Genomic DNA, 57671 nt, shown 5'->3' on the forward strand with positions numbered 1-57671 from the left:
GAGACGATCACGATCGGCAGAGCCGGCACCGTAAGGAGCGCGGCGCCGTTGCCCCACCGGCCGAGAGTCAGCGAGGTGGCTAGCCCCAACAGGGCCGCGACCACGACCATCCACGGGCGAAGGCGCAGACGTGCGAGCACCTTGAGTAGTGTCGGCACGATCACCACGACAATGACCACGGCAACCACGACGACGAGAGTGACCAGATCGAGCTCGACCGCCTCGCCGTGCACGAGCGGCAATGCTGAAAGCAGGAAGCCGAAAAGCCCGAGCACCCCGAGACCGGACAAGAGTCCCCCACGGTTCACCCGGCGCAGAGGGATGGTCTCAAGGCCGAGCTCGGCCGCGTAGCGTCGGGGGCTGCCGAAGCAGGCCTCGGCGCTCGTTCCGGCATCGGCGAGAAACTCTCGGGCGCTGGCCAGGGCATCGCCGATGTCGCTGCCGGGCACGCCGAGCAGCCGCAGTTCGATGGTGAACTCGTCAAACCAGGTGGCGTCATCCGTTTCGATCGCGGTCGAAAGCGCCGCCTCTTCAGAGCGGATGCCGGCCCTACCGCTGTCGGGATCGCGCGGGTTGCTGGTCGTCATGATTCGGCCTCTTCTGTTGCTGGATCGGACATCAATTGTTCGGGTAGAGGGCGAATATGAGCACGAAGCTGATAGCACCATAGATGACCATGATCCAGTTGGCGCCCACGGCGAATAGGCGCACCCCGAGGGACGGGAGGGTCGGGGCACCGGTGCCCGGCTCGATGATCAGATCCGCCTGCAGGTTCTGGTGCACCTGGTTCCAGATCGCGGGCGCCAGCAGCAGGATTCCGGCCCCGATGGCGACCGGCAGTGCCGGAACGCTGAACAGCACCGCCTGCCCCCACCAGACGCTGAGCAGAACCGGACCGAAACCGCCGAATGATACCCCGGCCACGATCAACCCCACCGTTCGCGGGCGGTTCCGCGCGCGCAAGAGAACGGAAACGATTCTCGGCAACAGGCCCAACACGAGGAGCGTCACCCCGAGGGACACGACCATCCACAGTCGTACGGCCAGACCGTCGTCACCGCCCGCGAGGGGGTATGCCGTATAGCCGAGCACCACCAGCCCGATCAGCCCGATTCCGTTGGTCAGTAATGCCTCCGTAATCGACTTCCCTGCGTCGGGAAGTGTCGGCAAATCGAGCTCGACGGCGTAGCGGGCGGCGCTGCCAAACGACTCCTCGGCACGGGCGCCGGAATCGGCGAGAAACTCGCGGACGCTGGCCACGGCATCGCCGATGGCGGCGCCGGGTACCTCGAGCAGGCGCAGTTCGATCGTGAAATCGTCAAGCCAGGCCGCGTTGTCGGTCTCCCGTGCGGTTTCAGTCACGCTGATACCGGCTGGGTCGCCGAGCGAGTCGACAATGCCCGTGTCGGCGTTGCCGGAATCGCTGCTGTCGTGATCGTGCGGGTTGCTGGTCATGATTCGGCCGGCCCTTTCTGCAGGTGGTCGTGCACGGTAGTGGAGAAAAGTTGCCAGTGAGCGGACTGTTCGGCCAACTCACGCTGTCCGTCGTCGGTGAGCGAGAAGTATTTGCGCCCAGGTCCCCCGGCGCCCGGTCGCCATTCGGCGGCGATCCAGCCGGCCGCCTCGAAGCGAGTGAGCAGCGGATAAAGCGTGCCGCCCTTGATGGCGCCGAACCCGGCCGCTTCGAGCGCGGTCGCGATCGCATAGCCATAGGTCGGGCCGGGCGCGAGCGCGCGCAGCACGCAGAGGCTGAGGGCCGCGCGCATCCAATCGGCTGGCCAGGGTTTCGGTTGCACAACTACATAGTTTCACTAGTTAGTCAGCCTGTCTACTTGGGCCCAATTCCACCCAGTGACCCAGGCCGATTGGCGGGAGTGACTGGCGCGCGAACCAGTGGCGCCCCAAGGAGGCCCCGGTCGCCGAGGTGCGAGTCTTGGGTTGTTGAACCGATTGAATCGGCTCGAGACTCTCGCCTCGGCGCGCGAAAATCCCGAGGCGGCCGAACGGGCGCGCTCAGTGCACGTACTCCAGCAGATCAGCACCGACCGCGCGCATGCCGCCCTGAACCGCGAGCCGCGTCATGAGCCGGGTATCGTCGAACATCAGCGTGACGGCGTAGGTCACTCCGGCACGCGGACCGCGCAGAATTCCCACCTCGCTGCGCACCCCCGTGGCCGTTCCGGTCGTGTTGACCATGAGCAGGCCGTGGTCGCTCTCCCGGTGCGCCAATGGATCGAGTCCGAACGCACCGGCAACGAGCGACAGGTCGGTGTTGAGCGACAGCCAGCCAATCACCCGCGCGCTGGTCTCGGCATCGACGATTTCGCCGCGGGCGAGCGCGGTGAACAGCCAGGTGAGCTCCTTGGCGCTGCCCACCGACAGCTGTGGGGCGTCATCCGGGCCGCGCTTGTCGCGCACGAGGTCGAGCAGCGCCGTGCGACTGAGGCCAAGCTGCTCGGTGCGGGCGCGCACCGAGTGCAGCCCGACGGCACGAATGAGCACGTTCGTCGCGAGGTTGTCGCTGGTCGCGCCGACCAGGGCGGCGAGGTCGGCGACGCCGAGCCGCGAAATCTGCAGGTGCTGCCAGATTCCAGAATCGCCCACGGCATCCGCAGTCAACCGCTCGAGCATCGTGGCCAGGCCGAACTCGGCATCCTGCAGCCGGGCCGCCACCTCGATCAGCAGGAGCACCTTGCCAACGCTCGCCGTGGGCATCGACACGTGATCGTCGACCGAGAACAGCACCCGCCCGGTCGCGAGGTCGGTCGCCCGCGCCGAAACCTGCACCCCGTTGAGGGCGAGGTCGCCGAGGGACGCGAAGCCGCGGGCGAAGTTCTCCGGCGAATCGGTCGTGCGGTGTTTACCGCCGGGAAGCGCCGCGTGGCGGGAACGGGCCGGGCCAGCATCCGCTCGACTGGTAGCAGCGCTGTCGCCGTCACGCCTGGACAAGACCACTGGGTCTATCCCTTCTTCGGCAAACGCCCCGCGCCTGCCTCATCCCCGGCTCAGAAGAGCTCGTTCTTACACTAACCCCAGTCGGGGGGACAATTGCGCTACCAGATGGTGACGCGCTTCTCGGGGGCGAGGTAGAGGGCATCCGCTTCGCCCACCTGGAACGCCTCGTAAAACGCGGGAATGTTGCTGACGATCTGGTTGCAGCGAAACTCGTTCGGCGAGTGCGGGTCGATGGCCAGCAAGCGGATGGCCTCAGCGTCGCGCAATTTCATTTGCCAGGCCTGGGCCCAGCTGAGGAAGAATCGTTCAGCGCCGGTGAGGCCGTCGATGACCGGGCTTTCTGAACCGTTCAACGAGAGCAGGTAGGCCTTCCAGGCGATGGAGAGCCCGCCGAGGTCTCCGATGTTCTCGCCGATGGTGAGCGCACCGTTGACGGTGTTGCCCGGGATGGCTTTCGGTTCGAGGCCCTCGAACTGGGCGATCAGCGCGGTCGTGCGCGTTTCGAACGCGGCCTTGTCGTCGGCGGTCCACCAGTCGATGAGGCGTCCGTCGCCGTCGTACTTGGAGCCCTGGTCGTCGAAGCCGTGGCCGATCTCGTGGCCGATGACCGCGCCGATCGCACCGTAGTTGGCGGCCGGGTCGCGCGCATCGTCGAAGAACGGAAACTGCAAGATGGCGGCCGGAAAGACAATTTCGTTGAATCCGGGGTTGTAATAGGCGTTGATGGTCTGCGGGGTCATGAACCATTCGTCGCGGTCGAGCGGCTTGCCGATCTTGCCGAGCTCACGCTGAAACTCGAATTCGCCGGCGGCCTTGACGTTGCTGATCAGGTCGTCGGCGGTGATCGCGAGGCTCGAATAGTCGCGCCATTTCACCGGGTAGCCGATTTTCGGCGTGAATTTGCTCAGCTTCTCGAGGGCTCTCGTGCGTGTTTCTTCGGTCATCCAGTCGAGGGTGCCGATGCTGTTCTCGTAGGCCGCGACGAGGTTGGCCACGAGCACGTCCATGCTCTCCTTGGCGCTGGGCTTGAAGTGGCGCTGCACGTAGATGCGGCCGACGGCCTCGCCGAGCGCGCCCTCGACCAGGGAGACGCCGCGCTTCCAGCGGTCGCGCAGCTGCGGGGTTCCGCTCAGGGTGCGACCGTAGAAGTCGAAGTTCGCCTCGACGAATTCACCAGACAAATACGCGGCACTCGAGCGGATGACCTGCCACCGCAGCCAGTCCTGCCACGATTCAAGGCGGTCCTCGGTGAGGGCGGCGGCGAGGCCGACGATGTAGCTGGGCTCGCGTACGACGACCTCGGTGAGGGCACCGGCCGGGGCATCGAGGCCCTCGAGCCAGAGGTCAACGTCAGCGCCAGCGGCGAGCGCCGAGACCTGGTCCCAGGTGCGCAGGTTGTAGGTTTTCTCGCTGTCGCGGGTCGCGACCTTGTCCCAGTGGTGCGAGGCGAGTTCGGTTTCGAGGTCGAAGACGCGCGCTGCACGCTCGGCGGCGCCGACGAAACCGGCGAGGGTGAACATCCGCTCGAGAAACTGCTGGTACTTGGCGCGAATGTCGGCGAACTTCTCTTCGCGGTAGTACGACTCGTCGGGCAGGCCGATGCCGCCCTGCGCGATGAAAACGAGGTAGCGTTCCGGGTTGCCCGGGTCGTTGTCGACGTAGAGGTGGAAGGCACCGGCCACTCCGCCGCGTTCGAGGCGACCGAGAGTCGCGAGCAGTTCGGAGATGGTGGTGACCGCGTCGACCGCTGCGAGATCTGCGGCCAGCGGGGTGGCACCGAGCGCTTCGATGCGTTCTTCGTCGAGGAAGCTCGTATAGAGGTCGCCGAACTTGCGCTCGAGAGTGCCGGCGGGGGCAGTCTGTGCCTCGACGATGATCTCGCGAACGGCTTTCTCGGCGTCTTCGGCGAGCATCATGAAGGAGCCCCACCGGGCCTTGTCGGCGGGGATCTCGCTGCGCGCGATCCACTTTCCGTTCACGTGCCGAAAGAGGTCGTCTTGCGGGCGCACCTCCGGGTCGAGTTCGCTCTGGTTGATTCCGGATGCAGTCGCCAGCTCAGTCATGCGTTCAGCCTATCCGGGTGGGGTGACAGGGAGCCGTATGTGGCGGGCGCTCGTGGGTTCGGCAGGTAGCCGCCCCCTCTTTGGCTGCGCGCTTCGGTAACCGGCGTAGCGCGTACCCAAATGGGGCGCGGTCGTGGGTGCACACGCCGCGGACAACTTCTATGAACGGATGCGCGCGGTCAGAGCCTCACGGGCGCGCGTCATCGATGTGCCGGGGTGACGCCCGTCTTTTCGGTGAGCGAAGCATGCGTTAGTGCTTCCAGCCGGGACATGCCGCGGCCCGTGTAGATGACCCGCACGTGGCGGAAGTCGTCGACGAGTTGAAAGAGGTCACGGTCGCCGGTGATGATGTCGACCCGCCATTGCGGGCGCCAGTCGTTGTCCCAGCAGGCCACGATCCGCCGAGCGCATGCCCGCGCCCGATCCTGGTCGCCGCGCCAGGTACGGGTGGGCGCGCCATCTGTAGGTGGCGCGGCGACCCGCAACTGGCGCGGCGATGGCGGTGGTGCGGCGTCGGGCGCGGCCACCTAGAGCGCCTTGAGCTCCTCGGTCACCTGGGCGACGGACTTCTTCGCGTCGCCGAAGAGCATCGTCGTGTTGGCCGCGAAGAACAGCGGGTTTTCGATGCCGGCGAAGCCCGAGCTCATCGAGCGTTTGAGCACGATCACTGACCGGGATTCGGTCACGTTGAGCACGGGCATACCGAAGATGGGCGAGTTCGGGTCGGTGCGCGCCGCGGGGTTGGTGACGTCGTTGGCGCCGACGACGATGGTGACGTCGGTTCGCGAGAACTCGCCGTTGATGTCGTCCATCTCCTTCATCGCGTCGTAGGAGACATCGGCTTCGGCGAGGAGCACGTTCATATGCCCCGGCATGCGCCCGGCCACCGGGTGGATCGCATACTTGACCTCGATGCCGCGGGATTCGAGGGCCTTGGCCATGTCCTTGACGGCGTGCTGTGCCTGGGCGACGGCGAGGCCGTAGCCGGGCACGACGATGACCTGGTTGGCGTAGGCGAGCTTGATGGCGGCATCCGCTGCTGAAGTGGATTTCGCGTGCTGGTCACCGCTGCTCGTGGCCGCAACGCCCGTGGAGCCACCACCAAAGCCGCCGGCCACGACCGAGAGAATCGACCGGTTCATGGCCTTCGCCATGAGGTTGGTCAGGATGGTGCCCGACGCCCCGACGATCATGCCGGCGACGATCATCGCGATGTTGTTCAGGGCGAGGCCCGCCGCTGCCGCCGAGAGCCCGGTGAGAGCATTCAGCAGCGAGATGACCACGGGCATGTCTGCACCGCCGATCGGGAGCACGGTCGTGACCCCGAGGATACCGGCCAGGATCAGAATGGCACCGAACCAGACGGGATCCGCCCCGGTATTGGCCGAGCCGATCCCCACGATCACGGCCGCGACGACGGAACCGAGGAACAGGATCGCGTTCAGCGGCTGCTGCAACCGGCCGACCGACAGCGGATGCCCGGGCAGAATCTGCTGCAGTTTCATAAAGGCGACGATCGACCCCCAGAACGACAACGACCCGATGATGGCCGCGAACAGCGAAGCGATCACGAGCGGAAGCACCGGGCCGGACGCAGCGCGGAGGCCGGTGAAGCCGTCACTTTCGATAAATTCGCCCCAGGCGATGAGGGCGACGGTTCCGCCACCGACGCCGTTGAACAGGGCGACGAGCTGCGGCACCGCCGTCATCTTCACCTTGCGGGCGGGCGGGATGCCGATGATCACGCCCACGACGAGGGCGGCGATGATCACCAGCCAGCTGCTGGTCTCGCGGATGTGGATCAGAGTCGCGATGAAGGCGACGCCCATGCCGGCCGCGGCGATCTTGTTGCCGCGCACGGCAGACCGGGGCGCCGTCAGCCCCGACAATCCAAGAATGAACATGGCGAACGCGACGATATAGAGGGCGTAAACGAGGATGTCCATGGTCAGTTCTTCCCGTCGGTTGCACCGGTGGCGGGGCGGGTCTTGAACATTGCGAGCATGCGGTCGGTCACGACGAACCCGCCGATGACATTCACCGTTCCGAACACGATCGCCACGAACGAGATGATCTGCAGCGGGACGCTCGGGTTGTGCGCGGTGCCGAGCACCACGAGGGCACCGAGCACAACGATGCCGTGGATGGCGTTGGTGCCCGACATGAGCGGGGTGTGCAGCGTGTTGGGCACCTTGGAGATGACGGCGAAGCCGATGAAGCCCGAAAGCACGAGAATGGCGATGTTCGCCAGAAAGCCGGTGTAGTCCATGGTCAGATCCTGTTCGTGACCGAGGCGCGCGTCACGCAGGAGAGCGCCACCACGTCGTCGGAATAGTCGGGGTCGAGTCGGCCGTCCCGCACGAGCAACTCGAGCAGGGCGGTGAGGTTCTTCGAGTAGAGCTCGCTGGCGTGCTCTGGCATGGTCGAGGGCAGGTTGAGCGGGGACGCAACGGTGACGCCGCCGATGACCACGGTCTCGCCGGGAACGGTGAGTTCGCAGTTGCCGCCGGTCTCCCCGGCCATGTCGATCACGACACTGCCCGGTTTCATGCCGTGCACGGCCGCAGCGGTCACCAGCCGCGGCGCCGGGCGGCCCGGCACGAGGGCGGTGGTGATCACGACGTCGAACGTGGAAATCGCCGCCTCCAACGCGGTCTGCTGCGCGGCACGCTCCTCCGCGGTGAGCTCGCGGGCATAACCGCCGTCACCGGCCGCATCGATCCCCAGGTCGAGCCACTGGGCTCCCACCGATCGCACCTGATCGGCGACCTCCGGCCGTACGTCATAACCGGTTGCACGACCACCGAGCCGTTTGGCGGTCGCGAGAGCCTGCAACCCCGCCACGCCAACGCCGAGCACGAGCACACTCGCCGGCTTGACCGTGCCGGCCGCCGTGGTGAGCATCGGAAAGAACCGGGTCGACAGCGACGCCGCAAGGATGACCGACTTGTAGCCGGCCACGTTGGCCTGCGACGAAAGAGCATCCATCACCTGGGCCCGCGAGATGCGCGGGATCGCCTCCACCGCGTAACCGACGATGCCCGCGTTCTGCAGGGCGGCGATCTTGTTCTCCGTGTTGCGCGGTGCGAGGAACCCGATCAGGGTCGCGCCTGCCCTGAGCCGAACGATCTCGGTATCGGTGGGCGGAGCGACCTTGAGCACGATGTCGGCGCTCCAGGCATCACCGATGGTGGCGCCGGCGTCGACGTAGAGGTTGTCACCCATGAGGGCTTCCTCGCCCGCGCCGGACTCGACGACAACGTCGAGTCCCTTCGCGACCAGCGACGCGACGGCTCGCGGCACCAGGGCAACGCGCCGCTCATCCGCCCCGCTCTCGCGAACGACGCCGATACTGGGTGCCTCGGGCTGTGGTTGGTTATCAGGCACGATGGAGCCTTTCAAAGCGGATGTCCGCACACTCGTCACTGAGGCGGCACACATCCTTGCGGTCTGGAAGAGGTACCTGGGCCAGAAATGTTGTTACCGGCGCGTACCCGAAGCGTCCACGATCGGCAGAAGCTCCTGGAACGAACCTATCCAAGTGCGGCGTGGGATAGGCCTCTTTCGGGATAGCAATTTATGAAAGATTCGGCATTCTTATCAATTCCGCAGGTTGCCCGGGTCGACTGGAGCCGATTTCACAGATTGAGCATTCGGCATCCGTTGTGCATTGTTGGCATTCTTGGCAGTTTCCAGGAGTGCGGCGGGTGGGCTGGTGGGCGCGCCCGGTACAGGTGGGCGCGCCCACTATAGGTGGCGCGGTGGCCCGTAGTTGGCGCGGCGACCGCGGAGGGTTGCGTGCACGCGGCGCCGTGCGTGGTGAGCGCGGCCGGCAGAGTGCGGCCGGCGCGCCCGCCGTAGAGTCGAAGCATCAACATTTTTCGGGCTCAGCCCATCGACCGGGACATTCTGCGGCTCGCCGTGCCCGCACTCGGCGCGCTCGTGGCCGAGCCCCTGTTTCTGCTGGCCGATTCGGCCATGGTCGGGCACCTCGGAACGACACCGCTGGCCGGACTCGGCCTGGCCAGCGCTGTGCTGCAGACCATCATCGGTCTCATGGTCTTTCTCGCCTACAGCACCACCCCGGCCGTGGCCCGCTGGCTCGGGGCCGGCGACACGCGCCGGGCGGTGTCGGTCGGGATCGACGGGCTCTGGCTTGCCCTCGGCCTGGGCGTGCTGCTCGCGGCCTTCGGCCTGCTCGCTACCCCGGCGCTGGTCGGAGCGTTCGGCGCCGAAACGGCCGTGACAGCGGATGCCGCCAGCTACCTCGGCATCTCCATGTTCGGCCTGCCCGCCATGCTGCTGGTGTTCGCCGCCACCGGGCTGCTGCGCGGCCTGCAGGACACCCGTACCCCGCTCTACGTGGCCAGCATCGGTTTCGGCGCGAACATCGCGCTCAACTACGTGTTCATCTACCTGCTCGACTGGGGCATCGCCGGCTCGGCCGTCGGCACCGTCGTGGCTCAGTGGGGCATGGTCACCGTCTACCTCGTTGTGGTCACCAAACACGCCCGGCACCACCTCGCGCCGCTGCGTCCGCATCGAAAAGGCATGTTGCTCGGCGCCCGGAGCGGCGGCTGGCTATTCCTCCGCACACTGAGCCTGCGCGCCGCCATGCTGCTCGCGGTGTTCGTCGCCGCGCAGCTCGGCTCCCCCGAACTCGCCGCCTTTCAGATCGCCATGACCCTGTTCGCGACGCTCGCCTTCGCCCTCGACGCCCTCGCGATCGCCGCCCAGGCCCTCGTCGGGCGCGGCCTCGGCGCCGGAGATGTGGCGCAGGTTCGCGCTGTGCTCCGCCGGTGCCTGGAGTGGGGCCTACTCGCCGGCCTCGTTCTCGCGGTCGTCGTGATCGGCACGAGCGGGGTGCTCGGGCACGCATTCACGAATTCTGACGCGGTCACCCGGCTGCTGCCGGCAACCCTGATCGTGCTGGGGGCATCCGTCCCCCTCGGCGCGGTCGTGTTCGTGCTCGACGGTGTGCTGATCGGAGCCGGCGACGCCCGATACCTGGCCCTGACCGGGCTGATCAACTTCGCCGTCTTCGTACCGCTCGCTGTCGCCGTGCTGCTGTTGGCGCCAGCGGGAGCGCCCGGGCTCGCGCTGCTCATGGCAGCGTTCGCGCTCGGCTACCTCGGAGCGCGGGCTGTGACGCTCGGCCTGCGCGCCCGCAGCCTGGCCTGGATGGTCATCGGCGCGCGCTAAACCGTCGAGCGGATGCGGCGGTGCACCGACTGCGGCGAGAGATAGGCCTTGAGCCCCTCCGGTCCGAACTCGGCGCCGAGGCCCGAATCGTGCCGGCCGGCGAACGGCGCTGCATGGTTGGAGGCGAAGAAGCCGAGGCCGACCGATCCGGTATCGAGGCGCCCGGCGAGCGCGAACGCCCGGTCGGGGTCTGCGGAGAAGATCGTGCCGCCGAGCCCGAATGACGTGTTGTTGGCGAGCGCCACTCCCTCGTCGATCGAGGAGTAACGCAGGATCGACAGCACCGGTCCGAAGATCTCTTCCCGGGCGATGCGCATGTCCGGCGTCACGTCGGCGAACACCGTCGGCTTCACGAAAAATCCCAGATCAAAGCCGGAAGGCACGTCGCCGCCGGTGGTAGCGCGGGCACCTTCGGACACGCCGCTGCGAAGATACTCGCGCACGGTCTGCTCCTGGGCGCGCGTGGCAGCCGGCCCGAACACGGTGTCGGGCTCCATCGGATCGCCCTGTTTGGCAGCCGCGATGGTGGCGGTGACCATATCGACGAGCTCGTCGTAGCGCTCGGCCGGGGCGAGAATTCGGGTCGAAATGTAACAGGTTTGCCCGGTGTTGCGCAGGCAGGTGCGAATCAGCACCGTCGACAGGGCGTCGAGGTCGACGTCGGGCAGCACGAGCGCCGACGACTTTCCCCCCAGTTCGAGCGTGACCGGTCGCAGCAACTGCCCGCAAGCCCCGGCGATCGTGCGGCCGACCGGGGTCGACCCGGTGAAGGCCACCTTGTCGATGCCGCGGTGCTTGACCAGCGCGTCGCCGAACGAGCCGGGGCCGGTGACGAGGTTGATCACCCCGGCGGGGATTCCAGCGGCGACGGCGGCGTCGATGATGAGCCGCACCGACAGCGGCGTCGGCGAGGCCGGTTTGATCACGACGGTGCAGCCGGCCATCAGGGCCGGCGCGAGCTTGGCGACGACGAGGTTGATCGGAAAATTCCACGGCGCGATTAGCGCGCAGACCCCGATCGGGTCCTGCCGCACCACGGTTTCGCCCGATCCGTCGGGAAAGGGGCGAACGTCGGGCGTCTCGAGCAGGCCGGCGAGCGAGGCGAAGTAACGAAAAATCGAGGCGGCGTTGCCGGCGGCCCGCGAGGATTCCGCAACCGGCGACCCGTTCTCCCAGGTGTTGGTGTGCGAGATGGCCTCGGCGCGCTTGTCGACCTCGTCGGCCAGCCGCAGCAGAAAGCCGGCGCGGTCTGTGGGGGTCAGGGCGCGCCATCCGCTGAACGCACGGCGGGCGGCCCCCACGACACGGTCGAGATCGGCGACGGACGCCTGCGGCACCGACCCCCAGACCTCCTCCGTTGCCGGGTTGGTCACCAGGGTACGGCCGACACCGGTGGCCGGCGACCAGTCTCCGTCGATGAAGAGGTCGTCGGTGTGCCGGTAGGGCAGGTTGGCGGTCACCGGCTTAGCGTCTACCAGGCTGGTCATGCGCCGCTGCCGTCGAGCGCGGGCGCGTCGATGCCGGTGGCCAGCACCTCCGTTTGTAGCAGGGCTTCGGCGCGGTCGAGCTCGGTGAGAGCCATCTCGTGTGCGGCCGCGGTGATCAGCTCGGGAAGGATGTCGGTGCGCAGCCGCCGGCAATAAGCGGATGGCTCCTGGCCGAACCAGCCGGAGGCGAGCGCGATGCCGGTGGTGGTGAAGCGCCAGAGGCGATCCGCGTCGCGCACGAGGGAATCCTCGATCGAGTAGCTCTCGGTGCGGGTGTCGTGCCCATCGATGATGTCGGTGACGCGCGCCACGAAGTCCAGATCGTAGCCGAGAGCTGGCAGCACCTCGCGGGCGATCTCGCAGCCCTTGATCTCGTGTTCGTAGCGGATGTCGGCCTGCCGCCAGTTGGCGCCAAACCCCTCCGAAATAATTTTGGTCTCGTCGACCCGGGCCCAGCCGGTGTCGTGCAGCAGGATTGCCACGCGCACGACGAGCGCATCCGCCTCGGGGTAGGCCAGGCAGAGACGCTCGGCGAACGCGAACGAGATGGGAATGTGGATGTCATTCGAGCGCGAGCGCATCTCGGGGCGCACCGCCCGCCAGAGGGCGTTGAGGTCGACCGAGGTGACCCCCGCCGCGATGGGGGAGGTGTCGACGAGTTCTTCGGTCTGCAGTGTCATGGGGTCACTTTCCGATCAAAACGGGCACGGCAGGAAGGAATAGTTTCTTGAGCGGCAGCGACAGGTCGTCGGCGCGGTCTGCGGGCAGGTGCTGCCCGGAGTGCAGCATGGCGCGCACGGCGATGAAGTCGAGCGGCCGGTTCACGCAGTCGGCGGCGATGAGTTGCCCGGCGCGGTAGTACAGCACCGAGAACTTCTCGGTCTCGGGGTCACCGCGCAGCACGATCTGGTCGTGGCCGCCGCTGAGACCGGCGATCTGCAGTTTGAGGTCGGCCTGGTCGCTCCAGAACCACGGCACGGTCGAGTATTCGGCCGGCAGGCGAAGCAGCGTCGCGGCGGCGACCTTGGCCTGCTCGACCGCATTCTGCACGCTTTCAAGGCGAAGCCTCTCGATGCCGCCGGGGGTCAGCGAAGGGTTCGGCAGGTTGGCGCAGTCTCCCGCGGCCACGGTGAGGCCGTCGGAGCAGAGCGCGCTCGAGTCGACGACAATGCCGTTGTCGACCGCAAGACCGAGCTGTTTGGCTAGTTCGGTACGTGGGATGACGCCGACGCCAATGAGTACGACGTCGGCCGGGATCACGTCGCCGCTGGCCAGTTCGACCCCGGTCACCCGGTCGTGCGACCCGACAAATCGGCTGACCTGGGCGTTCAGGACCACCCGGGTGCCGCGGCGCCGGTGCGCCGCGAGGTAGAACGCGCTCGTCGCTTCGGAGACGGCTCGGCCGACGAGTCGGGGCGCAGCCTCCAGTACGGTCACGGTCTTGCCGGCAGCGCGGGCTCCGGCCGCTACCTCGAGTCCGATGAACCCGCCGCCGACGACGACCACGTTCTGGGCCGTGTGCAGTCTCTGTTCGAGAAGGGCGGCATCCGTTGCTGTGCGCAGGTAGCTGACGCCCCCGAGTTCACTGCCCTCGAATGGAATCTGGCGCGGAATGGCGCCGGTGGTGAGGGCGAGCCGGGCAAATTCGAACCGCCGGCCGGACTGCGCCGTGGCCACCCCGCCAGTCGAGTCGCGCTCCATGGAGACGATGCGTTCCCGCGTGACGAGCTCAATTCTGTGCTCGGCGTAGAACTCGTGGGTGCGAAAGGTGAGCGAGTCGGCCGTGGCGTCGCCCTTGAGAAACGCCTTCGACAGCGGCGGGCGTTGGTACGGCGCGTGCGGCTCTTCGCCGACGAGCACGATCGGCTCGGTATCGCCGAGTTCGCGCAGACTCGACGCGAGCTGCACGCCGGCCTGGCAGGCGCCAATGATGAGGGTTCCGGTTCGCATGGTCTACACCTGCGTTTCGGGAGTGGTGACGCGAATATCGGTGTCGCGCAGCTTGAGCTGGCAAGACAGCCGGGAGTTGGACTCGCGGTCGACGGCGGTGCCGTCGAGCATGTCGTCCTCGAGGTCCTCCATGGGAGGAAAGACGCTGTCGGCGCAGACGAAGACGTGGCAGGTGGCACAGGAGAGACTGCCGCCGCACTCGGCGACGATGCCGGGAACGCCGTTGCGCACGGCGGTCTCCATGACGGAGTCGCCGGCGAATCCCGCGACGGCCGTTTCACTGCCGGTGGCAGAAATATAGGTTACAGAGGGCATTGAGATCTCCTTACAAAAACTGTCGGCCACCGTCGACCACGAGGGTCTGGCCGGTGATGTAGCGGGAGCCGGGGCCGGCCAGAAACAGGGCGGCCCTGACGATGTCGTCGGGCTCGCTAGCCCGTTTGATGGAGCCGCGGTCGACGCCGTACTCGGCGGCGCCCTCGATCAGGCCGTAGCTGGCCTCGGTGAGGGTGAAGCCGGGGGCGATCGCGTTCACGGTGATATTGCGGTCGCCGAGTTCCTTGGCGAGCACCCGGGTGAGGGCGATCACGCCGCCCTTCGAGGCCACGTAGTGCGCCCACTGGGCGGATCCGCTGAGCACGGTCGCGCTCGACAAGTTGATCACCGCGGCCCCGTCAGCCAGATAGGGCGAGCAGGCGCGGGTGACCAGCCAGGGGCCCTTGAGGTTGACGGCCATCACACGGTCCCACTCGTCGACGTCGATCTCCTCGAACGGCGACCGGGTGATGGTGGCGTAGATCGCCGCGTTGTTGATGATGACGTCGATCCGGCCGTTCTCACCAGCGAACGCCGCGGCATCCGCTGCCAGCTGGGTGACTGAGTCGAGCTGCGTGACGTTAGCCGCGAGGGCGAGGGCGGTGCCGCCGGCCGCCTCGAGGAGCGCCACGGTCTGCTGAGCGCCCTCGAGGTTGGTGTCGGCGACGACCACCCGGTCACCCTGGGCCGCAAAGCCCAGGGCAAAGGCACGGCCCAGCCCGCCGGCGGCGCCGGTGATCAGCACCGTTCGAACAGGTCCAAGAGCGGGCTGGTCCGTGCGCGGATCAGGCATGGCTGCCTTCGAGAACGGGGCCGTCCAGCGCCTGCTCCAATTGAATGACCGCGTCGCCGGCCAGGCTGAGGTCGTGCTTGTGCCCCTCAGCGGCCTGATCGTCGACGATGGTGACGGTGCCGTTGTTGCCGTCGACGCGCAGCCACTGCCCGGTCACGATCTGCGACGAGGCTGTACCGGTTCCAGTGACGGCCGGCATGCCGTATTCCCGGCAGACGATGGCCGCGTGGCTCATCATGCCGCCGATGTCGGTGACCGTGGCCCGAATCTTGCCGAAGATCGGTCCCCACGACGGTGCCGTGACGGGGGCGACGAGGATGTCACCCTCCTGCACCTCGGACAGCTGGTCAGAGCTGCTAATGACCCGGGCCGGTCCTTCGGCCACACCGCTCGAGGCCGCCATGCCGCGGAATTCTCCCTCCGGTGCGTCGGAATCGCCGAGCCAGTTCTTGATCTGGTCGCTCGTGATGCCCCAGAGCATGAGGGTGAACGGTTCGGTGATGACGGCCGGTGGGGTGTTGAGGGCGGGCTGCGGGCGCTGCTGCTGCAGGGCATCCACTATGACGCGGCGACGCTCGACCTCCTCTGGCCAGTACGACGGGCCGATCGCCGGAGCGCCGACCGCCCAACCGGTGACGTAGTCAAACAGGGCCTCGCGCACCTCGTCGCGGCGCAGAAAGAACATGCCGTCGGCGTCAGGCCAGAAGCCTTGCTCCTGCAGCATCGCCGAAAGCTGGCGGGCCTTGCGCCAGAACACGCCCATGGTCCAGTGCTCGATGTAGAAGTTGTGGTTCTCGACGTAGGGGTAGACCTGGCGGGCCAGGCCGAGCTTGCCCTCGAAGGCGGCGAGCTGTTCGGGGCTGAGCAGCTCCGAGTACTCCTCAGTGATGCGGTCGCGTTCGGCGACCAGTTCGGCGACCGGGCGGTCGATGGTCTGGCCGGCCTGCAGGCGAGCGATGTAGTCGCTGATGTAGCCGAGCGGCAGTTCGAGGTGGTCGAGCCAGTACTTGTCGTGGGCGTAGAAACCGTTGCCGACGGTGAAGTTGAACCACGGGTCCTTCGCCTCGTTGAAGGCGGCGATCCACTCGGCACCGCAATTAGCCGCTTCGATGCCGGCCAGGGTCTGCTCCGGGTTCGCGGTGTTACCGAACAGGCCGGTCAGGCCCAGTTCGATGGCGAGCTTGGCGAGCTTTTTGAGCTCGTCGTCTGGCCGGAACAGCTCCATGTCCACGCCCTGCACCATCTTCGCGACGGCCTGGTCCGGAATGCCAGGAAAGACCTCCTTGCAGAAGCTGAAGAAGTCGAGGTAGGCCACGTAGCCGAGGTTGAGAAACTCGAAGTGGTACTGCCAGGCGCGGTAGGTGAGTGCGATCAGTGCGTCGTAATGGGCGAGCAGGTCGTTGTTCGGGCCGGTACCCTTGCCGCTCGTGACGTCATTGATAGCGACTTTGTCGGGCAGGGCGTCGAAGTTGAGCGCGCCCAGCTCGTCGATCGTGCCGCGAATCTTGCCCTGCCACTGCTCGAGCAGGGTCTCCCAGTTCTGAAAGTAGTGGCCGGCGCGCACCATGAACTCGGGCACGCGCGGGGCGATCTCCGCCTCGGGCACTCCCACCGGCGACATGAACACGTAGCCGTTGTGAATGCGAAACTCGATGCCGTTGGCCGGCGGAATGAGCAGGTGGCGAGTGTTGTACTGGCCGAGGCACGACACGGCGAACTCGAAGCCGATCGTCTCGAACGGCTTGGTCACGGTGGGCCAATGCTGGCTGTCGCAGAACCAGAACTTGGCCTCTTCGACCTCGCGGCGGTTCTCCTGGAACACCAGGTTGTAGGCGTATAGGTCTTTCCAGCCCTCGGCGCCCTCGGCCGGAGCCTGGTCATAGGGGCTGGGAAATGACTTCTCTGTCATAAGAAAACCGTTCTCGAAAGTGGTGCGCGGGTGAAATGACTTTCAAAGCGGATGGTGCAGGTCGGGTTTATATCGTTGGCTTACCGGCCTGCACCAGTAGTGATCGGGTGATGCTCTCGATGCCGAAGTGCCTATTAACAGCGGCGGCTGTGGGAGCGGGGGCGGCGGCATCCGTTTTCGTGCCGGAGGAGTGCACGGTCTCGGGACGGGACTGCAGCAGCAACAGGTTCTGCCCATCGGGCAGGTCACGGTCGAGGGCCCACTCGATGTCCTGGGGGCATCTGAAGTGCTTCTCGGCCTTCTTGGCGATGGTCGCGATGGCGGTGATCTCGGTCTCGCTGATCGAAAGTACGGCGCGGCGCGCGGCCGAGACCTCGAGTTCGACCAGTGCCCTGTTGGCCGCATCGGGTACGAGCTCGGCGTGCTTGTCGCCGATCACCCGCTTAACCACCATGAGCATGATCTTGTCGACGGTGACGTTGTCGGGGGTGACGAGGCCGGAGACGACGAGTTCGCCGAGGCCGTAGGAGGCCTCCATGACGATCTTGGAGCGGTCGCCAGTGGTCGGATCCATGGTGATGGCGACGCCGGCGGCGCGGGCGTTGACCATCTTCTGCACGGCGACGGCCATGGAGAGGCCCTCGTTCGGGATGTTGTTCCTGAGCCGATAGGTGATGGCGCGGGAGGTGAACAGTGACGCCCAGCAGCGACGGATGTGCTCGGTGACGTCGTCGATACCGTTCAGCCAGAGATAGGTGTCTTGCTGGCCGGCGAAGCTCGCGTCGGGCAGGTCTTCAGCCGTAGCAGAGGAGCGCACGGCCACCGGAACCGGCCCGCTGAACCTGGTTTGGAGCGCGTGGTACGCGGCAACGAAGTCGGCGCGCACGTCGGCGGGCACCGGGCGGCTTTCGATCTCGAACCGCAATTGGGCCGAGACCCGGTCGACCTCGGCCACGTCGTCGACGTCGAGGTTGGCCAGCAGCGCGTGAATGTCCTGCTCAATACCGGCGGCCGCGATGAAGGCGTCGTAGGAGGCCGTAGTGATGGCGAATCCGGGCGGCACCGGCATGCCGGCCTGGGTGAGGGCGACCAGCGAGGCGCATTTGCCGCCGAGCAGGTCGTGGCGGGGCGCATCCGTCCCATCAAAGAATTGAATGTACGGTGTGGTGGTCATGCCCGTTTCTCCCCAGGTAACGGGCACAGCGGTGGGCGCCCTAAACGACAGATTGTCTCCGAACACGATTCTTTCGGCGTCGATCAGGCGCAGTCCGGGGGCCGCCTTCAGGGTCTCTTCGACGACGATCTTGTCTTGCATCTTGGCGAGCATGTTGCCGAGGCAGTAGTGGATGCCGACGCCGAACGACAGGTGGTTGCGGGCGTTCACCCGGTTGATGTCAAAAATTTCAGGCTGTTCGAAGGTGCCAGGGTCGCGGTTGGCCGACCCCATCAGCAAGAGGATGTTCGACCCGGCGGGTATCTGCACGCCGCCGATCTCGGTGTCGACCAACGCCTTGCGTCGCCAGCCCACGATGCTCGGGGAGAAGCGCAGCGTCTCGTCGATCGCGGCCGAGATACGGCTCGGGTCCTCGATGAGCTTCTGCCACTCGGCGGGATGGGCGAGCAGCTCGCGAATGGTGTTAGAGATGAGCGTGGTGGTGGTCTCGTGGCCGGCGAAGAGCAGGCTGTAACAGACCGAGGCGATCTCGTGGTCGGAGATCTCGGAGCCGGTGGACTGCGCCTGCACGAGGTCGAAGACGAGGTTGTCGCCGTTGTCGCCCTTCGCGAGCTGCTCGTGCGCGTTGGAGACGAGGCGCAGGCACTCGGTCCAGTAGTCAACGAGGTTGTGCGCGTGCGGAATCTGCTCGTCGTCGCTCAGGTCGCCCCAGGTCATCGCCGCGCGGGAATCGGACCACTTCTTGTAGGTCGAGACCATCTCAGGCCCCACACCGAGCAAGCCAAGGATCGTGATCGTGGGGATGTCCACCGCGACGTCTTTCAAGAAGTCGCCTTGTCCGGTGGGGTGGGCCAGCATCTGCTGCAGCAGGCGCGCGGTGTTCTCGCGAATGGTGGGTTCGAGGGCCTTGTAGCGACGGGGCGTGAATTCCTTCTGCACGATGGCGCGCATACGGGTGTGCTCAGGGGGAATGCGAGCGCTGAGGCCGGAGTAGGCGGTGAAGCCGCCGTCGTTCATGATTTTGGTGGCCGCGGCGCCGCGGGCCCGCACCGGGGCCTGGGCGTTCTCGCTGCTGAAGACCTTCCAGTTGTCGAAAATGGCCTTCACGTCGTCGTAGCGGGAAACGACGAAGTAGCCGATCTCGTCGTCAAACATGACCGGTTCGTTGTCGCGCAGCGCGGTGTACGAGGGGAACGGATCGGTCATGGCGAACGGGGCATAACCGTGGTTCTTGGTGTTGGAACCGTGTTCCGGGGCGCCGTGGGCGACCGGGCATTGGCCGGTTGCGGCGGTCGGGTGGGCGGGTGCGGACTGAGCGGTCACGATGGCTCCTTGTTTGCTTTTCTCAACTTTGAGGTCGACGAGGTCTGTCTAAGGCGCGTGGGTAACGAAATACTCCGGACCATCCCACTGGATGGAAGTGGCTTCACTGTTGGGTGGGTTTTTGCATGCTGGCCGGCACGCGCAGGGCGGCGGCCGGCAGGTGCGCGATTCCGGCCTGGATGCGCTGCGCGGTGCCCTGCAGCACGGGCAGGTAACGCTCCAGCTGGTGGGCGCGAGAGGTAGGCAGCACGATGCCGAGCGCTCCGAAAATTTGACCGGGAGATTGGAATACCGGCACCGCGAGCGAGCACGAGCCCTGCCGCACTTCTTCGGAGGCGAGCGCGAATCCGGATTCCTTGATCTTGGCGAGTTCCCGGCGCAACTCGGCTGGGTCGGTCTTGGTGAGCGGGGTGCGGCGCACGAGTTCACCGTCGAGCACGGCGTTCTGCACCCACTCCTCCTCGAAAGCGAGAATGGCGCGACCAACGGCGGTGGCGTGCAAGGGCAGGCGTCCGCCGACCCGGCCGGCCTGCGGCACGCGCCGGCTGCCGTAGACCCGGTCGATGTAGAGCACCTCGGCGCCATCACGAATGGCGAGGTGCACGGTCTCCTGGGTGAGCCCGAACAGGTCTTGCAGGTAGGGGCGGGCGACATCGCGCAGCTTGCGACCGGCATGCTGGCCTAGTTCCCACAGGCGCAGGCCAATCTGGTAGCGGCCCTGGGCATCCCGTTGCACGGCACCCCACGTCTCGAGTTCGCCGAGCAGGCGGTGAGCTGTGCTCTGCGGCAGCCCACTTTCCCGGCTGATCTCCGACAGCGAGCGAGCGGATGCACTGTGCTCGAACGCCGCCAGGAGGCTCAGCACGCGGCTGGTCACCGACTGGCCGGGGGCGTTCGCGCGACCGGCCATGGTGCCTCGTTTCAAGTTTTTCGCGCGCCGTCATCGCGCTGGCAGGCTCACTCTAGCCAGCGGCGGCCCGGCGGCGCGAGGGTCGAAAGTCCCCCATTCGGGGCCCGGCCAGGGCTATGCGAGCGGGTAGGCGAGGGCGTTCTGACAGATGCCCAGCGTCACGCGGTCGCCGAGCCGGGGCAGGTCGGGCGCTGCAATGCGGGCGCGCACCGCCGTTTTCTCCGCGTCAGCGAGAGCGAAGCTGACCAGGGCATCGTGGCCGGCGTAGGCGATGGCCGTTACGACGGCATCCGTTGTTGGCTGGGCCGAACCTCGCGCGCCCAAGGTCAGCCATTCCGGGCGAAGCAGCACGCGCACGCTCGTTCCGTCGGCGGGAGTGGATGCTGCGCCCCGCTCGCCCAGTGGCGCACTCGACGACTGCTCGGGCCCTGGCTGCACGGGCACGGCCGGCGCTCCCATCCAGTCTGCAGCGACTGACCCCAGGGCACACTCCACCCGGCCGTTGCTCCACTGGCCGCCCTGTTCGACGGTGTCGCCGACGAATCCGGCGACCCACGGGTCTATCGGGCGTTCGTAGACATCCGCTGGAGTGCCGAACTGCAAAATCTCGCCGCCGCGCATGACGGCTACGAAGTCGGCGAGGGACAGCGCCTCTTCCTGGTCGTGAGTCACGAGCAGGCTGGTGTTGTGCTGGCCACGCAGCAGGGCGGCGACCTCGGTGCGCAGCGCCGCCCGCAGCAGCGGGTCGAGGGCCGCGAACGGTTCGTCGAGCAGCATAAGGTCGGGCCGCGGGGCGAGAGCACGGGCCAGCGAAACGCGCTGCGCCTGGCCGCCAGAGAGCTGGGCGGGGGCGCGATCCACGAGTTCGGCCAGACCCACCAGAGTGGCGAGCTCTGTGATGCGGGCCGCGCGGCTGGTCTGGCGACCTCGGTCGGGGCTGATCGGGGCCGGGGTGAGAAGGGTCGAATGCAGCGAGGCCGGTCGCGTGCGGGCCGCTCGCCCGCGTCGCGTGAGACCGGCGAGCAGCCCCCCGGAAGTCTCGCCGGGTTCGCAGTACAGGTCGTCGCTCTGCCTGGTGCGCGGCAGCCCGAAGCCGATGTTCTCGCCCACTGTGAGGTGCGGAAACAGTGAGGCGTCCTGCGGGACCCAGCCCATTCCGCGTTTCTCCGGCGCGCGCTGCACCCCGGGGCCGGTGACGAGGCGTCCGCCGACGGTAATGGTGCCGGCGGTGACCGGCAACAAACCCGCGACCGCGCGCAGGAGTGTGGTCTTGCCGCATCCGCTCGGACCGAGAACGGCCACGAGCGAGCCGCGCGGTATGTGCAGGCTGACGTCGTCGAGCACCCGCGTGTCACCGTAGGCGACGCGGAGCCCCTCGATCGATACCCAGCCCATCAGTTCTCCCTTGCCGTGCCGCGGATACCGGAGAGCAGCACCGCGGGCACCATCGCCACGAGCACGAGCGCCGCCGCATAGGGCGCTGCAGCGCCGAACTCGAACAGGGCCGTGCGACTCCACAACTCGGTCGCGAGCGTAGACACGCCCGTCGGCCGCAGCAGCAGCGTCGCTGGCAATTCTTTCATGGCAGAGATGGCCACGAGCAGTGCGCCGATCGCGATGCCGGGCAGGGCGAGGCGCGCGGTGACCCGCCACCAGGTTTGAAAAGCTGAGAGGCCGAGCATGCGCGAGACGTCGCCGAGGCTCGCCGGCACCGCAGCGATGCCGCTGCGCATGCTGCCGATGGCACGCGGCATGAACAGTACGACGTAGGCGAAAACCAGCACGAGCGAGGTTTGGTAGAACATCGGAACCGCAGCGAGCGCGAAAAAGACCAGCGAGAGGCCCACGACAATTCCGGGCAGGGCGTGGCCGAGAAAGCCCACGGCCTCGATCACGGCGACCAGGCGCCCCTGATGGCGAGCGGCGAGCGCGGCGATCGGCAGCGCCACGAGCACGGCCACTATGGCGGCGGTGAGCGCGAGCCCCAGGGTCGCGCCAATCGCTTCGACCAGGCGAGGAACGTCGATGGCGCGCAGGGTTTCGGCTTCGAGCAGGCGGCTGAGCAGTCCGACTACCGGAACCACCACCCCGGCGATCGGCGCGGCGAGCAGCACTGCGGCATAGAGCGGGGCCATTTTTCCGGGGGCCCGCGCCGGCATCGTGCTACGACCGGGCACACTGGAGACCTGGCGGCGGCTGCGACGTTCGCCGGCCACAACAACGAGCGCGAGCACCACGAGCACCAGCGCGAGCAGCGCGGCCTGATTGCGGTCGAAACTCGCGCCGTAGGCGGCGTTGATTCCCCAGGTGAGCGTCTGAAACCGCAGCATTGAGACGAGTCCGAAGTCACTCAGCGAGTAGAGACAGACCAGGAGCGCCCCGGCGATCGCGGCCGGACGAATCTGCGGCCAGGTCGCGGCCGCAAAAGCACGCAGCGGCCCGCGACCGAGGGTGCGAGCCACCGATTCCAGATCAGCGGATGCCCCGCGCAGCGCTGCCGCAACCGGAAGCGTCACGTAGGGGGTGCAGACCATGGTCATGACGAACCAGCTCGCCCAGAAGCCATGGAGGTGCGGAAACCAGACCAGCCAACCGTAGGCAGCGAGGTAGCTCGGCACCGCGAGCGGCAGCGCCGAAACCAGCAGCAGCGTGCGCTGGAACGGCAGACGGATGCGCGTGAGAATCCAGGCGCAAATCGTGCCGAGCACGAGGCAGGACAGGGTGACGGCCGCGGCGAGCAGCGCGGTGTTGATCGTGAGCTGCAGCACCCGCGGCCGCACGAGGGTGTCGAGCAGTTCAGTCAGGCCAGCTTCGGTCGTACGCACCACGAGGTAGACCAGGGGAATGGCGGCGGTCGCGGCGCACAGGGCGGCAAGCACGAGGAGCCAGGGTGGAGCACCGAAGCGGTATCGGGCAGGCGCGCGGAGCGGGGCTGGGGCATCCGTTTCGGGCGGCGGAAGGAGCAGTTCGGTCATGCGAAACTCGTAACGCCGGGTAGGGCGCGGCTGCCGACCTGAGCCTGCAACCGCACCTTCACTGCTTCAATATTAGATCAGGCCGTGCTTGCCGAGCAGGGTCTGGGTGTCTTCGAGGGTGTCGAGGTCGGCGAGGTCGAGGTCGGGGTTGACGAGCGAGTCGAGCGCGGGCAAGCCGACCGGGGCATCGATGCCATCGATCAGCGGGTACTCGAAGGTTTCGTCGACGAAGTACTGCTGCGCCTCGGCGCCGACGAGGTAATCGATGAACTCGAGCGCATCGGCGTCCTCGGCGGCTCCGGCGAGCAGGCCGGCGCCGGTGACGTTCACAATGGATCCAGCATCGCCAGCCTCCGGGTAGGAGAGCTGGGCGCGCATGTTGGCCTCGCCGGTTTCGGCGGCTTGGGCGAACCAGTAGTAGTGGTTGATGAGCCCGGCCTCGATGACCCCGTCGTTGACGGCGGCGAGAATGGCGCGGTTGTTGTCGAAGATGACCGGGTTGTTGGCGGCAACGGCCTTGACCCACTCGTCGGCGGCCGCCTCGCCATTCAGCACCCGGTAGGCGGTGACGAAGGCCTGAAAGCTTGCGTTGGTCGGGGCGATGCCGAACTTTCCGGACCAAGCCGGGTCGGTGAAGGCGTCAACGGATGTTGGCACGTCGGCCGCACTCATCGCCTCGCTGTCATAGGTGATCACCCGGGCCCGGCCGGTGACGCCGACCCAGGTGTCGTCGGTCGAGGTGAATCCGGCGGGCGCCGCGTCGGTCGTCGCGGCGGGCAGCGTCGCGAACAGGTCAGCATTGGCGAGAGCGCCGAGCGCACCGGCGTCCTGCGCGAGAAAGACCTGGGCGGGTGTGGCATCGCCCTCTTCGAGCAGCAGTGCGCCGAGCTCGGCCGTGTTGCCGTAACGCACCTCGACGCTGATGCCGCTCTGTTCTTCGAACTGGTCGATGAGCGGCTGGATGAGCGCTTCGTCGCGACCCGAGTAGAGGGTGAAGGCGTTGTCGCTGGTTTCCGCTGGGGTTGACGGCTCGGCGGCCTGGGTGCAGCCGGCAAGGGCAAGGACAGAGGCACCGGCCAGGAGGGCGGCGACAGGGAACGGGATGCGCATGGGACTCCAGAGACGTGGCGAACGATTTCTAAGGTAAGGCTACGCTAACTTTGGCGCCGGGGCGAATCGTGGGTCCGTTCGACAGAGGCAAGCCGCATGGCCTCGCTGGCCGCGACGCCCATCCTGTGGCGGAGAACGCGAGGGGAATAGCCCGCGTCAGCAGACCGTTGACCCCACTGAACGATGCGGTTCAGGCACTCGCTGCCTGTCTCGTCCGATACAAAGGAATGACAATTGTGGATCTAACCAACCGACACGGCATCATCACCGGAGCAGGGCAGGGAATAGGGCGGGCCCTGGCTGTCGAATTCGGATCGCGAGGCGCACATCTGCTCCTGGTCGGCCGAAAAGAGTCAACGCTTACCGCGACCGCCCAATTGGTCGAAGCGGCCGGCGGCACGGCCGAAATTTTGACGCAGGATCTCACCCTGCCCACGAGTGTTGACCGAGTTTTTGAGGCCGTCGAGTCGTGGCCCACCGTCGACCTACTCGTGAACAATGCCGGCAACGTTCGCGCCGGCCGGCTCGAACTGACCAGCGAGGCCGATATTCGATCGATGATCGATCTCAACCTCGTTGCCCCCGTGCTTTTGACCCGGGCTCTATTGCCTCGTCTTCGCGCCGGCGCCGACCGCGACAGCATTATCTTGAACATATCCAGCGGAATCGCTCTCGTCGGCATGCCGTTCTATTCCGTATACGCCGCCACCAAGGCTGGCCTCGCTCGTTTCGGAGAATCCCTGCGGCGCGAATTGACCGGATTGGGAGTGCACGTCGCGACCGTCTACCCGGGCGCGACGGATACGGACATGATGTCATCTCAGAACGCCGCCGCCTCACCGGGCTGGGAGCGTCGATCCCTCGACGACGTCATCACCGATGTGCTGGCCGGGCTGGAGGCCGGCGACCACGAAATCAATACGGCCCCCGAAGGCCGACGTGGCATGCAGGAGCTCAACATCTCAGACCCCATGGCCGTCGATGCCGCGATGGCGCCCGGGCTCGCAGATTTGGAATCCGCGGTTCGAGACCACCGCAGTATCTAGCAGTTCGTTCGGGCGGCATCCGCTATACCTTTGACCTATCTGCCCGAATCGTGTCGAGGCCGTCCACTCCCGTTCAGGAACCCCGTGCCCCCTTGTGATCACCCCCGCTGAGTCTTTCGCGTCCGCCAATAATGCGCCTACACGCCCAGCCCTGCTCGGCTGGCGCAACGCCGTATTCGCGGCGTTCTTCGTGGCCGGGCTCGGCCTGGCCAGCTGGATGTCGCGGGTTCCCGCCGTGCGCGACGGCCTCGACCTCGACACCGCCCAGGTCGGCATTCTGATCTTCGGGCTCTCCGCCGGCTCGGTGATCGGCCTGCTGATCGCCGCGGGCCTGCTCGCTCGCCTCGGTGCCCGCCGGGCCATGCTGCTCAGCACGACGATGTCAGCGACCGGGCTCATGCTCATGGGCGCGGGCGTCACCCTCGTGCCCTCGGCCCCATTCGTGTTCGTGGCCCTCGCGGTCTTCGGCATCGGCATGGGATCCCTCGACGTCATGATGAACGTCGAGGGCGCGGCGGCCGAGCGCGCCATCGGCCGCACGCTCATGCCGCTCATGCATGCCTGCTTCAGCCTCGGTACGGTGGTCGGCGCGCTCGGCGGCGCCGCCGCATCCGCTTGGCAGGTATCGGTGTTCTGGCATCTGTTGGTCATGGCCGTGCTCGTTTTGGGCACGATCGTCGTTGCCGTGCGGTTTCTACCGGCAATCGAGATCGATCCAGAAACGGATGCTCCACGGCTCACCTGGCGTGACCGCCTGCGTGACAGTCTCTCCGTTTGGCGCGACCGCAAACTGCTTCTGATCGGCCTCATCGTGCTCGGCATGACCTTTGCCGAGGGCTCAGCCAACGACTGGCTCGCCCTCGCCTCGGTCGACGGACACGGGTTCAGCAACACCGACGGTGCGATCGTTTTCGGCGTCTTCGTAGCCGCCATGACCGTAGGCCGTGTGATCGGCGGACCGGTGCTCGATCGGTTCGGCCGGGTTCCGGTGCTGCGCGCCTGCGCCGTCGTGGGCATTGCGGGGCTCGTGCTGTTCATCCTCGCGCCGAACACCCTGCTCATCTTCGTCGGCATCGTTCTCTGGGGCCTCGGCGCCTCGCTCGGATTTCCGGTGGGCATGTCGGCGGCCGCCGACGACACCAAGAACGCGGCCGCCCGGGTCAGCGCCGTGGCCATAATCGGCTACTTCGCCTTTTTGGTCGGGCCGCCCGTACTTGGGCTGCTCGGCGAGGCCTGGGGAATTCTCAACGCCCTCTACCTGGTTTTGGTCCTGATGGTGCTGGCCGGGCTGGCGGCCCCGGCGGCGCGGCCGTCGGCATCCGGTGCGAACCATTCGGGCTCACGCGGTTAAGATCGACCAGTGCGCCTTGTAATTGCGAAATGTTCCGTTGAGTATGCCGGGCGCCTCAGCGCGCACCTGCCGATGGCCACCCGCCTGCTGATGCTCAAGTCCGACGGCAGTGTTCTGGTGCACTCCGACGGCGGCTCCTATAAGCCGCTGAACTGGATGAGCCCGCCTTGTTCGGTCACGATCTCCGAACCCGACAGTGATCAAGCGGATGCCGGTATCACCGCCCTTTGGACGGTCACCCATGCCAAGACCGCCGACCAACTCGTGGTCAGCGTCTACGAGGTGCAGCACGATTCAGCGCACGAACTCGGCATCGACCCCGGCCTGATCAAGGACGGCGCCGAGTCACACCTGCAGAAGCTGCTGGCCGAGCACATCCACCTGCTCGGTGACGGCTTCACCTTCGTGCGCCGCGAATACATGACGGCGATCGGGCCCGTCGATATTCTCGCGCAGGACGCGAGCGGCCGATCCGTCGCGGTAGAACTGAAGCGCAACGGTGATATCGACGGCGTCGAGCAGCTCACGCGCTACCTCGAACTCATGAACCGCGACCCACATCTGGCGCCGGTCAGCGGGGTTTTTGCCGCGCAAACGATCAAACCGCAGGCGCGCAAACTGGCCGAGGATCGCGGCATCCGCTGCCTGCTGCTCGACTACGACGCCATGCGGGGGCTGGACGACACGGCCTCGAAGCTCTTCTAGTTCGGCGTACCGCGCAGGCCGACGACCACTAACCGGGCAAAAGCTGAGAAATAATGGGCAAATGGGGGAAGTACGTTGAGATCGCCTAGGCTGGTGCGAGTGAATCCCACTCTGACGCGCACCTGGAGCGCCATCCTCTTTGACCTCGACGGAACCATCACCGATTCCGCCCCGGCCATCACCAGCTCTTTGGCCCGCACCTTCACGTTGCTCGGCCGCCCCGTTCCCTCCGCTGCGGAACTCCTCGCCTATGTCGGCCCGCCGATGCTCGAGGCCTTTCAGGAATACGCGGGCATGACCGCCGACGAAGCCCGCGAGGCCATCTCGGTCTACCGAGCTGAATATCACGGCACTGCAGCGCTGGATACGGCCGTCTTTCCCGGCATCGCCGGTCTGCTTGAGCGCATCCACGCGGCCGGGATTCCGCTTGCCCTGGCCACCAGTAAGCCGGAACTGAGTGCGGTCGCCATCCTGACTCACTTTGACCTCGCGAAGTATTTCACGGCAACGGTCGGTGCCTCCGCTGACGAGACCCGCAGCCACAAGGCCGACATCGTCGCCGAGGCCCTGGCGCGCCTCGCAGCAACCGGCGTCGACACCAGCGGTGCCGTCATGGTCGGCGACCGCAGCTACGACGCCATCGGCGCCCAGGCCAACGGCATTCCCGCCATTTTGGTGGAGTGGGGCTACGGCTCGCCCGCCGAAGCCGCCGCGGCGACCGCCGTGGTGCACTCGACCGACCAACTCGGCCGGTTGCTGCTCGGCTGATCCCTACCGGCCGGGGGCGCGTGCAGCTTTCGGCCGCGCGCGCAGCAAACCGTGTGCCGTCCGTCGCCTCGCGTGCCCCAGCCGCTAGGAGTCAAAGCCGAGGCCCAACGCGTCGAGGGTCTTGAGTAGGGCGTTGCGCTTGCCGCGGTTGTGGTCGGCGCGGTCCAGCGCCCACCGGGTGGCCTGAATTCCAGCGGATGCGATCGGTTCCGGCGGGAACGAAAGCGGACGGCCCCGCACCATCGCCAGTTCAGTGCGCTCAGTGGTGCGGCCGGCCAGCTGGTCGAGCATTACCCGGGCGGCGAAGTGCGTCGCGCCGACGCCGAGGCCGGTGAATCCGGCCGCGTAGCTGATGCGCCCGCCGCGAGCCTGCCCGAAGAAGGCGCAAAACTGGGTCGAAGTGTCGATGGCACCGGCCCATTTGTGGCTGAACCGCACCCCGGCCAGCTGCGGAAACGTCGTGAAGAAGTGACTCGCGAGCTTGGCAAAGGTCTCCGGCCGGTTCTCATAGCCGCTGCGCACCTGGCGGCCGTAGTGATAGACCGCGTCGTAGCCGCCGAACAGAATGCGATTGTCGGCGCTCAGCCGGTAGTAGTGAAACTGGTTGGCCAGGTCACTGAGGCCCTGCCTGTGCTGCCAGCCGATCGCGGCGAGCTGGTTCGCGTCGAGCGGTTCGGTCATGAGCACGTAATCATAGACCGGCACGGTCAAAAGTTTGTTGCGCTTGAGCAGGGACGGAAAGACGTTCGTGGCGAGGGCTGTCTTTCGGGCGGTCACGGTACCGCCTGCCGTCACGACCCGGGTGCCGTGTGCCGTCGTGAGTCCGGCCGTGTCGAGGTTCTGCACGAGCGAATGCTCGAAGATCTCGACCCCGAGGTCGGTGGCCACGCGGGCCAGCTCGGCGGCGAGCTTGCCGGGATGCACGAGGGCGTTGCTGGCTTGATGCCAGACCCCGGCCAGGTAGGTCGGTGAGGCAACCTCCGCCTGCACCGCCGTCTGGTCCAGAAACACGGTGTTCTCGTCGGCCTTCTCCTCGCGCAGCCACTCCACCTGGTGCTCCTCGACCGCGAGGTCAATGGCCCCCGTGCGCTCGAAATCGCAGTTCAGGCCGAGTGATGCCACCGCTCGCTCGATGTCGTCGAGGTTCTCGTGGCCGAGCTCGGTCAGCCGGTCGATCTCCTGCGGCCAGCGCGTGCGCCCGTTCGCTTCGCCGTGGGTGAGACTCGCCTCGCAGAAACCGCCGTTCCGACCGGATGCCGCCCAGCCGATCGTGCGTGCCTCCAGCAGCACCACGCGCGCCGCCGGATTCTGCTGCTTGGCCAGCACCGCACTCCATAGTCCGAGGTAGCCGCCGCCGACGATCGCCAGGTCGCAGGTGAGATTGCCGGAGAGCCGCGGATAGTTCGCCCGCGGCGCGAGGTCGTCGAGCCAGAAGGAGCCTTGCCGGGTGCCGGCGAGCGAGGCTGCAACAACGGATGCTGCGGGCCGGGCTCGGTCGAAAATCGTGCTGCTCATGCGGGATGCGCGTCCTCTCGCGGCGACGATGCCGCCACTTGGTCTGGGCGCCACCAGCCTAGCGGCGCCCTCGACACAGCGGGCCGCCGCGACATCGCGGCCCGCAGGATCCGCTCCGGAGGGAAGTTCGTGACCTGTCCATTTCCTGGACGGGGCCCGGGCCCCGTCCCTGGGCCCAGTTTATAGACTGGGCCCGCGTTCCGGGCCCGGGCCCCGTCCCAAATCCGACGCGACCGGGTGTTCCGGAACGGATTCTGCCGGCGGTGAGCGCGGGCATCCGCAACGCAGAAGTGCCGCCCCGCGGAAGCGGGACGGCACCAGATGAAACGCTGGGACTAGATGATCGCGGCGCGCAGAGCGGCAGCGGCAGCGGCCGGGTCCTCGGCGCCGTAGATCGCTCCGCCGGCAACGGCGACCGTTGCTCCGGCGCGCTGCACCGAGGCGATGGTCGCCAGGCTCACGCCACCGGCGAGGGAGAATGGAACCTTGGCGGTTTCGCCCTGGTTGAGCAGTGTTGCGAGCGAGAAGCCGGGCTCGGCCTGCTCGTCGAGTCCAGCGTGCATCTCGACGAACTGGGCGCCGAGCGCGGTGACCTCGCGGGCACGGGTGACCTTGTCGGCGACGCCGATGAGGTCGACGACGATGCCCTTGCCGTGCTTGGTCGCGGCGGCGACGGCACCGATGATGGTGCTGTCCCCGGCCGTGCCGAGCACTGTCACGAGGTCGGCCCCGGCGGCGAAGGCGATGTCGGCTTCGAGCTCGCCGGCATCCATCGTCTTGAGATCGGCGAAGACGATCTTGTCGGGGTGCGCGGCCTTAATCGCGGTGACGGCGCGCAGGCCCTCTGCCTTGATCAGCGGGGTGCCGAGCTCGATGATGTCGACGTGCGGGGCGACCTGCGCGGCGAGCGCGAGTGCGGCGTCGGTGGTCAGTACGTCCATTGCAACCTGAAGCTTCATGGGGTTCTGCTTTCTGTTAGTGATTAAGAGTGGAAAGTTCGTGTGGAGCCGCGTGCCTCATTCGAGGTTGGCATGACGCGGCCAGAGCTGTTCGGCCGTGGCCCCGCTTCGCTGCCAGAGCGTGTGAAACAGGGCATCGCCAACGAGCAGCACGGCCTGCTCGAACAGTCCGCCCGAATACTGGGCTGACACCGCTCCGGCATGATCCTGCTTGGTGGCGGCCGGAATGACCACGGTTACCGTAGCGAGCCGCCCGAGCGGCGACTCGGGAGCAGTGGTGAGTGCGAGAATGATCGCACCCACGCCGTGCGCCGTTTCGGCGGCACGCACAATGGCGCCCGTCGTTCCGGATCCGCTCGCGACCAGCAACAGATCGCCAGAGGCGATTGCCGGGCTGGTCACCTCGCCGACGACGTGAACGTCGAGTCCGAGATGCATCAGCCGCATAGCGGTCATCTTCAGCGCCAAGCCGGAGCGACCCGCACCCAGCACGAATACTCGGGGCGCCGCAGCGAGTACAGCGACCGCCTCGTCGAGCGATGAAGCGGATGCAGACCGCAGCGCGTCGACGACGTGGCTGTTCTCAGCGAAAATGAGGCCAAGGGCATCCGCTGTAGTTGGGGTGGTTATTGTTTCGGTCATAGGTCAATACTCCACTCCTTCGAGCGGGAATACTGCCCGCCAAAAGAATGGTTTAACTACCCAAACGGATGGCTCTGAGTGGGAATCAGGGATGACCCGGGTAGGCTAGACCTATGACGATCTTCGCAACCTCCCCCGAGCCCGGCACTCGCCCTGCCGGTTTATCCGCGCAGACCGCGCGCAGCGCGGCGGCCGAGCGCTCGAAACTCATCGCCGACCTGACTGACGCGCACGCGACCACGCTGGAAACCCTGCTCGCCGTGCTGCGCTCGGGCAGCACCAGTGACACGGCCGCCCGCCAGAAAGCCACCGAACTGGCCGCCGCTGCGATGGTAACGCTGCGCGCGGTGAGTGACCTCGATCGCAGCCTCACCGAAGAGCCCGTGGCCCGCGCCTTCGAACGTCTCAAGAACGACCTGCGTCCGCTCGTGCGCTTCGGCGACCTCGACGTGCAGTTCATCGAGCCACCGGTCAACGGCCGCGCCCTGCCCGGTGAAGTCGCGCACGAAGCCCGCGCCATCGTGCGCGGCGCGGTACTCGCCCTGGTCGAGCAGCCCGGGGTTGCGCGGGTGCGCGTGCAGTGGGACTGCGACGGCAGCAACCTGCTGATTCGCATTCGCGACGACGGACCGGGCGACCTCGACGCGGAGGTTCCCAGTGTGCGTCAGCTCGCCGCCCGCGTCGTCGCGCTCAGCGGCACCCTGGGCGTCCAGTCGACGGCGGGCTGGGGGTCGGAGATGGCGGTGTCGCTGCCGCTCGACGCGCCCACGGCATCCGTTTCTGCTGCTGCGGCCTGGGGGCTCAGCCCGCGCGAGCGCGGCGTGCTTGAACTGGTGGCGTCGGGCGCGCGCAACAAGGCCATCGCCGAGGCGCTGACCATCAGCGAGAACACGGTCAAGTTTCACGTGGCCAATCTGCTGCGCAAGGTCGGTGCCTCGACCCGCGCCGAACTGGCCGCCCTCGCCCGCTGACCGGATGCCCGGCGCCAGCTCCCGGACCGCCGCAGACTCACCGCGCCAGCTCCCGACGGTCGCGCCACCTATGCCTGGCGCGGTGATCCATAACGGGCGCGGTGACCGCCTAGCGTGGCCAAGCTCGACCCACGCTAAGGTGAAGGGGTCAGAAGACACACACCACCACGGGAGCGCGCACCAGCGAGCTGAGAGGACGGCCAGGGCCGTCGACCGTTGAACCTGTCCGGGTAATGCCGGCGTAGGAAGTTCGATTACATGCGCACAATTGACGAATCAACCATCTCCCAAACCGTCACCACTGGCCCGATCCAGGGCAGCACTAAACGCTACGAACCCGTGCAAGACTGGCCCGGGCTTCACATTCCGGTCCGCCGCGTGAACCTCAGCAACGGCGAGCACTTCGACCTGTACGACACGTCCGGCCCGTACACCGACGTTGAAGCCACCATCGACCTTGAGCAGGGGCTGCCGGCGACCCGGGCCGGGTGGGAACATCCACTGCCCGTCGACGGCGCCGCCACCCAGCTGGTCTGGGCTCGCGCCGGCATTGTCACCCCCGAGATGGCCTACATCGCCGCGCGCGAGGGCGTCGCGGTCGAGCTCGTGCGCGACGAAGTGGCCCGCGGCCGGGCCGTCATCCCAGCCAACCGAATGCACCCCGAGAGCGAGCCGATGATCATCGGCAAGGCCTTCACCGTGAAGATCAACGCGAATATTGGCAACTCCGCCGTGACCTCGTCGATCGCCGAAGAGGTCGAGAAAATGGTCTGGGCGGCACGCTGGGGCGCCGACACCCTGATGGACCTCTCGACCGGCAAGGACATCCACCTCACTCGGGAATGGATCATGCGCAACTCACCCATTCCGGTGGGCACCGTTCCGCTTTACCAAGCCGTCGAGAAGGTCAACGGCGACCCGGCACTGCTCACCTGGGAGATCTACCGCGACACCGTGATCGAGCAGTGCGAGCAGGGCGTCGACTACATGACCGTGCATGCCGGCGTGCTGCTGCGCTACGTGCCGCTCACCGCGAACCGGGTCACCGGCATCGTCTCGCGCGGCGGCTCGATCATGGCCGCCTGGTGCCTCGCGCACCACCAGGAAAGCTTTCTGTACACCCATTTCGTGGAGCTGTGCGAGATTCTGCGCCGTTACGATGTGACCTTCTCCCTCGGTGACGGCCTGCGCCCCGGGTCGATCGCCGACGCCAACGACGAGGCCCAGTTCGCCGAGCTGCGCACCCTCGGCGAGCTCACCAAGGTCGCGAAATCCTACGGCGTGCAGGTGATGATCGAGGGGCCAGGCCACGTGCCGATGCACAAGATCGTCGAGAACGTGCGTCTCGAGGAGGAACTCTGCGAGGAAGCCCCTTTCTACACGCTCGGCCCGCTCGCCACCGATATCGCCCCGGCCTACGACCACATCACGAGTGCGATCGGCGCGGCCATCATCGCCCAGGCCGGCACTGCCATGCTCTGCTACGTCACGCCAAAGGAACACCTCGGGCTCCCCAACCGCGACGATGTGAAGACCGGCGTGATCACCTACAAGATCGCCGCCCATTCCGCCGACCTGGCCAAGCAGCATCCCCGCGCGCAGGAGCGCGACGACGCCCTTAGTCGCGCCCGGTTCGAGTTTCGCTGGACAGACCAGTTCGCGCTCTCCCTCGACCCGGATACCGCGCAGAGTTTCCATGACGAGACGCTGCCGGCCGGCCCGGCCAAGGCTGCCCATTTCTGCAGCATGTGCGGTCCGAAGTTCTGTTCCATGCGCATTTCAGCGGATGTCCGGGTGTACGCCGCAGAGAACGGCCTCACCAGCCTCGAGGCGATCGAGGCCGGGATGGCCGAGAAGTCGGCCGAATTCACTCGCCTCGGCAGCTCGGTCTACCTGCCGCTGCGGGTGCTCGGAGCCGACGAGCACTGATCTGTGAGTACTGATCTCGGCGACTGTCGCGGCTGAAAGCTCGAGGACTCGCACTACTTGCTGAACAGGCGACCGAAGAAACCCATCTTCTTGGTCCAGCCGTTCTGCTCCAGAAAAACGAACAACGGCGTCTTGATTTGTGAGGTCGAGAAGGAGTACGACAGCACGGGAGAAACACCGTTTTTGGTCTTGTTGATTCCGCCGAACTCGAAGCTGGATTCCTTGCCATAGGACTTTCCGGAGGACACGCTCGTGCCAAAGGAAAGTCCGCCGCCGTTCAGGGAGACACTCGTCGAGGTCTGCCGCTCGGAGTAGTCGTAGGTGTCCTCCTTCTCGTCGAAGGTGACGATGATCTTGTACTTCTTGTCGATCGCGGCCGCTTCGGTCGGGTAGAGCGAGATTGCGCTCACGATATCCCATTGACCGACGAGGGTCTTGCCCTTCGCCTCGAAGGTATACGGTTCGCCGTCGATATTCAGGGATGGAACGAGCTCCAGGAGCTTTTCTAGGGTGGTGGTCATGCGACGAGCCTAGAGTTGTAGGCCAACTCGCCGCCCCCTCCCCTTCGGGGCCGCACTCCTCGGCATCCGCATACTGCTCGCAGGTGATCAGATAGCTGACCCGCACGAGCGGGTACACACCGGCAGCGCTACTGTGCCGGTCGACATCGATGACGAGGTCGTTCGGGTTCTCGCGCGGCACCACGGGTGAGGCGTCGACGCGTGAGTTTGCCCGCGAAAAATGCCTCGTAACGCACGGCTCGGCGTGGGTCCCAACCGAAAACTCACGGCTGGACGAGCGGCAGGTTGCCGCTACTCGAGCCCGTTCGTATGCCTCCGCGGTGCCATCACGAGCGACGAAGAGGCACCATCTACGACTACTTCGGCGTGAGCATCGTCGCCACCGCCCCCGCCGAGGTGACCGCGGGTCACACCGGCGAGTCCGGTCCGGCGTCGATCAACACGATCGTGTCCCCTGATGTGATATTCCCACCGATTCCGTAACCGAGGTCACCGACAATACCGTCTCGGTGGGCGGTCACGGTGGATTCCATCTTCATGGCTTCGAGAATAAGAATCGGCTGACCCTGAGTCACTGTTTCACCGGAACGTACCAACCACTTCACGACCGATCCACTCGTCGGCGATCGCAGCGCTCGAGCGTCTTCGGTCGCCGAGGGTTGCTGCCGCTGGTCCGTCGACAGAGAACTGCTGTCACGTCCAACCAGTGGTTCGCACAATGACGCCGGGAGCCCCAGCGCCATCCGCTTGCCGTTCAATTCGATGGTGATCGTCCGTCGCGGTTCCTCCGGCGGCGTCGGTGAGAATTGCGGATCACCACCGATTCGATTCACGAACTCGGCCTCGATCCACCCGGTGTAGACACCGAGTCGGTCTTCTGCCGTGAAGGCCGCATCATCGACCACGGCCCGATGAAAAGGAAGCACAGTCGGAAGGCCGGTTATTTCGCATTCGGCCAGCGCACGACGAGCCCGGCGCAGGGCCTGCTCCCGCGTCGCACCCGTGACGATGAGCTTGGCCAGCAGCGAATCAAACTCGGGCGGAACGATTGAACCGCTGCGCACGCCGGAATCCACCCGGATTCCCGGCCCCGACGGGATCGTGAAGCTGGCAACCCGGCCGGGAGAGGGCAAGAATCCACGGCCGACATCTTCGGCATTGATCCGAAACTCAAAGGCATGCCCGCACGGTTCCACATCGTGCAGTACAGGCACGGGCCGGCCGTCCGCGATGGCCAACTGCGCCAACACGATATCGATTCCCGACGTTTCTTCGGTGACGGGGTGCTCAACCTGCAACCGGGTATTCACCTCAAGAAAAGACACCGAGCCATCTTCGGCGATGAGGTACTCAACCGTTCCCGCGCCGACGTACTCCACTTCGCGGCAGATCGCCTTGGCTGACGTGACAATCTCATCGTGTTGTGCGGCACTGAGAAAGGGCGCAGGGGCTTCTTCGACCAGCTTTTGATTTCGACGTTGGAGCGAACAATCACGGGTACCGACGACGATCACATTGCCGTGGCTGTCGGCCAGAATTTGGGCTTCGACGTGCCGCGGGCGATCGAGAAAGCGCTCGACATAACACTCGCCGCGGCCGAAGGCGGCTTGCGACTCACGTACCGCGGCCGCGAAAGCCTCCGGAATTTCATCGAGCTCGCGAACGATTTTCAGGCCGCGACCGCCGCCGCCGAACGCTGCCTTGATGGCAATGGGAAGCCCTTCACGCGCGGCAAACTCCTCCACCTCCGAGGCGTTGCTCACCGTACCGGTGGAGCCGACGACGAGCGGGGCACCAACCTTGATCGCGATCTCCCGAGCAGAGACTTTGTTTCCCAACAACCGGATTGCCCGCGGCGTCGGACCGATCCAGGTCAGGCCGGCGTCGATCACGGCGTCGGCAAAGTCAGCATTCTCAGACAGGAAACCATAGCCGGGATGCACCGCATCGGCACCCGATGCCCGCGCGCAGGCCAGCAATTTCGTGGCGTTCAGGTAGGTTTCGGCCGGGCTGACTCCGTTGAGCGCCCAGGCCTCCGAGGCCAGGCTGACGTGCCACGCGTCAGCGTCGATATCTGCGTAGACGGCCACCGAGCGAAGGCCGGCGTCGTCGCAGGCGCGAATAATCCGAATGGCTATTTCGCCTCGATTGGCGATGAGAACTTTCTTCATAGGCCTCGATCACTCCTGGTTTTGGGCATTACTCGTGGTGCGAAAATCTGCACGGACAACGGGTGCAGTCGGCACACTGACAAAGCGGATGCGTGAAGCAGCCGGAAGCTGGGCCGCACGATCGATATCCGCATCCAGCACGACGCCGAGTACGGGATACCCACCCGTCACCGGGTGGTCGGCGAGGAACAAGACGGGAAGTCCCGAAGGCGGTATCTGGATCGACCCGTTCAAAGTGCCTTCGCTCGCCATCTCGCCCGGTCGGCTGCGCAGCAACGGTTCTCCCGACAGACGGATGCCGATTCGGTTGGATTGCGTCGTCACAGTCCATTCCTGAGCACCGAACCGGGCTAGGGTATGCGCGCTGAACCACGATGCGCGGGGCCCCGGAGTGAAACGGAGTTCCGTCACGCTTGCTACGTCGGGCAGGTCCGGGCGGCCCAGCTCTGGATTGCCGACGATACCGCCGGTTCGCAGGAGTACAACAGCGAGTTGAGTCTCGGCGGTGAGCGCACTCGTGCCGAGGCCGGACAGCGTGTCGGTAGACCGACTGCCCAAGGTGACAGCGCCATCGATCCCGCCACGAACGGCGACATAGCTGCGCACCCCGCGGCGCGGCGCGCCGATGGTCAGCCGTTCACCGGCGAGGAGTGCGAACGCCATCTCGCTCGCCACTTCGCGCCCCGTGGCGTCTGCTGCCCGCCGGATGTGTAGGGTAGCGTCTGCGCCGGTGACGGCGAGAACCTGATCCGATCCGGCTTCCAGCGTCAGGCCGCCCAGTGCGTGCTCGAGCCCGGCCGCTCCCCGAGAATTGCCGACGAGCCGATTGGCCCGCGCGAGCGCTCCCCGGTCGAGCGCTCCCGATTGCGTGACGCCGAGGTGGGCGAGCCCGGGCCGACCGAGATCCTGCACCGTCGTCTGCAGCCCTGGGGAGATGACACGGAGGCCTCCCGCGGGGGGTTCACTCGACAGCTCAGCTGCTCGGGTGTGGCCACTCGCCGCCGCGGCTTGAGCGCGAACCGGACGAAATCGCACGCGGCATCCGGGTCGCAGCAGGGCAGGGTCGGCACGATCAAGGTTCCAGAGATCGGCGTCGGTGCGTCCGATCAGCTGCCATCCTCCGGGTGACGCACGAGGGTAGATCGCCGAATAGTTATTGCCGAGGGCTACTGACCCTTCGGGAACCAGCACCCGCGGGATATCCTGGCGCGGCACGGTCAGCTTCTCGTTCTCCCCGATGAGGTACGCGAAACCGGGCGCGAAGCCGCCGAAGGCGGCCTTCCAGAGCTGGGAGCTGTGAGCGGCCACGACACTCTCCCTGGTCATCCCGGTGAGCAGCCCCACACCGTCCAGATCGGGTCCGTCATAAACCGTGTCGATGGTGATCAGGTCTGAATGAGTCAGCCCGGAACCTATGGCCTGATTGGCGAGATCGAATTGCTGAAGTCGCTGAGCCAGGGAGTGCAGGGCCTGCGTCGTGCGAGTCGTCACCACGACGGTCCCCGCTCCGGCGATGACATCGACCTGACCTGAAGCAGGGTTGATCGTCAGTTCAGACTGCACGGCCAATACGTCGGCGAGTGACTCCAATTCCACGAGCAGAGCTCGGTCGCTGAGCAGCTGCACCGACTCGATCCGTCGCGGCATTCGCTAGACGAAACTTTGAACGTTGATGCCGGCTTCACCGAGCGCTGATCGTATCGTTGCAGCCATACTGGCCGCCCCCGGCGTGTCACCGTGCAAACAGATGCTCTCCACGGGCAGAGTGATGACGGTGCCGTCCAGGCAGCGCACCTGTCCGGATTCGGCGAGCAGAATGGCCTGGTCCGTGACAGCGGCAACCGAGTGCAGCACCGATCCGGGCAGAGTCCGGGAGACCAGCGTCCCATCCGGGTGGTACGCCCGGTCGGCAAACGCCTCGGCAACCGTTCGCAGACCAGCCGCACGCGCGACAGATTCAATCGTCGAGTTCGGTAACACCATGATCGGCAGTGCAGTGTCGACGGCGAGGATCGCTTCGACGACTGCGCGGGCTTGAACCTCGTGGTGAGCAATGGTGTTGTACAGGGCGCCGTGCGGTTTGACGTACGAGACTCGAGTACCAGAGACCCTCGCGAGCGCCTGCAGGGCCCCGACCTGATAGATCACGTCGTTGGTGAGATCGCGGGGTTCGATATCAAGAAACCGACGGCCGAAGCCGACCAGGTCGCGATATCCCGGATGAGCGCCCACCGTGACCCCCGCGGCGGCCGCAGCCTCGCAGGTCGACCGAATAGTGCTGGGGTCGCCGGCGTGAAAGCCGCAGGCGACGTTGACGCTCGTCACCGAAGCGATTACCAGCGCGTCGTCGCCGAACGTCCAATTGCCAAACGACTCTCCGACGTCGCTGTTGAGGTCAATCGTTGACATAGCGCAGTCCGTGCTGGCCGGAGTAGGCGGCAAACTTCGGTTCGCTCCACTGGCCGAGGAGGACTGGGTCCAGCCGATGAACCTCGATGCCGATGGGATGGCAGAATTCCAGGGGGTCCTGAGCGTCGGGTCCCCACAATGGAACGGATAAATCACCGCCCGGGCAGGTGGACAGCGCCACGAGAAGGTCAGTCTCGGCAAAGAATTCAAAGTAGTCGCCGGGTGTGGCTGGGCAGGCTTTCATGAAGTATTGATCGTTCTCGTTGAGCCCCGTGCACTGAAAGACGTTGAGCACGTCGTGCACATCGAGTTCCGTCAACCCATAGGGCAGGATGGCGCGGGTCAGGTTGGAATGACAGTGCACGTCATCGTCGATCCCGGTCAGCATCCGGTTGACATACGGATCGCAACGAGTTCCCAGGGTGTCGTGAACACGGCCACCATCCTGGTCGACACCATAGTTTTCGAGCGTGTCAGCGACGATCGTCGCCAGGGGCCGCAGGTACGGGAGAGTCGACCAGAATCGGTCATAAGTCGAGACGTGGGCCGCATGCAACTGACGTGTTCGCGCCGCCCAGAACCGTTCGCGGGGATTGTCGAAACTCCACATGTTCAGATCGCCGACCTGTGGCCCATCCACCGTCAGAATACGGCAGACGTGGCCAGCGGGAACCTTCCACGCCCGGCCACTCCGAATGGGGATGGTGAATTGCTCGGTCAGCTCCCGCCCGGCACCACTAGCGATGCGCCCGTAGAACTCGCGATCCACATCGAGGGGACTTCCGGCGGTGGCCTGATAGGCGGCTTGAACGCTCACTGTATTGTCTGTCCTTCGATTAGGGCGCTGTCGCGCCGGGGAAACGCTTTTGCACGGCTAGCGCGAATGGCGTCGATGATGAGCGCTTCAGAGCTCTCGAGGTACCTGTCTAACTCGGCCGCGGCATCCGCTCGACGACCCGCCAGAATCAGCGACGCGAGCTGAGCGTCTCGCGCAACCCATTCGAATTGAAACTCAGATTCATCGGGCATGACTGAGAACACAAGCCGTAACTGGGCCAGGATATTAGCGAAGAAGGCATCGAGCCGCGGTGAGCCACACAACCCGACGAGCGCCTGATGGAACTCCAGGCTGGCCGTCCCGACATCGCGCCACCGAGAGTTGTGATTTGCGTCAGAGGCGAGGTTCACGGCTCGCGAAATCGAGGTGAGCTGTTCCCTGGTGGCGCGGGAACTGCCGAGGATCGCAGCGGTTTCCAATGCGCGGCGCACCGCATAGATGTCACGGGCGTCGTCCTCGGTGAGAATGCGTACCGCGCTACCGATGTGGAGCTGGGTGGTGACGAGACCGTCACTCGTGAGCTGTCGGATGGCATCGCGGAGCGTGTTTCGAGAGACCTGGAATTGCGCAGCTAGCTGCACGTCCTTCAAGCGGGTGCCCGGCATCAGGTGCCCCTGCAGAATCGCTGCCCGCAGGGCCACTGCAACCCGGTCGGCCGTCAGGGCCTCCACGGGTTGCGCTGAGACGACATCCACCCCGACGTCTTTCATCATCAATCCGCTCTCTTATTGCTGAACAATAATAATCCGCTCACCGGTCTCTATACGGAGCTTACTTCTCCATGCCTGCAAATATCTCGCCGATTTGAGAATTTACTTTGTTGAAACAATTCCTGCTTGCCTTTATTGTTGAACAATCTCTAGTCTGTGAATTATGACATTACTCAACCGCTTTGTCCGATCTTCATCTCGATCACGAATCTCCCTGTCGATCGGGACCGTCGCGCTTTCGGCAGCAGCTCTTCTGCTGCTGACGTCCTGTGCGCCGGCGACGGATGTTGCGGCCGATGAAAATGTGCTCACCGTGGGGTCCGACCTCACCTACCCTCCCTACGCTTTTCTTGATGGCGAAACACCGGCCGGCTTCGACCCCGACATCACCCTGGCTCTCGCCGAAGCGATGGACATGACAGTCTCGTACGAAGACACTCGCTTTGAGCAGCTCATCGCCGGCATCAAATCTGATCGTTTCGATGTCATTGCTTCGGCGCTGTACATCACCAAGGAACGCGCCGCCGAGGTCGACTACATCCCCTACTTCTCAACCGGCAACTCCATCGTCGTCGCCGCCGGGGGATCACCGCTGGAAACCATCCCTGACCTGTGTGGCAAGGTCGTCGCCGTGATCAAGGGTGGCGATATCGTGCAGCGCCTGAGAATTGACGCTTCGGCCGACTGCGTCGAGTCCGGCCAGACCGCGGTCGATGTACGCGAGTTCACCACAGACCCCGAAGGCACCCAGGCCCTCCTGTCGGGGCAGGTGGACGCCCAGCTGACCGACGCGGGCGTGGCATCCACTCTTGAATCCGCCACGGAGAATGCCGTGCGAATTTCGAGCACGGAATTGCTGTACCCGATCCCGGTGGGGCTCGCGGTCAAGAAGGGCAACTCGGGCCTTGCCGAGAAGCTGCTGGCGGCACTGCAGTCGATGAAGGCCGACGGCAGCTACGACGCCCTGCTGAGCGACTACAACCTCGCTGAACCTGATGCTGCTCAGGTTGCTGAAATCCTCGGTAACTGACACTCGCCTGAGCCCGGCCACCGCTGATAAGGACACACACATGGACTGGAACTACGTCGTCGGGCTCTTCGCGCACGCCCCCTTTTACGAAGCCGCGGGAACGGTCGTCGTTCTCGCACTCCTCGGCTGGGCCATCTCGGTCGTACTGGGGATGCTGGTTGCTCTTGGGCGGCAGTCCCGGTTCCGGCTGGTGTCGTGGGTGCTCGGTATCTACGTCTGGCTCTTTCGCAGCCTGCCCTTGCTGGTTCTGCTCATTTTCGTCTACAACGCGCCCCAGCTCGTCCCTGAACTCCAGGTGATCGTCGGCTCACCCTTCATCGCTGGACTCATCGCCATCGTGCTGTCAGAGACCGCGTACATCGCAGAGATCCATCGGGGTGGCATCCTCTCCGTCGCCAAAGGCCAGGGAGAAGCAGCGCGCGCACTCGGCATTCCGTGGCTCGGAGTTCAAACGCACATCGTCATCCCCCAGGCCTTTCGGGTGGCACTGCCGGCGCTCGCGAACGAACTGGTGACCATAATCAAATTGACCTCACTGGTCTCCGCCATCTCCCTGACCGAGCTGCTCCTGGTAGGGCAGCGCCTCTATACCCAGAATTTCAAGGTGCTCGAGACCCTTCTCGTCGTGGCAATTTTCTATGTGGCACTGGTCAGCCTCTTTGATGGCGGCCTCAAGCTGGTCGAGCGTCGGCTGGATGTCACCCGTCGAAAGACCCAGCTTGACGTCTCCGAGATCATGGGTGAGGTTGCACCCGCGCTGCCGAGTCGAGGTAAGAATCCCCACGCGGGTGAAATCGTCATTGATGTGTCGGGGGCCACGAAGAGCTTCGGCTCGACCCACGTTCTGAAGGGTGTCGACCTATCCGTTCACAAGGGCGAGGTGATCGCCATCATCGGACCGTCCGGCTCGGGTAAAACCACTCTGATCCGCACACTCAACGCCCTGGAAATGATCGACGGCGGTTCAGTTGAATATCGCGGCGAGCCCGTGGGATACCAGCTCAACCGGACAGGAACCCTCGTTGCCACCGCCGACCCGCGAATATCCAAACAGCGGCGCCACATCGGAATGGTATTCCAACAGTTCAACCTGTTCCCGCACAAGACGGTGCTAGAGAATGTCACCTTCGCGATCACTCACCTGCGTACGATGTCCCGCGTGGACGCGCGACAGGCCGGCCTGGCGGTCCTGAGCAAAGTCGGTATGGCAGAACACTGCGCGAAGTACCCGCACCAGCTGTCTGGTGGTCAACAACAGCGAGTCGCCATTGCCCGCGCGTTGGCGATCAACCCTGAGGTCGTCTTGTTCGATGAGCCTACTTCCGCTCTCGACCCAGAACTCGTCGACGAGGTGCTGGCCGTCATGGCGGAGCTTGCATCCGAAGGCCTGACCATGGTCATCGTCACGCACGAGATGCGTTTTGCTCGTGCTGTGGCCGACTACGTCGTCTTCATGGACGCCGGCAAAATCGGGGAACAGGGCTCCACGGCCCAACTCTTCGACGACCCTCGGCACGAACGTACCCGTCGTTTTCTCGACCGGGTAGCGACGCGGTAGCCGGGGGGCAGCAGGGTTATTCCATGGTACCGGCATCAAGATTCCGCCATGGCTCCCGCAAACGCGACGCTGCGTCTGGTTCGCCCCGACGACGGCGCGAAGCATCCTGAAACCACCAGGCAGACGCAGCCCGTCCGACCCCTGTCCCCGCAGCGCCGCTGTGCAGCCCGGCGCTCACCGCGTGTGCATCCTGCTCGAACTGACCGCAGCGGATGCCGCCGGCCTGTCTTTGGACGCCGCCGACTACTCCCTGTCCGGCATCGGATCTCGTGCCACGTCGCTCTGGGTCGACCCGAGCCAGCAGGCGGCGGCGGCCGGGACATCCGTTCTGGCCACCCTGGTCTTTGAGATCCCAAATCGGGACATCGCTCTGGTTCTGGACGGCCCGCAGGGGGCGCGTTTGTCGCTCAGTACCGGGCACCACACCGCATCCTGAGAATTTCTCCCCGAAATTGGGGGTCCATGTCTACTCCACACGCGGCTACCCCCGCCCATCGGCAAGCGAGCACCATGGTCGCATTCCAACAGTGGAGGTCAGCATGACAATTGGATTCGACATACGTGAACAGCCCACCGCGACACCCATGGCCCACCTGAGCGTGCACGTCTTTGGAAACCTGAGCGTTCGACGGGGATCAATCGTGCTGCACGCCCACCAGTTGGGCGGGCCCAAACCCCGTCAAATCCTCGAAATTCTGCTCGTGAACCTCGGGCTGCCGGTCTCCAAAGACCGCCTCATTGAACTGCTCTGGGGCGCGAGCGCTCCGGTCGAAGCCCTGCCCACCCTCGAAAGTTACGTCAGCGTTCTCCGTCGCCACCTGCAGCCCGGCGCGGGAAAATTCGGCCCGCTGCAGACCACGACCGGCGGCTACGTGTTGGACCGTGAACTGGTCGACGTCGACCTGGACCAGTTCGACGTGCTGCTGCAGCGAGCGCAGAAGACCATTCCGGGCCTCGCGTATCCCCTGTTGTTGCGCGCTCTGGACCTCGCCGCCGCACCGCTCCTCGGCGACGAACTTCTGCCGGCTTGGGCAACGGAGGCCCGCGATCTGCACGCCGCCCGCCTTACTAGCGCCCGCATTCTCGCTTCGGAAACCGCCGCAGCCCTGCACCGGATTGATGACGCCCTCGATTTCGCGAACCTGGCTCTGGTCGACGAGCCGTTGAACGAACGAGCCTGGACGGCCCTCATTCTCGGATTGGAGGCAAGCGGGCGCCACGCCGAGGGCCTGCAAGCCTACGACCGCTGTCGCCGCGCAATGCAGGACGAGTTGGGCTGCGCTCCCGGCCCGATTCTGCGCGCAGCTCAGCTTCGGCTGCTGCACGCGACAGCTGACGGGGACGGCGACCTGGCTGACGTTTTATCCGCGCTCCTCATGTTGCACGACCAACTTCAAGCGTCAACCGCCAGCGGCCCGGCCTCGCGCCCTGCCACCACTACTTCTCCCCGACCAGTGCCGGTCGCGGATTCCCTCAGGGAGGCTACTGATGTTGTCACGTCATTTCTGCGACGCGCCGTTGCTCGCGCCTGAGCTGGCCGAACCTGCGCCCGCCGGTCTACCACATGGGGGGCAAAAGAAACAGGACTCGACAAAAACTCAGGTAAAACTGATACTTGTCTCGCCTGCCGGAATCGCACGGTGTGGTCCGGCAACATCCAAACTCACGAACGGGCAGAAAGGCCCCCGCACATGACCGCGCAGATGTCCCCGATCGAACCCAATCTGCAGGGGACCATCGCGACCGCGTCCCTACCCGGTTCTGTCACGGTCGATACAACCCCTCTGGGACAAATTCGTATTCTCATCGTTGACGACCACACCACCTTCGCCGAGCTGCTCACCGGTTCCCTCAATCGCGAACCCGATTTGTGCAGCGTCGGCTGGGCCAACAGCGTGGCCACCGGCATCGCCGCCTGCCTGGAGCTCATCCCCGACGTCGTCGTCATGGACTACCACCTGCCCGACGGCAGCGGCCTCGTCGCCGCCACCGCGATCCTCGCCCGCGCACCCCATACTCGCATTGTCATCCTCACCGGCGACCCTGCCCTCGAGGCCCTTGAACAGGCCGCCGCAATCGGGGTATGCGCGTTCCTGCCCAAGGACGGATCGCTCGCGACGGTGCTCGACACCCTGCGGCACGCGCGCCTCGGTGGTTTCATCGTGCATCCATCCCTCGTTGGGCTGCTCAGCGCCCGGCGCCGCCAGCGCAGCGAAGAGATTCCCTTTCCCGAGCTGACCAAGCGCGAACTCGCCGTGCTCCGTCTCATGGGCGAGGGCTCCGACGTGCGGGCCAACGCCAAGGTTCTCGGAATTTCCGAGAACACCTGCCGCGGCTACGTCAAAGCGATCCTGGGCAAGCTTGGGGCACACTCGCAATTGGAGGCCGTCGTCATTGCCACGCGACTGGGTTTGGTTCCCGCGCAGCATGTCTAGTCCGACGGCGGCGAGGCCGAGCAAAATCGACCGGACCCGGTCAGAGGAACGCTCCGAGATTCACGCCGCCGTCAGTCGTTTTATTGTTGTCGGCGCCATTGCGATGTTTGTCGTCGCCGCGCCGGCCGCCCTGTGGGTTCGAGCAGAATCCCAGAGTAATGCCATGGAAAATGCCATCAACCAGACTCAGCGCCTCGCCGATTACTCCGTCGGGCCACTCGTGAGCGATGACCTCATCGCCGGTGTGACGGGGTCTGCTCGGTACCTCGACGACCGCCTCGCCCCCCGTATCTCCGACGGCTCCCTCGTGCGCGTCAAGGTCTGGGATGCCGAGGGTCGCATCGTCTACTCCGATTTTCCATCCCTGATCGGACAGGTCTTCGAACTCCCCAGCTTTGCTCCTGAGCTACTCGCCGGTGGAAAGGGGCGTGCCAATCTCGGCGTGCAAGACGACCCAGACGACGTGCACGAATCACAATCCGGCGGATTGGTCGAGGTGCACGTACGCACCACGGCTGCCAACGGGCAGTCGCTGATTCTTGAGGCGTACTTCAACGACGACGCCGTCCATGACGAGCAGAATGCTCTCGTGGTCGGCCTAATCCCCGCGTTCCTGCTGTCGCTCGGCGCATTGCAACTGGCCCAGTTATTTCCGGCCGTACAGCTCGCCCGGCGAATTCAGGGCCACCAATCAACCAAGCGCCGACTTCTGCAGCACGCGATCGATGCTTCCGATCTGGAACGACAGCGCATTGCGCGCGACCTACACGACGAAGTCATCCAGGATCTTGCTGGACTGTCCTATGCCCTCGAGGCCGAGGAACGACACTCGGCCCCCGAGAACCAGGCGCTCTTCGGCCAGGCTAAGGCCATCCTGCAAAAGAATGTGCGCACCCTGCGCGCCATGACCACTGAGCTCTACCCGCCCGATCTGGCCGAACTCGGGCTGCCGGCCGCCCTCACTCGGCTGGCCGCACCGCTGCTCGAGCACGGCATTGAGGTCAAACTGCATATCCCCCCCGGCTGTGACCTTGATCGAGACCGAGCCGCGATGTTTTATCGGGTGGCCCGAGAGGTGCTCGCCAACACCGTCAAGCATGCCAAGGCCGGCTTATTAGAGCTGTCGCTTATGCAAGATGCAGACCGAACCATCCTGCTCATCCACGACAACGGATGCGGCTTCGACTTGTCCGAAGATGCCCCCGAGAATCATCTGGGCCTACGCATCATGCGCGATACCATCGAGGTCGCCGGCGGCTCACTCGAGGTACGGTCCTGGAGGGGCGGTGGTACGTCGGTCATGGCGACCCTTGAACGGATTGCTCCCGCTCGAATACGGTAACCATGATTCGACGCCGCCGCTGAAACCCGCTCCAGAGCATGATCGACACGGTCGCAAACAGCAGCGCCGAGAGGCCGGTCCAATAGCCAATCCAGGGTCCAGGCGTGACGCGCACCGAGGTCACCTCAAATCGAAGAACATGCACCAGCACGTCGACCACGAAATAGGTTGGGGCATCACTTGCCGAATCTGTCGAAACGGATGCTTCCGGCGCGATTAAGGCGCGCGTTTGGGCAGCCGTCGTACCGGCGGGCAGCAACATCGTCAGCTCGGGCACAGCCTGGTCGAGGAGTCCCGCCGGGAGAACATCGGGGCGATATCTGACAACGTCAGGCTGGCATCCGTCGCCCGCCGCTCGAGCTCGGCGCGCAGGGCGGGCAGGTCGGGGGAACAATTAGGTGCCCGCCGGCAAACCCGGGCGATAAGCCGGCGGGAAGGAACCCATCGGTGTCGTGTCGACCACCGGAACGTCCGAGCTGATCGGATCGTTCACCCGATAATCGCCCACGGCAAACTGAATCATCATGTCGTGGTCCTCGTGCGAGAGGTTGTGACAGTGAATCATGTAGCGACCGCCGGAAGCCTTGCCGGTATCGAACTGCATCAGCACCGTGACGGATTCATTTTCACCAACATAGAAGACATCCTTGGGGCCATTCTCCCAGGCGAACGGTTTGCCTCCGTTGGTATTGCGCCCGATGATCTTGCCGTCCACTAGGTGGATGTGTACCGGGTGGAACCAGCCGCCCGAGGAGTTGGTGATGGTCCACTGCTCCACGTCGTAGGGCTGAGGATTGCCGAACAGCTTGGTGAAATTCGACTTCTCCACGTCGGCCCAGGTCGTGCCGTTGATTTTCCACATGCCGTTCCCGCGCTCCACCACCATTTTTCGCTTCACCTTGGCCATGTCGGGCGTGAGGCTCATGGTGGACAGGCCGCCCAGTTCGGGATGGACCGCGCCGCCATCGTCGAGGGAAGTGGGGATGGCCGAGATGGAACCGGCGTTCGAACCGGAGTCGGCTACGACCTCGAATTTCATGATCTTGCCGGTGTTGGCGAAGTCCACGTTGTTCTTGTTGCTGAGGTTTCGCAGCTCGACCGCTTGCCCTGGCTTGTACTTGCGAAAGTCGATCAGAATCTCGTAGCGTTCGGCCGTGCCCTGGCGCCACGATCTCACGGCTTGAACCGTAGGCGTCATGCCGCCGTCGGTGCCGACGATGTAAATCGGCTCACCGGTCGAGAGGGTCGGCCGGTAGGAGCGTCCGATTGAGGCGATCAGCACTCGAAACCGGTAGATCCGGGGCTTGACCTTCATCGTGGGCCACGGCACACCGTTGACCATGATGATGTCACCCCACACCCCCTTGTGGCCGTTGTCGTTGTAGCCGAGTGAGCCGTCGGCTTTAAACATGGCATCGGAAATCATGAGCGGCACGTCGAATTCGCCCTGGGGCAGCTGCGCCAATTCAAAGGGGTCGTGCAGGGCATAGATGCCAGCCAACCCCGAGTACACATTCTGCGCGGTCTGGTGCATGTTGTGGTCGTGATACCACAGCGTGCGCGCCGACTGCCAGTTGGGGTACTGATAGTTCTTGACTTTGCCGACGGCGGTGAAGTCGTTAGCGTAGCCGTCGTACTGCGGCAGCGATGCCGAGCCGTGCAGGTGGGTGACGGTGTTGAACGCACTCGGGTGCAGCAGACCGTTGGTCGGCAGAGCGTTGCGAATGCGCACCTCGCTCCTGGTCCCCTGGCCCAGCCGAATGGTCGGGCCAGGGAAGATCCCGTTGTAGCCAGCGACCGTCGTTGACAGCCCGGGAACGAACTGAGCCTGGCCGAGCTTCTGGGTGAGGGCGTAGCGGGCAAAGGGACGTGACGGGTCACCGTCATCGAAGCCGGTTTGGTAGGGCAATAATTCGGGGGGACGACGGAACACGCCAGCGTATGGCACCGGCATATTCGCGGGTGCCAGCTGGCTTTTCGTCATGAGCGGGGTGGTGGAAACCGGATCGTCGTCGTCGCCGCTCATCCCGATGACGCCGAGCGCACCGAATGCGCCCAGTTGCAAGACTTCTCTGCGTGATGTCATGACGTCTCCTGCTGATTTTCTGGAACACACTGCTTGGTTAGGGGTATTTCGGGGCCCGGCTGGCGACTCATACGAGTCGCCAGCCGGGTTATCGGGGTGATTGTTTTAGTTCGCCGCGCCCGTCGTGTACGACCAGGTGCGGGTGACCACCGGGTTGCCAGCCAGGTCTCGCACAGCACCAGTGCCACCGGTGATGGTCACCGTGTACGTCGTGTTGGCCAGGAGGGTGGCGTTCGGGTTGATCGTCAGTACGCGGGTAGTCGCGTTGAACGACAGGGTCGAAGGGATCGTCGCACCGGGACGGGTGACGGTCACCGACGTTGCGGTGAATCCAGTGATAGCTTCACTGAAGGTCGCGGTCGGGCTCACCAGCCGTCCAACGGCCGTCGCTCCCGCCGCGGGACTCTGCGCGGTGATCGTCGGAGCCGGACCAGTGATGAACGACCAGGTGCTCGTCGCCATCGTGTTGCCGGCCGCGTCACGGATGCCCGAGAGGGTGGCCGTGTAGCTGCGGTCGGCGAGCAGGCTCGCGTTCGGGTTCAGCGTCGCGGCGCGAGTCGTGGCGTTGTACGACACCACGGCGGGGATCACCGTTGTGCCGAGCCGAAGCACGAACGTCGTGGTGCCCACTCCCGTGACCGGTTCACTGAACGTTGCCGTCAGGTTGCCGGTCTGGCTGACCGAACGAGCACCCGTTGCAGGGGTGCGCGCTGTCACTGTGGGAAGCACGAACTCCGTGCGCGGTGTGACTACGACCGAACGAGCGGATGCTGCTCCGGTGCCGACCGAGTTGATCGCGGCAACATCGAAGGTGTACCCGGTTCCGTTGGTCAGCGCCGTGATCACCCGGGTGGTGACATCGGCCACCGTCGTCGTGCCCGTTGCCGTCGTGGCCGCCCCAATGAAGGTACGAACCTGGTAGCCCGTGACAGCCGGGGCGTTGGCCACAGCGCCCGGGGCGGTCCAGTTCACCGTCACCTGAGCATTACCAGCAACCGAGGTTCCGATCACGGGAGCTCCGGCGACGACCTGCACCACCGGCGCTGGCGCCGACATGAATGACCAGGTGTCGGTAGTTATCGGGTTGCCCGCAACATCCACGATCCCCGTCAGCGTCGCCGTGTAGGTCGTGTCGGCCAACAATGTCGCGCTCGGGTTCAGGGTCGCAACGCGAGTGCCGGCATCGTATGACACTACGGCGGGAACGGTCGTGGCACCGTTGGCGAGCACAAACGTGGTCTCGCTGACTCCCGTCACCGTTTCGCTGAACGTTACCGTCACGTCACCGGTCGCACTGACCGAGCTTGCGCCCGCCAGCGGGGTCCGCGCCGTCACCGTGGGGGCGACAACATCAGGTTCCGGATTCACCACACTGATCGTGAATACGGCCTGAACAGTGGCCGAAACGTTTCCGACGGGATCGAAGGCATTGAACGTGAGTGTGGTGGAGGTGGCGACGGGTATCGCTCCGGTGTAGAGCGTGGCGGAGTCGGAGACGACGCCACCGGCAAGAACTACGTCGGAACCGTCGGCGGTGTAGTAAATATCCGACCCGGTCTCATTGGCGCTCAGCGTGACCGACTGTGCGGTATCGAATGTGCCGCCGGCGGGCGTTGCTGCGACGGTAGGCGCCGTGCTGTCGGTTGCCGGGATGGCATGCACAGCCGGGAAGGTTTCTCCGACACTGCTGACCGCGACCACGTACACGTCGTAGGTTTCCCCGGCGGTCAATCCAGTGATGGTGGTGCCGGTCGAACCCTGCCCAGTGATGCGCTTTCCGATTTCAGTCTGCTCGTTGTTGGTGACGGTGTGCGCCACGGCGACGGCTCTGTACCCGGTAATGGCCGGTGTTCCGGGAATCGCCACGGCGGGCTTCCAGGTGAGCCCAATAGCGGTGCCCGACGTCGTGGCGGCGACATCCGTCGGCCCGGGGGGGCCAGAGGCGAGTGGGCCGTTGGGGCAACCGCCCATGCCGGGGCCGCCCAGTTCACCGAACTCGGCGATGGTCAGACCCTGACGGTTGGCGTCGAGGTCTTCGGCCTGCCAGCCCATGGCGCGCTCGCCACCCGCATCGGCTGCGAGCTGTGCCGCGTCAAGCTGGTCGAAAATATATGTGGCGGTGAAGGTGTTCGGTCCAGCCAAATCAAACTCGAGGCTGGAGCGGTAGCCGCCCTTGGGGGCGGGGGCCATCGGACCTGGTACGGCGCGGACATCGCGGCGCTGCACGGTTGTCGGTACCAATGCCGGCTCGATGATGCGTTGTTCAACTTGTGCCCGGTTAACCGTCGCGCCAATATGGCCGGTAACCGTGACTGTGGTGCCGCTGCGCACAGCTCTGCCGGTCACAAACAAGTCTTGGACCAGCGTGTCCCCGGCAGCGGTGGCACCGAATTTGACGGATACGGTGTCCGCCGGGAGGATATCGGGGGTTACCTGAAGTCCGGTTCCGGCACCCCAGCACACGCCGCCGGGATGGTTGATCTCAAAGGCGACGTCGCCGGCCTGGACAACGGCCTGGGCTGAGCCGATCACTCCGACACCGGTGCGACTGACCTCAACGGTCGCCGTCTCACCCACATGGTTTTGATAGCCCTCGAGAACGACGAAGTCCCGGTTAGGAAAGACCACGATGTTGTCGGGAAATGCCGGAACGGCCGCATGCGCCGCTGGGATGGCGAGCACGAAGCTGGAGCACAGCGCTGCGACAGCGAGCCCCACCAATGCGGTCTGGCGCCGATCCGGGAACCGGGAACCGGTCCATTTCGGTTCGTTCAACAACTCTTTCATGGTGCGCCTTCCATTCCATAAAGTGGAGCACGATTCACGCGTGTATGAACGATGTCAGCCGCAGCTTGTAAAAACACTGGGGTTGGCGCCGGGGTGGCGCGAAGGGGATTAGCTGCGATTCTCGAGGCTCATTTGTGGGGAGGTCGCCGACAAACACAAACCGGCCGGCGACTCAGGAAGAGTCGCCGGCCGGCCTGGGATGGTTCAGGTTCCCTGGCTTAGAACAGGATGCCGGTCGTGAAGGTCCAGGTGCTCGTCACCAGCGGGTTACCCGCGAGGTCTCGAACGCTGCCGATTCCTCCGGTGATGGTGACCCGGTACTGCACGTTCGAACTCAGGCTCGCGCCGGGGTTGATGGTCAGCACATTGGTGGTGGCGTTGAACAACGCTCCCGAGGTGATGACCGCTCCGGTGGAAACCCGAGTGATTCGAACCGTGGTCGCGCTGACTCCGGTGATGTCTTCACTGAGTAGCACGGTCACGTTGGCGTTCCGGCGTACCGCGATGGCTCCGGGTGCAGGAGTCCTCGTGAGGATCGTCGGAGCCGGGCCCGTGGTGAAGGTCCAGGAACTGGCCACCATCGTGTTGCCCGCCACGTCACGGATACCCGACAAGGTGGCCGTGTAGCTGCGGTCGGCGAGCAGGCTCGCGTTCGGGTTCAGCGTCGCGACGCGAGTCGTGGCGTTGTACGACACCGAGGCGGGAACCACCGTGGTGCCGAGCCGCAGCACGAACGTCGTACCGCTGACCCTGGTGACCGGTTCACTGAACGTTGCCGTGAGGTTGCCGGTCTGGCTGACCGAGCGAGCACCCGTTGCAGGGGTGCGCGCTATCACGGTCGGAAGCACGAACTCCGTGCGCGGTGTGACTACGACCGAACGAGCGGATGCCGCTCCGGTGCCAACCGAGTTGATCGCGGCAACATCGAAGGTATACCCGGTTCCGTTGGTCAACGCCGTGATCACCCGGGTGGTGACGTTAGCCACCGTCGTGCTGCCCGTTGGCGCCGTGCCCGCACCGATGAAGGTGCGAATCACATAGCCACTGACAGCGGGGGCATTGGTTACAGCGCCCGGGGCGGCCCAGTTCACCGTCACCCGCGCGTTGCCGGCGACCGAGGTTCCGATCACTGGTGCACCCGGCACGACCAATACCACTGGCGCGACCGGCGTGACAGTGACCGAACGATCCGAGGCTGCTCCGGTGCCGACCGAGTTGATCGCCGCGACATCGAAGGTGTAGCCGGTGCCGTTGGTGAGCCCTGTGATCGTCGCCGTGGAGACGTCGGCGACGTTTGTAGTGCCGTCCGGTGTGGTGCTCGCACCGACGTAGGTGCGAATGCGATAGCCCGTGATCGGTGTCTGATTGGCCACCGCTGCCGGCGGTGTCCAGTTCACGGTCACCTGCGCATTACCGGCGACCGGGCTTCCGATCGTTGGAGCGCCCGCGACCACCGGTGCCGACGGAGTCACCGCGTTGGTCGAAGCCGAGAATGCGCTCGTTCCTTCCGCATTGGTCGCCGATACCTGGAAGGTGTAGCTGGAGCCGTTGGTCAGCCCGGTGATAACCAGGTTGAATGCGGTTCCGGCTGCGGTGCGGAGTGCACCCACCTGGGCTCCGGCCGAGTCGAGCACCTTCACCGAGAAGCTGGTGGCCACGCCGACGGGCGACGCGGTCCAGTCAACGGTGGCCTGCTCGTTGCCGGCAATGGCAGCACCGATGGTCGGGGTTCCCGGAGCCACGGTGTCGCTGAACTGCAGGCGTTCGATGTTGCGCAGGGTATCCGTGCCGTCGGTGCCACGGTTATCACGCACCGTGGTGGTTGACCCAGCTGAACCCAACGTGCCGTTGCCACCGGTGGTGGTGACCTCGTAGTCGCTGGTCAATCCGGAGAACTGCGCCGAGTCAGTGCCGCCAGATCCGTAGAGAATCTCGCGTACCGCCACGATGTTGCCCGGGTCGACGTTGCCGGCGAAGACAGCTTCCTGCAACGTCGGTCCGGTGAGCCCACCGGCGCCGTCAGACAGGTACTGGCTGGTCATCGCGCTCTGGTTCGCGCCGTTGATGCTGGCACTGCCGATCTCCGTCGCCGGGTCGTTCGCGTTGGTGCGAACACTCAGGCGAAGGCTGAGGTACGCGTCACCGTCGATGATGTCGTCGGCGCCGCGTCCCTCGATCAGGTCGCTACCGCCGCCACCGAGGAGTACGTTGCCGGCACCCCAGACGTTCGGGCCTTCGAGAATCGGGCAGTCACCCTGGGCCGACACAGCGACAACGGATGCCAGTGTGGTCGTGAATTCCGGAATCAGCGCGTCGAGGCCCGCGATGCGGTCTACTCCGGCCTGGTCCAGAACGTCGCAGCCGATGAATCCGCCACCGCCGACGGCACTGGGAACAATGTCGTCACCGCGGAGGATGTCGTTCAGCTTCCAGCCGGAGAGTGCCTCGACCTCGTTGTACTTGTCGCGCACCCCCACCTGCAGGATGTCGAGCGGAGCGATCGGTAGGGCCAGATCGGAGACCTGTGCCTGAGGGTCACCCTGGCCAGTCGACCAGTCGTAGCCGGAACCGCCGGCGACCTTTTCAATGCCGGGACCACCGACGCCAATGTCGTCGCCGCCTTCCATGTCGTAGTCGTCATCGCCGCCCTGGCCGATCATGAAGTCGCTGCCAGGCTTCTGCGAGTCGTCCAGGAAGAACAGGTTGCTGCTGTCTCCGATCATGAGGTCGGGCTGGTTGCCGCCCTCTTCCCAATCGTCTCCACCGTCACCGAAGGCTGCGTCGAGGCCTTCACCGAGCATGATGAAGTCGTCGCCGGCGCCGCCGAAGGTTTCGTTGGCATTGGCTCCACCGTTGGTGAAGTCCTTGCCCTCGCCGCCCATGAGGATGTCGAGTCCGGGCCCGGCATCGATCGCGTCGTTGCCTGGGCCGCCCTTGGGCACGTCGTCTCCGGCGAGGTCGGTGATGATGTCGTTGCCTTCACCGCCGAGAGCCACGTCGGCTCCGCCACCGCCTTCGATGACGTCGTTGGCCAGGCCGCCCCAGAAGGTGTCGTTGTCGTTGCCGCCGTAGATCCGGTCCACGTTTCCGGTGCCGTTGTAGACAGCCTGCCCGTTGATACCAGCGGGGTCGACCGTGTTGCGGGCGCGGTACTTGATCGTGCCGTCTGGCATGCGAATCAGCAGGGCTGCCTCATTACACTCGGATTGCGGGTCGTTGGCGACGGTGTTGCCCGAAGCCGCGAAGCCAGCGACGGTTCCAGCCAGGTTCTTCAGCTCGAACTTGCAGTCAGCCGTGGCGAAGGGATCAGCCTTGAGCGAGTGCGCGTTCGTGTTGCGCATCATGAGCTCGGCAAAGGAGTTGCCCTCCAGCTGGGTGCGGAGATTCATGCCGGGCGTGCGGGCGAGATAGTACAGGCGGTCACCGTTTTGCAGGTCGGTCATCTGGTTCTCGAACACGTAGTTGAACGTCGTGCCGAGCAGGCCACCGAACGGGGTCGTCATCTCAGCCAGGCCGCCGACCCAGAGATCGACGTCGTCGAGACCCGTGATCGAGTGCGTGCCCGAGTTGGCCCACGTTCCGGTGCTGTTCATGAAGTCCATGGCGCCGTCCGGAGAACCTTCTCCAGCCAGAGCGTCTGGGCTCACGATCAGTCGTGCAGCGTCGCGCTTTCCGTCGAGCGTGCTCGCGCCGGTAATGGTGGGGAACTGACCGTAGGCCGCGACGAAGTTGATTAACGATTCCGGGTGCTTGAGGTTCTCTCCGAAGTCGATCCAGTTCGTGTATGGCTTGAGCGCCCCGTCGTTGGTCTTATTAAACAGATCACGACGGAATACGTTCAGCCGCGGCACGCCTTCAGAACGCGCACGGGTTATGTTGATCGCTGCCAGGTCGAGCGGCAGCCCGAGGAGGTCATTGCGCAGGGTGTCGGTGACGAACTCGTCGAGTTCGTTACCTACCTGGTCGCTCATGCCCATGATGACGCTGCCGGCGGCTTCCTCGGAGGTTAACTGACCCTCTGGTCCACCATCGGTGTACGCGGGCGGGTTGAGGAAACCCTCGAGCAGGGAAATGTCGTTCTGGCTGCCCAGAACGTCGTCACTCGTGTCGAACACCCCGTCGGGACCGGGCTTGTCCTGATTGCGACGCGAGATTGTCTCGGTCAGCATGGAGTGACCGAAGCGGTAAACTGCGTGAGCGAACTCCGCCTTGACTGCCGGGTTGATCTCGGTCTGGGTGAACGCGAACGGCTCGAACGGGTTGATCCCCGGCTGTACCTTGCGCGCGAATTCCTCGAATACGAGGTGCTGGTACTCCATCTCGGTGACGTAGCGGGCAGCCTGGAACAGGCGGTCGCCGTTCCAGCCGGCAGCTCCGCTGGCCAGCTTCCACTCGGCCAGCGCCGCAGCGCCCTTAGCGGAGGTGTCGTTGGTCAGGGTGTTCTTGATGTCCTCAACCAGGCGGTCGTGCTCCGAGTGGAACACCTGGTGAATGGTGGTCAGGCCGATGTTTTCATTGACACGACCGTCGCCGGCGATGAAGTGAGCATTGAGCATCTCATCGTCGTAGGTGCCGGACGGCTGGCTGGCGAAGTCAGCGGATGCCGACCCGTTGGCATCCGGTGTGAGTCCGGGCTTCGGCTCAGCGTTGTGCGCAATGTCGGTCAGGAACGGCGTGTTGAAGTAGAGCACGTCACTCGGAACGGGCACCGGGTTCACCGTGTCACCCTCGACCAGACCGGTCGCGGTGGCGTACTGCGGCATTCCGCGCAGCGGCCCGGGAATGAACTTGCCGTAGGCATCCACTGCCAACATTGGAATATTGAGAACATCCTTGTCGGTCAGCAGTAGCCCGAGCACGTTCGCGGCCTGCGCCTTGGTATTGGCCCAGGTGGCCATGCCGCCAGCGGTCGGTCCGGCCGGCCCGCCGATGAGCTTGCCGGTGGCGACCGGCCGGTTACCCTCGATCACGTACTCGCGCAGGAACACCTGGTGCGAGGCGTGCGAGGCGTAGGTCTGGCTCTGGTCGACCCAGGGGGAGTTGGTGTTGAGGGCATCCTGAACGTCGTCAGCGCTCTCATCGGCCGCAGTGGACCGGTCATCGCCGGCGACGCCGTCGGCTCCGGGCTGGTTCTTGCCACGGGTCAGCACCATGAAGCGCAGGTTCGGATCGAGGTCGTCACCGTTTCCGAAGACGTGATCCGGCCCGGCGACCAGCGGGTCGTCGGCCTGAAGCGGTACGAAGACCGTGCCGCCGCCCTTGACCGTCTGGTCGATGCCATGGTCGAAGAATTGGCCGAACAGGGTGAACAGGGAGTTGTACGGCGGCGACAAACCGACATCGGTCGTCACGTTCGGCATGAACAGCGTCTCGTGGTTGGGGATACAGCCCGGTGGTGTGCCGGAGGGCAGACTCGGGCTCGGGTCGGTCGTGCATGCCACGACGCCCTCATTGCCTTGGGTGCGCACCGGGTTTCCGGCGGCGGCGATGGCGGCCGGGTTGGTGGAGGTCTGGTCGACGATCAGGTTGCTGATGGTGCGCGGCTCAGAGTCGAAGACCAGGCCCTTTTTCTGGGCGTATGAGGTGCCGTTCGGCGGGCCGAATCCGGAGGGTGTGACATCCGCTTCAGTGAACAACGGCGTGGCCATGCGGGGGAACACCTGGTCGGAGGCTCCAAATTGGTCCTGGCCGGGCTGCAGGTTGTTGCAGGAGCCGTCCACCGTGCGCAGTCC

The 57671-nt window shown here is 65.3% G+C and carries 45 protein-coding genes, 1 pseudogene and 1 riboswitch (2 of these 47 cut by a window edge); of the genes and pseudogenes, 13 read left to right on the plus strand and 33 right to left on the minus strand.

Going from position 1 to position 57671, the window contains the following annotated elements; translation table 11 throughout:
* The 9 genes and pseudogenes from CJ028_RS12520 to CJ028_RS12560 all read right to left on the minus strand — a co-directional run.
* Positions 1–587 carry the 5' portion of a hypothetical protein gene (locus CJ028_RS12520; RefSeq protein ID WP_105035554.1) on the minus strand. 205 nt of this gene lie to the left of the window's left edge, so only the first 587 of its 792 coding nucleotides appear in the window; its start codon is at positions 585–587; its stop codon lies off the left edge, out of view.
* 31 nt (positions 588–618) lie between these two features.
* Positions 619–1455: a hypothetical protein gene (locus tag CJ028_RS12525; protein WP_105035555.1), complete on the minus strand. Its 837-nt coding sequence runs from the start codon at positions 1453–1455 to the stop codon at positions 619–621.
* Complete coding sequence (locus CJ028_RS12530; protein ID WP_240607236.1) at positions 1452–1796, minus strand: PadR family transcriptional regulator; 345 nt, start codon at positions 1794–1796, stop codon at positions 1452–1454. Before CJ028_RS12530 ends, CJ028_RS12525 begins: the two co-directional genes overlap by 4 nt.
* A 217-nt stretch (positions 1797–2013) precedes the next feature.
* Positions 2014–2949 (minus strand): serine hydrolase, encoded by a 936-nt coding sequence (locus CJ028_RS12535; RefSeq protein WP_105035671.1) that lies wholly within the window; start codon positions 2947–2949, stop codon positions 2014–2016.
* Positions 2950–3053: 104 nt separating this feature from the next.
* On the minus strand, positions 3054–5018 hold the full coding sequence (locus CJ028_RS12540) for a M13 family metallopeptidase (protein WP_105035557.1): 1965 nt from the start codon (positions 5016–5018) through the stop codon (positions 3054–3056).
* A 212-nt stretch (positions 5019–5230) separates the two neighbouring features.
* Positions 5231–5503, minus strand: a pseudogene (locus tag CJ028_RS12545) (hypothetical protein); the annotation flags it as partial.
* A gap of 42 nt (positions 5504–5545) precedes the next feature.
* The gene (locus CJ028_RS12550; RefSeq protein WP_105035558.1) at positions 5546–6964 is read right to left on the minus strand and encodes an NAD(P)(+) transhydrogenase (Re/Si-specific) subunit beta; all 1419 of its coding nucleotides are present in this window, start codon (positions 6962–6964) and stop codon (positions 5546–5548) included.
* 2 nt (positions 6965–6966) lie between these two features.
* Positions 6967–7287 (minus strand): NAD(P) transhydrogenase subunit alpha part 2, encoded by a 321-nt coding sequence (locus CJ028_RS12555; protein WP_105035559.1) that lies wholly within the window; start codon positions 7285–7287, stop codon positions 6967–6969.
* A gap of 2 nt (positions 7288–7289) precedes the next feature.
* A complete protein-coding gene (locus CJ028_RS12560) occupies positions 7290–8405 on the minus strand; it encodes an NAD(P) transhydrogenase subunit alpha (protein WP_205684027.1) in 1116 nt (371 codons plus the stop codon).
* A 534-nt stretch (positions 8406–8939) separates the two neighbouring features.
* Here CJ028_RS12560 and CJ028_RS12565 point away from each other — a divergent pair.
* Positions 8940–10220: an MATE family efflux transporter gene (locus CJ028_RS12565; RefSeq protein ID WP_105035561.1), complete on the plus strand. Its 1281-nt coding sequence runs from the start codon at positions 8940–8942 to the stop codon at positions 10218–10220.
* Here the strand turns inward: CJ028_RS12565 and CJ028_RS12570 are convergent.
* From CJ028_RS12570 to CJ028_RS12625, 11 genes are all read right to left on the minus strand, one after another.
* Complete coding sequence (locus CJ028_RS12570) at positions 10217–11707, minus strand: aldehyde dehydrogenase family protein (RefSeq protein ID WP_105035562.1); 1491 nt, start codon at positions 11705–11707, stop codon at positions 10217–10219. The genes CJ028_RS12565 and CJ028_RS12570 overlap by 4 nt on opposite strands.
* The gene (locus CJ028_RS12575) at positions 11704–12387 is read right to left on the minus strand and encodes an HD domain-containing protein (RefSeq protein WP_105035563.1); all 684 of its coding nucleotides are present in this window, start codon (positions 12385–12387) and stop codon (positions 11704–11706) included. Before CJ028_RS12575 ends, CJ028_RS12570 begins: the two co-directional genes overlap by 4 nt.
* Before the next feature lie 4 nt (positions 12388–12391).
* The gene (locus tag CJ028_RS12580; RefSeq protein WP_105035564.1) at positions 12392–13657 is read right to left on the minus strand and encodes an NAD(P)/FAD-dependent oxidoreductase; all 1266 of its coding nucleotides are present in this window, start codon (positions 13655–13657) and stop codon (positions 12392–12394) included.
* Between the two features lie 3 nt (positions 13658–13660).
* Entirely contained in the window at positions 13661–13972 is a 312-nt protein-coding gene (locus tag CJ028_RS12585; RefSeq protein ID WP_105035565.1) for a 2Fe-2S iron-sulfur cluster-binding protein, read from the minus strand.
* A 10-nt stretch (positions 13973–13982) separates the two neighbouring features.
* A complete protein-coding gene (locus CJ028_RS12590) occupies positions 13983–14765 on the minus strand; it encodes an SDR family NAD(P)-dependent oxidoreductase (RefSeq protein ID WP_105035566.1) in 783 nt (260 codons plus the stop codon).
* Complete coding sequence (locus CJ028_RS12595; RefSeq protein ID WP_105035567.1) at positions 14758–16674, minus strand: PEP-utilizing enzyme; 1917 nt, start codon at positions 16672–16674, stop codon at positions 14758–14760. Before CJ028_RS12595 ends, CJ028_RS12590 begins: the two co-directional genes overlap by 8 nt.
* Before the next feature lie 67 nt (positions 16675–16741).
* On the minus strand, positions 16742–19171 hold the full coding sequence (locus tag CJ028_RS21425) for a cytochrome P450 (RefSeq protein ID WP_240607237.1): 2430 nt from the start codon (positions 19169–19171) through the stop codon (positions 16742–16744).
* A gap of 103 nt (positions 19172–19274) precedes the next feature.
* Positions 19275–20081 carry an IclR family transcriptional regulator gene (locus CJ028_RS12610; protein WP_105035568.1) on the minus strand — a complete coding sequence of 269 codons (807 nt, stop codon included), beginning with the start codon at positions 20079–20081 and terminating at the stop codon, positions 19275–19277.
* Between the two features lie 114 nt (positions 20082–20195).
* On the minus strand, positions 20196–21476 hold the full coding sequence (locus CJ028_RS12615; protein ID WP_105035569.1) for an ABC transporter ATP-binding protein: 1281 nt from the start codon (positions 21474–21476) through the stop codon (positions 20196–20198).
* Positions 21476–23056 carry an ABC transporter permease gene (locus tag CJ028_RS12620; protein ID WP_105035570.1) on the minus strand — a complete coding sequence of 527 codons (1581 nt, stop codon included), beginning with the start codon at positions 23054–23056 and terminating at the stop codon, positions 21476–21478. Before CJ028_RS12620 ends, CJ028_RS12615 begins: the two co-directional genes overlap by 1 nt.
* A gap of 72 nt (positions 23057–23128) precedes the next feature.
* Positions 23129–24166 carry an extracellular solute-binding protein gene (locus tag CJ028_RS12625; protein WP_105035571.1) on the minus strand — a complete coding sequence of 346 codons (1038 nt, stop codon included), beginning with the start codon at positions 24164–24166 and terminating at the stop codon, positions 23129–23131.
* Between the two features lie 236 nt (positions 24167–24402).
* On the opposite strand from CJ028_RS12625, the gene CJ028_RS12630 reads away from it, so the two are divergent.
* From CJ028_RS12630 to CJ028_RS12645, 4 genes are all read left to right on the plus strand, one after another.
* On the plus strand, positions 24403–25212 hold the full coding sequence (locus CJ028_RS12630) for an SDR family NAD(P)-dependent oxidoreductase (protein ID WP_161498977.1): 810 nt from the start codon (positions 24403–24405) through the stop codon (positions 25210–25212).
* Between the two features lie 94 nt (positions 25213–25306).
* Positions 25307–26563, plus strand: a complete 1257-nt coding sequence (locus tag CJ028_RS12635) for an MFS transporter (RefSeq protein WP_240607238.1) — start codon at positions 25307–25309, stop codon at positions 26561–26563.
* 9 nt (positions 26564–26572) lie between these two features.
* Entirely contained in the window at positions 26573–27268 is a 696-nt protein-coding gene (nucS, locus tag CJ028_RS12640; RefSeq protein WP_105035573.1) for an endonuclease NucS, read from the plus strand.
* Positions 27269–27367: 99 nt separating this feature from the next.
* A complete protein-coding gene (locus tag CJ028_RS12645; protein ID WP_240607239.1) occupies positions 27368–28036 on the plus strand; it encodes an HAD hydrolase-like protein in 669 nt (222 codons plus the stop codon).
* 84 nt (positions 28037–28120) lie between these two features.
* Here CJ028_RS12645 and CJ028_RS12650 read toward each other — a convergent pair whose 3' ends face one another.
* From CJ028_RS12650 to hxlB, 3 genes are all read right to left on the minus strand, one after another.
* On the minus strand, positions 28121–29551 hold the full coding sequence (locus tag CJ028_RS12650; protein ID WP_105035574.1) for an NAD(P)/FAD-dependent oxidoreductase: 1431 nt from the start codon (positions 29549–29551) through the stop codon (positions 28121–28123).
* Positions 29552–29886: 335 nt separating this feature from the next.
* Positions 29887–30510 carry a 3-hexulose-6-phosphate synthase gene (gene hxlA, locus CJ028_RS12655; protein WP_105035575.1) on the minus strand — a complete coding sequence of 208 codons (624 nt, stop codon included), beginning with the start codon at positions 30508–30510 and terminating at the stop codon, positions 29887–29889.
* 57 nt (positions 30511–30567) lie between these two features.
* Complete coding sequence (hxlB, locus tag CJ028_RS12660) at positions 30568–31152, minus strand: 6-phospho-3-hexuloisomerase (protein ID WP_105035576.1); 585 nt, start codon at positions 31150–31152, stop codon at positions 30568–30570.
* Positions 31153–31265: 113 nt separating this feature from the next.
* Between hxlB and CJ028_RS12665 the strand changes: the two genes are divergently transcribed.
* The gene (locus tag CJ028_RS12665; RefSeq protein WP_105035577.1) at positions 31266–32123 is read left to right on the plus strand and encodes a LuxR C-terminal-related transcriptional regulator; all 858 of its coding nucleotides are present in this window, start codon (positions 31266–31268) and stop codon (positions 32121–32123) included.
* Positions 32124–32280: 157 nt separating this feature from the next.
* A riboswitch (TPP riboswitch) is annotated at positions 32281–32388 on the plus strand.
* Positions 32382–34052, plus strand: a complete 1671-nt coding sequence (thiC, locus tag CJ028_RS12670) for a phosphomethylpyrimidine synthase ThiC (protein ID WP_105035675.1) — start codon at positions 32382–32384, stop codon at positions 34050–34052. It overlaps the preceding riboswitch by 7 nt.
* 53 nt (positions 34053–34105) lie before the next feature.
* Here the strand turns inward: thiC and CJ028_RS12675 are convergent, their stop codons facing one another.
* From CJ028_RS12675 to CJ028_RS12700, 6 genes are all read right to left on the minus strand, one after another.
* The gene (locus CJ028_RS12675) at positions 34106–34573 is read right to left on the minus strand and encodes a hypothetical protein (protein ID WP_105035578.1); all 468 of its coding nucleotides are present in this window, start codon (positions 34571–34573) and stop codon (positions 34106–34108) included.
* 407 nt (positions 34574–34980) lie between these two features.
* Entirely contained in the window at positions 34981–36744 is a 1764-nt protein-coding gene (locus CJ028_RS12680; RefSeq protein WP_105035579.1) for an acetyl/propionyl/methylcrotonyl-CoA carboxylase subunit alpha, read from the minus strand.
* A gap of 9 nt (positions 36745–36753) precedes the next feature.
* Positions 36754–38391 (minus strand): 5-oxoprolinase subunit B/C family protein, encoded by a 1638-nt coding sequence (locus tag CJ028_RS12685; protein ID WP_105035580.1) that lies wholly within the window; start codon positions 38389–38391, stop codon positions 36754–36756.
* Between the two features lie 3 nt (positions 38392–38394).
* Positions 38395–39153, minus strand: a complete 759-nt coding sequence (locus tag CJ028_RS12690) for a LamB/YcsF family protein (protein ID WP_105035581.1) — start codon at positions 39151–39153, stop codon at positions 38395–38397.
* Positions 39140–39970, minus strand: coding sequence for an urea carboxylase-associated family protein (locus CJ028_RS12695; protein ID WP_105035582.1), 831 nt, complete (start codon positions 39968–39970; stop codon positions 39140–39142). The genes CJ028_RS12690 and CJ028_RS12695 overlap by 14 nt, the downstream gene beginning before the upstream one ends.
* Positions 39967–40704 (minus strand): GntR family transcriptional regulator, encoded by a 738-nt coding sequence (locus CJ028_RS12700; protein ID WP_105035583.1) that lies wholly within the window; start codon positions 40702–40704, stop codon positions 39967–39969. Before CJ028_RS12700 ends, CJ028_RS12695 begins: the two co-directional genes overlap by 4 nt.
* Before the next feature lie 160 nt (positions 40705–40864).
* On the opposite strand from CJ028_RS12700, the gene CJ028_RS12705 reads away from it, so the two are divergent.
* From CJ028_RS12705 to CJ028_RS12730, 6 genes are all read left to right on the plus strand, one after another.
* Positions 40865–41731 (plus strand): ABC transporter substrate-binding protein, encoded by an 867-nt coding sequence (locus CJ028_RS12705; RefSeq protein ID WP_105035584.1) that lies wholly within the window; start codon positions 40865–40867, stop codon positions 41729–41731.
* A gap of 40 nt (positions 41732–41771) precedes the next feature.
* On the plus strand, positions 41772–43289 hold the full coding sequence (locus CJ028_RS21745; RefSeq protein WP_105035585.1) for an amino acid ABC transporter permease/ATP-binding protein: 1518 nt from the start codon (positions 41772–41774) through the stop codon (positions 43287–43289).
* Positions 43290–43470: 181 nt separating this feature from the next.
* Positions 43471–43725 (plus strand): hypothetical protein, encoded by a 255-nt coding sequence (locus CJ028_RS12715; RefSeq protein ID WP_148666441.1) that lies wholly within the window; start codon positions 43471–43473, stop codon positions 43723–43725.
* Between the two features lie 103 nt (positions 43726–43828).
* The gene (locus CJ028_RS12720; RefSeq protein WP_240607240.1) at positions 43829–44821 is read left to right on the plus strand and encodes an AfsR/SARP family transcriptional regulator; all 993 of its coding nucleotides are present in this window, start codon (positions 43829–43831) and stop codon (positions 44819–44821) included.
* 159 nt (positions 44822–44980) lie between these two features.
* On the plus strand, positions 44981–45724 hold the full coding sequence (locus CJ028_RS12725) for a response regulator transcription factor (RefSeq protein ID WP_105035587.1): 744 nt from the start codon (positions 44981–44983) through the stop codon (positions 45722–45724).
* The gene (locus CJ028_RS12730; protein WP_105035588.1) at positions 45717–47066 is read left to right on the plus strand and encodes a sensor histidine kinase; all 1350 of its coding nucleotides are present in this window, start codon (positions 45717–45719) and stop codon (positions 47064–47066) included. Before CJ028_RS12725 ends, CJ028_RS12730 begins: the two co-directional genes overlap by 8 nt.
* On the opposite strand, the gene CJ028_RS20695 is transcribed toward CJ028_RS12730, so the two are convergent.
* The 4 genes from CJ028_RS20695 to CJ028_RS12745 form a co-directional block, all read right to left on the minus strand.
* A complete protein-coding gene (locus CJ028_RS20695) occupies positions 47023–47343 on the minus strand; it encodes a hypothetical protein (protein WP_129590481.1) in 321 nt (106 codons plus the stop codon). The genes CJ028_RS12730 and CJ028_RS20695 overlap by 44 nt on opposite strands.
* 117 nt (positions 47344–47460) lie before the next feature.
* Positions 47461–49152 (minus strand): multicopper oxidase family protein, encoded by a 1692-nt coding sequence (locus CJ028_RS12735; protein WP_105035589.1) that lies wholly within the window; start codon positions 49150–49152, stop codon positions 47461–47463.
* 105 nt (positions 49153–49257) lie between these two features.
* On the minus strand, positions 49258–51939 hold the full coding sequence (locus CJ028_RS12740; protein WP_105035590.1) for an Ig-like domain-containing protein: 2682 nt from the start codon (positions 51937–51939) through the stop codon (positions 49258–49260).
* 218 nt (positions 51940–52157) lie between these two features.
* On the minus strand, positions 52158–57671 hold the 3' portion of the coding sequence (locus CJ028_RS12745; protein WP_161498978.1) for a peroxidase family protein. It continues 252 nt past the right edge of the window; 5514 of the gene's 5766 nt are visible here — the last part of the coding sequence; the start codon falls outside the window, past its right edge; the stop codon is at positions 52158–52160.

Source organism: Cryobacterium aureum, from assembly GCF_002954245.1.
Classification (GTDB): Bacteria; Actinomycetota; Actinomycetes; order Actinomycetales; family Microbacteriaceae; genus Cryobacterium; species Cryobacterium aureum.

What these genes read in the sequence shown, in the direction of transcription:
- CJ028_RS12580 (WP_105035564.1), bottom strand. Translation starts at nt 13,657, where the DNA reads ATGCGAACCGGAACCCTCATCATTGGCGCCTGCCAGGCCGGCGTGCAG.
- hxlB (WP_105035576.1), bottom strand. Translation starts at nt 31,152, where the DNA reads ATGACCGAAACAATAACCACCCCAACTACAGCGGATGCCCTTGGCCTC.
- CJ028_RS12590 (WP_105035566.1), bottom strand. Translation starts at nt 14,765, where the DNA reads ATGCCTGATCCGCGCACGGACCAGCCCGCTCTTGGACCTGTTCGAACG.
- CJ028_RS12540 (WP_105035557.1), bottom strand. Translation starts at nt 5,018, where the DNA reads ATGACTGAGCTGGCGACTGCATCCGGAATCAACCAGAGCGAACTCGAC.
- CJ028_RS12625 (WP_105035571.1), bottom strand. Translation starts at nt 24,166, where the DNA reads ATGCGCATCCCGTTCCCTGTCGCCGCCCTCCTGGCCGGTGCCTCTGTC.
- CJ028_RS12680 (WP_105035579.1), bottom strand. Translation starts at nt 36,744, where the DNA reads ATGAAGAAAGTTCTCATCGCCAATCGAGGCGAAATAGCCATTCGGATT.
- CJ028_RS12620 (WP_105035570.1), bottom strand. Translation starts at nt 23,056, where the DNA reads ATGACCGAACTGCTCCTTCCGCCGCCCGAAACGGATGCCCCAGCCCCG.
- CJ028_RS12595 (WP_105035567.1), bottom strand. Translation starts at nt 16,674, where the DNA reads ATGACAGAGAAGTCATTTCCCAGCCCCTATGACCAGGCTCCGGCCGAG.
- CJ028_RS12740 (WP_105035590.1), bottom strand. Translation starts at nt 51,939, where the DNA reads ATGAAAGAGTTGTTGAACGAACCGAAATGGACCGGTTCCCGGTTCCCG.
- CJ028_RS12705 (WP_105035584.1), top strand. Translation starts at nt 40,865, where the DNA reads ATGACATTACTCAACCGCTTTGTCCGATCTTCATCTCGATCACGAATC.
- CJ028_RS12615 (WP_105035569.1), bottom strand. Translation starts at nt 21,476, where the DNA reads ATGGGCTGGGTATCGATCGAGGGGCTCCGCGTCGCCTACGGTGACACG.
- CJ028_RS12685 (WP_105035580.1), bottom strand. Translation starts at nt 38,391, where the DNA reads ATGCCGCGACGGATCGAGTCGGTGCAGCTGCTCAGCGACCGAGCTCTG.
- CJ028_RS12555 (WP_105035559.1), bottom strand. Translation starts at nt 7,287, where the DNA reads ATGGACTACACCGGCTTTCTGGCGAACATCGCCATTCTCGTGCTTTCG.
- CJ028_RS12735 (WP_105035589.1), bottom strand. Translation starts at nt 49,152, where the DNA reads ATGACATCACGCAGAGAAGTCTTGCAACTGGGCGCATTCGGTGCGCTC.
- CJ028_RS12650 (WP_105035574.1), bottom strand. Translation starts at nt 29,551, where the DNA reads ATGAGCAGCACGATTTTCGACCGAGCCCGGCCCGCAGCATCCGTTGTT.
- hxlA (WP_105035575.1), bottom strand. Translation starts at nt 30,510, where the DNA reads ATGAAGCTTCAGGTTGCAATGGACGTACTGACCACCGACGCCGCACTC.
- CJ028_RS12690 (WP_105035581.1), bottom strand. Translation starts at nt 39,153, where the DNA reads ATGTCAACGATTGACCTCAACAGCGACGTCGGAGAGTCGTTTGGCAAT.
- CJ028_RS12730 (WP_105035588.1), top strand. Translation starts at nt 45,717, where the DNA reads ATGTCTAGTCCGACGGCGGCGAGGCCGAGCAAAATCGACCGGACCCGG.
- thiC (WP_105035675.1), top strand. Translation starts at nt 32,382, where the DNA reads ATGCGCACAATTGACGAATCAACCATCTCCCAAACCGTCACCACTGGC.
- CJ028_RS12585 (WP_105035565.1), bottom strand. Translation starts at nt 13,972, where the DNA reads ATGCCCTCTGTAACCTATATTTCTGCCACCGGCAGTGAAACGGCCGTC.
- CJ028_RS21745 (WP_105035585.1), top strand. Translation starts at nt 41,772, where the DNA reads ATGGACTGGAACTACGTCGTCGGGCTCTTCGCGCACGCCCCCTTTTAC.
- CJ028_RS12570 (WP_105035562.1), bottom strand. Translation starts at nt 11,707, where the DNA reads ATGACCAGCCTGGTAGACGCTAAGCCGGTGACCGCCAACCTGCCCTAC.
- CJ028_RS12700 (WP_105035583.1), bottom strand. Translation starts at nt 40,704, where the DNA reads ATGATGAAAGACGTCGGGGTGGATGTCGTCTCAGCGCAACCCGTGGAG.
- CJ028_RS12575 (WP_105035563.1), bottom strand. Translation starts at nt 12,387, where the DNA reads ATGACACTGCAGACCGAAGAACTCGTCGACACCTCCCCCATCGCGGCG.
- CJ028_RS12665 (WP_105035577.1), top strand. Translation starts at nt 31,266, where the DNA reads ATGACGATCTTCGCAACCTCCCCCGAGCCCGGCACTCGCCCTGCCGGT.
- CJ028_RS12550 (WP_105035558.1), bottom strand. Translation starts at nt 6,964, where the DNA reads ATGGACATCCTCGTTTACGCCCTCTATATCGTCGCGTTCGCCATGTTC.
- CJ028_RS12720 (WP_240607240.1), top strand. Translation starts at nt 43,829, where the DNA reads ATGACAATTGGATTCGACATACGTGAACAGCCCACCGCGACACCCATG.
- CJ028_RS12525 (WP_105035555.1), bottom strand. Translation starts at nt 1,455, where the DNA reads ATGACCAGCAACCCGCACGATCACGACAGCAGCGATTCCGGCAACGCC.
- CJ028_RS12675 (WP_105035578.1), bottom strand. Translation starts at nt 34,573, where the DNA reads ATGACCACCACCCTAGAAAAGCTCCTGGAGCTCGTTCCATCCCTGAAT.
- CJ028_RS12610 (WP_105035568.1), bottom strand. Translation starts at nt 20,081, where the DNA reads ATGGCCGGTCGCGCGAACGCCCCCGGCCAGTCGGTGACCAGCCGCGTG.
- CJ028_RS12725 (WP_105035587.1), top strand. Translation starts at nt 44,981, where the DNA reads ATGACCGCGCAGATGTCCCCGATCGAACCCAATCTGCAGGGGACCATC.